44 protein-coding genes and 3 pseudogenes (2 of these 47 running past the window's edge) are annotated in these 57,671 nt (G+C 70.5%); 23 read left to right on the forward strand and 24 right to left on the reverse strand.

Going from position 1 to position 57,671, the window contains the following annotated elements; translation table 11 throughout:
• Nucleotides 1–970, forward strand: partial view of an MFS transporter gene (locus ACN27B_RS28930; RefSeq protein ID WP_099160275.1) — the 3' portion only. Its footprint begins 266 nt before the window's first position; only the last 970 of its 1,236 coding nucleotides appear in the window; the start codon falls outside the window, past its left edge; it ends in the stop codon at nucleotides 968–970.
• 259 nt (nucleotides 971–1,229) lie between these two features.
• Here ACN27B_RS28930 and ACN27B_RS28935 read toward each other — a convergent pair whose 3' ends face one another.
• Nucleotides 1,230–2,450, reverse strand: a complete 1,221-nt coding sequence (locus ACN27B_RS28935; protein WP_157779028.1) for a phthiocerol/phthiodiolone dimycocerosyl transferase family protein — start codon at nucleotides 2,448–2,450, stop codon at nucleotides 1,230–1,232.
• A gap of 411 nt (nucleotides 2,451–2,861) precedes the next feature.
• Between ACN27B_RS28935 and ACN27B_RS28940 the strand changes: the two genes are divergently transcribed.
• Both ACN27B_RS28940 and ACN27B_RS28945 read left to right on the forward strand, forming a co-directional pair.
• On the forward strand, nucleotides 2,862–4,211 hold the full coding sequence (locus tag ACN27B_RS28940) for an alpha/beta hydrolase (RefSeq protein ID WP_422742362.1): 1,350 nt from the start codon (nucleotides 2,862–2,864) through the stop codon (nucleotides 4,209–4,211).
• Nucleotides 4,212–4,525: 314 nt separating this feature from the next.
• A complete protein-coding gene (locus tag ACN27B_RS28945) occupies nucleotides 4,526–5,176 on the forward strand; it encodes a DUF3159 domain-containing protein (RefSeq protein ID WP_099160270.1) in 651 nt (216 codons plus the stop codon).
• A 63-nt stretch (nucleotides 5,177–5,239) separates the two neighbouring features.
• Here the strand turns inward: ACN27B_RS28945 and ACN27B_RS28950 are convergent, their stop codons facing one another.
• Nucleotides 5,240–5,971 (reverse strand): MerR family transcriptional regulator, encoded by a 732-nt coding sequence (locus ACN27B_RS28950; RefSeq protein WP_422742365.1) that lies wholly within the window; start codon nucleotides 5,969–5,971, stop codon nucleotides 5,240–5,242.
• Nucleotides 5,972–6,011: 40 nt separating this feature from the next.
• Complete coding sequence (locus tag ACN27B_RS28955) at nucleotides 6,012–7,280, reverse strand: FAD-binding oxidoreductase (RefSeq protein WP_099160266.1); 1,269 nt, start codon at nucleotides 7,278–7,280, stop codon at nucleotides 6,012–6,014.
• A gap of 70 nt (nucleotides 7,281–7,350) precedes the next feature.
• Between ACN27B_RS28955 and ACN27B_RS28960 the strand changes: the two genes are divergently transcribed.
• Complete coding sequence (locus ACN27B_RS28960; RefSeq protein WP_091573758.1) at nucleotides 7,351–7,956, forward strand: TetR/AcrR family transcriptional regulator; 606 nt, start codon at nucleotides 7,351–7,353, stop codon at nucleotides 7,954–7,956.
• Between the two features lie 97 nt (nucleotides 7,957–8,053).
• A complete protein-coding gene (locus tag ACN27B_RS28965) occupies nucleotides 8,054–8,881 on the forward strand; it encodes a DUF4184 family protein (protein ID WP_157779027.1) in 828 nt (275 codons plus the stop codon).
• Here the strand turns inward: ACN27B_RS28965 and ACN27B_RS28970 are convergent.
• On the reverse strand, nucleotides 8,832–10,169 hold the full coding sequence (locus ACN27B_RS28970; RefSeq protein ID WP_099160263.1) for a tetratricopeptide repeat protein: 1,338 nt from the start codon (nucleotides 10,167–10,169) through the stop codon (nucleotides 8,832–8,834). The two genes, ACN27B_RS28965 and ACN27B_RS28970, sit on opposite strands and share 50 nt — an antisense overlap.
• A complete protein-coding gene (locus ACN27B_RS28975; protein WP_157779026.1) occupies nucleotides 10,166–11,551 on the reverse strand; it encodes an ATP-binding protein in 1,386 nt (461 codons plus the stop codon). Before ACN27B_RS28975 ends, ACN27B_RS28970 begins: the two co-directional genes overlap by 4 nt.
• A 26-nt stretch (nucleotides 11,552–11,577) precedes the next feature.
• Here ACN27B_RS28975 and ACN27B_RS28980 point away from each other — a divergent pair, with 26 nt between their 5' ends.
• Nucleotides 11,578–11,967: an aldo/keto reductase gene (locus tag ACN27B_RS28980; RefSeq protein ID WP_422742369.1), complete on the forward strand. Its 390-nt coding sequence runs from the start codon at nucleotides 11,578–11,580 to the stop codon at nucleotides 11,965–11,967.
• A gap of 218 nt (nucleotides 11,968–12,185) precedes the next feature.
• Here the strand turns inward: ACN27B_RS28980 and ACN27B_RS28985 are convergent, their stop codons facing one another.
• Nucleotides 12,186–13,808, reverse strand: a complete 1,623-nt coding sequence (locus ACN27B_RS28985; RefSeq protein WP_422742371.1) for an alpha/beta fold hydrolase — start codon at nucleotides 13,806–13,808, stop codon at nucleotides 12,186–12,188.
• A gap of 264 nt (nucleotides 13,809–14,072) precedes the next feature.
• Between ACN27B_RS28985 and ACN27B_RS28990 the strand changes: the two genes are divergently transcribed.
• The 4 genes and pseudogenes from ACN27B_RS28990 to ACN27B_RS29005 all read left to right on the forward strand — a co-directional run bounded on the left by ACN27B_RS28990 (nucleotide 14,073) and on the right by ACN27B_RS29005 (nucleotide 17,380).
• Nucleotides 14,073–15,683: a succinic semialdehyde dehydrogenase gene (locus ACN27B_RS28990; protein WP_422742373.1), complete on the forward strand. Its 1,611-nt coding sequence runs from the start codon at nucleotides 14,073–14,075 to the stop codon at nucleotides 15,681–15,683.
• Nucleotides 15,684–15,754: 71 nt separating this feature from the next.
• Entirely contained in the window at nucleotides 15,755–16,318 is a 564-nt protein-coding gene (locus ACN27B_RS28995; protein WP_422742375.1) for a TetR/AcrR family transcriptional regulator C-terminal ligand-binding domain-containing protein, read from the forward strand.
• Nucleotides 16,319–16,460: 142 nt separating this feature from the next.
• Nucleotides 16,461–16,904: pseudogene (locus tag ACN27B_RS29000) on the forward strand (ABC transporter permease); the annotation flags it as partial.
• 11 nt (nucleotides 16,905–16,915) lie between these two features.
• Nucleotides 16,916–17,380 (forward strand): hypothetical protein, encoded by a 465-nt coding sequence (locus tag ACN27B_RS29005; protein WP_281593019.1) that lies wholly within the window; start codon nucleotides 16,916–16,918, stop codon nucleotides 17,378–17,380.
• 233 nt (nucleotides 17,381–17,613) lie between these two features.
• Here ACN27B_RS29005 and ACN27B_RS29010 read toward each other — a convergent pair.
• Nucleotides 17,614–17,760, reverse strand: a pseudogene (locus ACN27B_RS29010) (leucine zipper domain-containing protein); the annotation flags it as partial.
• A gap of 121 nt (nucleotides 17,761–17,881) precedes the next feature.
• On the opposite strand from ACN27B_RS29010, the gene ACN27B_RS29015 reads away from it, so the two are divergent.
• Nucleotides 17,882–18,130, forward strand: a complete 249-nt coding sequence (locus ACN27B_RS29015) for a hypothetical protein (protein WP_422742377.1) — start codon at nucleotides 17,882–17,884, stop codon at nucleotides 18,128–18,130.
• Between the two features lie 239 nt (nucleotides 18,131–18,369).
• Complete coding sequence (locus ACN27B_RS29020) at nucleotides 18,370–18,609, forward strand: flavin reductase (RefSeq protein WP_422742379.1); 240 nt, start codon at nucleotides 18,370–18,372, stop codon at nucleotides 18,607–18,609.
• Between the two features lie 52 nt (nucleotides 18,610–18,661).
• On the opposite strand, the pseudogene ACN27B_RS29025 reads toward ACN27B_RS29020, so the two are convergent.
• The 8 genes and pseudogenes from ACN27B_RS29025 to ACN27B_RS29060 form a co-directional block, all read right to left on the reverse strand.
• Nucleotides 18,662–19,944: pseudogene (locus ACN27B_RS29025) on the reverse strand (tyrosine-type recombinase/integrase).
• Entirely contained in the window at nucleotides 19,934–20,125 is a 192-nt protein-coding gene (locus tag ACN27B_RS29030; RefSeq protein WP_422742381.1) for a helix-turn-helix domain-containing protein, read from the reverse strand. Before ACN27B_RS29030 ends, ACN27B_RS29025 begins: the two are co-directional and overlap by 11 nt.
• Nucleotides 20,122–21,474 carry a replication initiator gene (locus ACN27B_RS29035; RefSeq protein ID WP_422742383.1) on the reverse strand — a complete coding sequence of 451 codons (1,353 nt, stop codon included), beginning with the start codon at nucleotides 21,472–21,474 and terminating at the stop codon, nucleotides 20,122–20,124. The genes ACN27B_RS29030 and ACN27B_RS29035 overlap by 4 nt, the downstream gene beginning before the upstream one ends.
• A gap of 100 nt (nucleotides 21,475–21,574) precedes the next feature.
• Entirely contained in the window at nucleotides 21,575–22,069 is a 495-nt protein-coding gene (locus tag ACN27B_RS29040; protein WP_422742385.1) for a hypothetical protein, read from the reverse strand.
• Nucleotides 22,053–22,217, reverse strand: a complete 165-nt coding sequence (locus ACN27B_RS29045) for a hypothetical protein (RefSeq protein WP_422742387.1) — start codon at nucleotides 22,215–22,217, stop codon at nucleotides 22,053–22,055. The genes ACN27B_RS29040 and ACN27B_RS29045 overlap by 17 nt, the downstream gene beginning before the upstream one ends.
• A 515-nt stretch (nucleotides 22,218–22,732) precedes the next feature.
• Entirely contained in the window at nucleotides 22,733–23,110 is a 378-nt protein-coding gene (locus ACN27B_RS29050) for a hypothetical protein (protein WP_422742389.1), read from the reverse strand.
• Nucleotides 23,107–29,862 carry a polymorphic toxin-type HINT domain-containing protein gene (locus ACN27B_RS29055; protein WP_422742391.1) on the reverse strand — a complete coding sequence of 2,252 codons (6,756 nt, stop codon included), beginning with the start codon at nucleotides 29,860–29,862 and terminating at the stop codon, nucleotides 23,107–23,109. The genes ACN27B_RS29050 and ACN27B_RS29055 overlap by 4 nt, the downstream gene beginning before the upstream one ends.
• Nucleotides 29,863–29,912: 50 nt before the next feature.
• A complete protein-coding gene (locus tag ACN27B_RS29060) occupies nucleotides 29,913–33,137 on the reverse strand; it encodes a DNRLRE domain-containing protein (protein ID WP_422742393.1) in 3,225 nt (1,074 codons plus the stop codon).
• Between the two features lie 651 nt (nucleotides 33,138–33,788).
• Here ACN27B_RS29060 and ACN27B_RS29065 point away from each other — a divergent pair.
• The 3 genes from ACN27B_RS29065 (at nucleotide 33,789) to ACN27B_RS29075 (ending at nucleotide 37,708) form a co-directional block, all read left to right on the forward strand.
• Nucleotides 33,789–34,211: a hypothetical protein gene (locus tag ACN27B_RS29065; RefSeq protein ID WP_422742395.1), complete on the forward strand. Its 423-nt coding sequence runs from the start codon at nucleotides 33,789–33,791 to the stop codon at nucleotides 34,209–34,211.
• A gap of 264 nt (nucleotides 34,212–34,475) precedes the next feature.
• Nucleotides 34,476–34,979: a pentapeptide repeat-containing protein gene (locus ACN27B_RS29070; RefSeq protein WP_422742397.1), complete on the forward strand. Its 504-nt coding sequence runs from the start codon at nucleotides 34,476–34,478 to the stop codon at nucleotides 34,977–34,979.
• A gap of 140 nt (nucleotides 34,980–35,119) precedes the next feature.
• Nucleotides 35,120–37,708, forward strand: coding sequence for an AAA family ATPase (locus ACN27B_RS29075; protein ID WP_422742399.1), 2,589 nt, complete (start codon nucleotides 35,120–35,122; stop codon nucleotides 37,706–37,708).
• On the opposite strand, the gene ACN27B_RS29080 is transcribed toward ACN27B_RS29075, so the two are convergent.
• On the reverse strand, nucleotides 37,691–38,341 hold the full coding sequence (locus tag ACN27B_RS29080) for a DNA-binding response regulator (protein ID WP_422746095.1): 651 nt from the start codon (nucleotides 38,339–38,341) through the stop codon (nucleotides 37,691–37,693). The genes ACN27B_RS29075 and ACN27B_RS29080 overlap by 18 nt on opposite strands.
• A 135-nt stretch (nucleotides 38,342–38,476) precedes the next feature.
• Between ACN27B_RS29080 and ACN27B_RS29085 the strand changes: the two genes are divergently transcribed.
• Nucleotides 38,477–38,797: a hypothetical protein gene (locus ACN27B_RS29085; RefSeq protein ID WP_422742401.1), complete on the forward strand. Its 321-nt coding sequence runs from the start codon at nucleotides 38,477–38,479 to the stop codon at nucleotides 38,795–38,797.
• Nucleotides 38,798–39,028: 231 nt separating this feature from the next.
• Here the strand turns inward: ACN27B_RS29085 and ACN27B_RS29090 are convergent, their stop codons facing one another.
• The 4 genes from ACN27B_RS29090 to ACN27B_RS29105 form a co-directional block, all read right to left on the reverse strand.
• On the reverse strand, nucleotides 39,029–40,048 hold the full coding sequence (locus ACN27B_RS29090; protein WP_422742403.1) for a tyrosine-type recombinase/integrase: 1,020 nt from the start codon (nucleotides 40,046–40,048) through the stop codon (nucleotides 39,029–39,031).
• Entirely contained in the window at nucleotides 40,045–40,449 is a 405-nt protein-coding gene (locus ACN27B_RS29095) for a hypothetical protein (protein WP_422742405.1), read from the reverse strand. Before ACN27B_RS29095 ends, ACN27B_RS29090 begins: the two co-directional genes overlap by 4 nt.
• A 420-nt stretch (nucleotides 40,450–40,869) precedes the next feature.
• A complete protein-coding gene (locus ACN27B_RS29100) occupies nucleotides 40,870–41,856 on the reverse strand; it encodes a LacI family DNA-binding transcriptional regulator (RefSeq protein WP_422742407.1) in 987 nt (328 codons plus the stop codon).
• A gap of 532 nt (nucleotides 41,857–42,388) precedes the next feature.
• Nucleotides 42,389–44,371, reverse strand: coding sequence for a cellulase family glycosylhydrolase (locus ACN27B_RS29105; protein ID WP_422742409.1), 1,983 nt, complete (start codon nucleotides 44,369–44,371; stop codon nucleotides 42,389–42,391).
• 474 nt (nucleotides 44,372–44,845) lie between these two features.
• Between ACN27B_RS29105 and ACN27B_RS29110 the strand changes: the two genes are divergently transcribed.
• The 4 genes from ACN27B_RS29110 (at nucleotide 44,846) to ACN27B_RS29125 (ending at nucleotide 50,136) form a co-directional block, all read left to right on the forward strand.
• Nucleotides 44,846–45,898 carry a lytic polysaccharide monooxygenase gene (locus tag ACN27B_RS29110; protein ID WP_422742411.1) on the forward strand — a complete coding sequence of 351 codons (1,053 nt, stop codon included), beginning with the start codon at nucleotides 44,846–44,848 and terminating at the stop codon, nucleotides 45,896–45,898.
• Between the two features lie 80 nt (nucleotides 45,899–45,978).
• On the forward strand, nucleotides 45,979–47,169 hold the full coding sequence (locus tag ACN27B_RS29115; RefSeq protein ID WP_422742413.1) for a cellulose binding domain-containing protein: 1,191 nt from the start codon (nucleotides 45,979–45,981) through the stop codon (nucleotides 47,167–47,169).
• Between the two features lie 509 nt (nucleotides 47,170–47,678).
• Nucleotides 47,679–48,677, forward strand: a complete 999-nt coding sequence (locus tag ACN27B_RS29120; RefSeq protein ID WP_422742415.1) for a LacI family DNA-binding transcriptional regulator — start codon at nucleotides 47,679–47,681, stop codon at nucleotides 48,675–48,677.
• Between the two features lie 61 nt (nucleotides 48,678–48,738).
• Nucleotides 48,739–50,136, forward strand: coding sequence for a protein kinase domain-containing protein (locus tag ACN27B_RS29125; RefSeq protein WP_422746097.1), 1,398 nt, complete (start codon nucleotides 48,739–48,741; stop codon nucleotides 50,134–50,136).
• Nucleotides 50,137–50,172: 36 nt separating this feature from the next.
• Here ACN27B_RS29125 and ACN27B_RS29130 read toward each other — a convergent pair whose 3' ends face one another.
• Both ACN27B_RS29130 and ACN27B_RS29135 read right to left on the reverse strand, forming a co-directional pair.
• Nucleotides 50,173–51,450, reverse strand: a complete 1,278-nt coding sequence (locus tag ACN27B_RS29130) for a hypothetical protein (RefSeq protein WP_422742417.1) — start codon at nucleotides 51,448–51,450, stop codon at nucleotides 50,173–50,175.
• A 112-nt stretch (nucleotides 51,451–51,562) separates the two neighbouring features.
• Entirely contained in the window at nucleotides 51,563–52,072 is a 510-nt protein-coding gene (locus tag ACN27B_RS29135; RefSeq protein ID WP_422742419.1) for a SigE family RNA polymerase sigma factor, read from the reverse strand.
• Nucleotides 52,073–52,223: 151 nt separating this feature from the next.
• Here ACN27B_RS29135 and ACN27B_RS29140 point away from each other — a divergent pair, with 151 nt between their 5' ends.
• Nucleotides 52,224–52,964, forward strand: coding sequence for a GerMN domain-containing protein (locus ACN27B_RS29140; protein WP_422742421.1), 741 nt, complete (start codon nucleotides 52,224–52,226; stop codon nucleotides 52,962–52,964).
• A gap of 186 nt (nucleotides 52,965–53,150) precedes the next feature.
• On the opposite strand, the gene ACN27B_RS29145 is transcribed toward ACN27B_RS29140, so the two are convergent.
• Together ACN27B_RS29145 and ACN27B_RS29150 are read right to left on the reverse strand one after the other, a co-directional pair.
• Nucleotides 53,151–54,059: an endo alpha-1,4 polygalactosaminidase gene (locus tag ACN27B_RS29145; protein WP_422742423.1), complete on the reverse strand. Its 909-nt coding sequence runs from the start codon at nucleotides 54,057–54,059 to the stop codon at nucleotides 53,151–53,153.
• A 194-nt stretch (nucleotides 54,060–54,253) separates the two neighbouring features.
• Nucleotides 54,254–55,231 (reverse strand): LacI family DNA-binding transcriptional regulator, encoded by a 978-nt coding sequence (locus ACN27B_RS29150; RefSeq protein ID WP_422742425.1) that lies wholly within the window; start codon nucleotides 55,229–55,231, stop codon nucleotides 54,254–54,256.
• A gap of 292 nt (nucleotides 55,232–55,523) precedes the next feature.
• On the opposite strand from ACN27B_RS29150, the gene araB reads away from it, so the two are divergent.
• The gene (araB, locus tag ACN27B_RS29155; protein ID WP_422742427.1) at nucleotides 55,524–57,191 is read left to right on the forward strand and encodes a ribulokinase; all 1,668 of its coding nucleotides are present in this window, start codon (nucleotides 55,524–55,526) and stop codon (nucleotides 57,189–57,191) included.
• Nucleotides 57,188–57,671: the 5' portion of an L-ribulose-5-phosphate 4-epimerase gene (locus tag ACN27B_RS29160; protein ID WP_422742429.1), read on the forward strand. It continues 215 nt past the right edge of the window; 484 of the gene's 699 nt are visible here — the first part of the coding sequence; it begins with the start codon at nucleotides 57,188–57,190; its stop codon lies off the right edge, out of view. The genes araB and ACN27B_RS29160 overlap by 4 nt, the downstream gene beginning before the upstream one ends.

Genomic DNA, 57,671 nt, shown 5'->3' on the forward strand with positions numbered 1-57,671 from the left:
CACGGCGCTGACGAGCACCTTCGCGCTGCTCCTGGTCGCCAGGATGGTCACCGCGACGACCCATGCGCTGTTCTGGGCCGTGGTGGTGCCGGCTGCGGCTGAGCTGTTCCGGCCCGCACTACGCGGGCGGGTCGTCGCGGTCGTGTTCGCCGGCGGCACCGTCGCGTTGGCCCTGGGCGTGCCCGCAGGCACCTGGCTGGGCGACCGCGCCGGGTGGCGCGCATCGTTCCTGGCGGTAGCCGGGCTCGGCGCGGTGGTGTTCGTCGTGGTGGCCGCGCTGCTGCCCTCGACGCGGCCGGAAGACGGACACGCCGCCCGAGGTGCGACGCCCGACGCCCGACGCTTCTGGCTGCTGGTGGCGATGGCCGTCCTGGCGACCGCCGGTGCCATTGCCGCCTACACCTACGTCGCCCTCTTCGTCACCGAGGTCAGCGGATTCTCCGCCGCGTCGGTCGGGGCCGTCCTGTTCGCACGTGGCATCGCCAGCGTGCTCGGCATCCTCGCCATCGGCGCGCTGCTGGACCGCAGCCCGTGGCTCGCTCTCCTCACGACCGTCGCACTGCAATCGTCAGCACTGCTCGGCCTGTACAGGTTCGGCCAACGGCCGTCGGTGTCCGTCGGCCTGATCGCTCTGGCCGGACTGGCATTCGCCGCGTTCACCGCGACGCTCGGCGGCCTCGTTCTCCAGGTGGCCCCCGGGCGCTCCGACCTCGCCGCCGCCACAGTCTCCGCCGCGGTCAACGTCGGCATCACCGCCGGCGCGTTCGTGGGCGGCCTGGCCCTGCCGAGCCACGGTGTGCGCGCTACGGTGCTGATCGGCGCCCTGCTCGGCGTAGCCGCCCTGGTGCTGGCCCTCGGCGAACGACTCATCCGGCCCGCGCGCCACCCCAGCCGCGGTGCGGACTCTCGTCACGCAAGCGCCGGTGGCGGCACATCCAGCTCCCCGGTCACCCTGCGGACCCGCGTCTAGACAGGGCCACCGGCACCGCCGCCGGGCGGGCCAGGGCGGTCCACGCCAGCGCGACCGCGATGCCCCCGGTCGCTCCGACAAACCCTTCCCCGATGGTTCAACCCCTGGGTCAGCAGTTGCTCCCGCAGGCCGGTACCGGAGATCGGACGCGCCGGTACCGGCGTGCGACGCCCGAGACCCACGTCGCCGTCGACCCGGCGGTCGACGAGGTCGCCACCTACCGCTCGGTCCGGCCGCGACCGGGTGCCGGGCGCAGAACCTAGCCTTCGGCTGCGGAACCTCCGAGTCGGGTGAGGCGGCCGGCGACGTCAGCAGGAAGACCCCTGGTGTCGCCGTGTGTCGTCAGTACGAGTCTCAGCGACCCGGCGTGCGTGACGACGCCGAGGATCCGCTCGTCGCGGACCTGCGTCGTCATCGTCGGTCCCCAGATCGCGACGGCGGAGGACGTGTCGGGCTCGGATGTCCCCAGGTTGGTGATCTCCAGGTCGGCAGCCGTGGCGGCGAGCATCGCCGCCTCCGCCTCCGAGGCGTCGGCGGGGTTGAGCGAGCCCAGCATCAGTGCCGCATGCCGGGCACCGTCCCGCGCGACTCGCAGTTGCGCCGTCGCGTCCTTCGCGAGAGACCAGAGCGTGTTCTGCGCAGGTGCGCGCAGCACCACGCTCGTCGCCGTGAAGCGGTTCACCACGTCGTCCTCGAGGCCCAGCGCCGAGCGGAGATCGATGGGAACGTTGACGCGGATGCTCTCGGCCCCGGTGAGCGCGGCCAGCGCCTGCGCGGCGGCGGCACAGATCGCGCCCTGGACGGTCGACCCGTTGGCACGGGCGGTGGAGCGAAGATGTGCGGTCGTCGCGGGGTCGAGTTCGGCGATCTCGATGCTCGGTGCCGTGGCGTCGAACGGACGGATCGTGCCGACAGCCGGCTCCGCCGGAGGGCCCGGGATGTGATCGGTCGGCCGCTCCGTCCGGGGCAGACGTTCGAGCAGGCTCTCCTGGTCCAGGGGCGCCGGCCGAGCCGGGAGCGTCCGCCCGTCGAGGATCACGAGGAGGTCGTGCGCTGCGCGGAGCGCGCCGCGTCCGTCGGTGATCTGGTGGGAGAACGTCAGAACGACGGCGCTCCCCCGGTCGCCGGGTGCGCCGCCCACGAGCGTCGCGCGCGCCAGCGGGCTTCCGTCGGCGTCGACGGGACGGGCCTGCTCCTGCGCCGCCACGTCGCGCCAGCTTCCCCCAACGTGTCGGACCTCGATGGGTTCGGTCGACTTCCGGAAGGTCGGGCGGTCGCCGCTGCGGTCGATGCCGACGGCGAGCAGTGGGTGCGTCCGCTGCAGCTGCGCGAGCGCGCGCTCCAGTTGGTGTGCCGAGACGGGCGAGGCGAGTTCGACGACGAGCGAGAACTGTACGGGGTTGCGACCGATGTAGAGGTCGATGATGTGCTCGAACGCCCCCAGGGGACGCACGATCGGGTGTGCTGGAGAGTGGCGCATGTCTTCCTTCGTGTCGACGTGCCGATCGGTGGGCCGCGTTCGTTGCTCGGACTGCTCGGCCGGTGCCCCCGCCGCCGGCGGGCGACGGCGGCTCCGATGAGACACCCGGCCGTAGCGGCACACTCAACCCCGCCCGGGTGTGATCTGTTCGACGACGTCCGCAGACGCGGACCGACGTCTGCCGTGCCGCATTTGACTGTGCCCCGAGGGCACAGGTTCGCATGGGTGCGAACCCGCTGAACGTGGGTCGGACAGGAGATGCGAATGTCGCGAGGACGTGCAATGGCCCTGGTGGGGACGCTGGGACTGGTTGGGGCCCTGGTCTCGGTGATTCCGGCGACCGCCGACGGGACGCCGGCGGGACCGGCCGCGGCGGGTCCACGCTGGACCGCGTGCCCCACGGACGTGGTGGTGCCCCCGACGGTTCAACTGCCGGTGCAGTGCGCGACGGTGCCGGTTCCGTTGGACTACCAGGACCCGGACGGCACCCAGATCGAGCTGATGGTGTCGCGGATCGCGAGCACGAAACCGGAGAAGCGACGCGGTGTGCTGATGTTCAACCCGGGCGGGCCGGGCGGCACCGGGCTCGACCAGCCGGCCTTCCTGGTCTCGAAAGGGCTGCCGACCGGCGTCACGGACGCCTACGACCTGATCGGCATGGACACCCGGGGCGTCGGGCACTCGTCGCCGGTGAGCTGCGGCTTCACCGCCGATGACGCCTACTGGGCCAACATCCCGCCGTACGCGCCGGACGACGCCGCGGTGGGCCGCCAGGCGGAAATCGCCGAGGACGTCGCCGAACGCTGTGCGGCCAACGACACCGAGGGCCGGCTGCGCCACCTCACGACCGCGAACATGGCCCGCGACCTGGACCGGATCCGCGCCGCGCTCGGCGAGAAGACGGCCAGCTTCTACGGGGCGTCCTACGGCTCGGCGCTCGGTGCCGCGTACACCTCGATGTTCCCGGCCACCACCGACCGGGTGGTGCTGGACAGCATCGTCGGCGACACCCACCTCGACCGGGCCGGACTGCGCCGGTTCGCGCTCGGCATGGAGCAGACGTTCCCCGACTTCGCGGCGTGGGCGGCGAAGCGGCACGAGTCCTACGGCCTCGGCCGCACCCCGCGGCAGGTACGCCGGACCTACCTCACGCTCGCCGAGCGGCTCGACGAGACGCCCGCCGCCGACGGGCTCACCGGTGCCGTCTTCCGGCAGATCACCTTCGGCTCCCTCTACAACCAGATCCAGTACCCGAGCCTCGCGCGGATCTGGCAGACCTACCTGAACCCCGGCGAGGCGCCGCGGGCGAAGGCGGCGACCGCCCCCAACCCGCAGGACAACGCGCTTACCGTGTTCCTCGCCGTCACCTGCAACGACGTCGCGTGGCCCGAGGACGTGGACACCTACCGGCGGGCCGTCGCGCAGGACCGCAAGCGGTTCCCGCTGTTCGGCGCGGCCAGCGCCAACATCACCCCCTGCGCCTTCTGGACGCACGAGCCGGCGCAGCCGCCGGTCGCGGTGGACGACGAGGGGCCACGCAACGTGCTGATCCTGCAGAACCGGCACGACCCGGTCACCCCGCTCGCCGGTGGCAGGCTGCTGCGGGAGAAGTTCGAGAAGCGCTCCCGGCTGGTCACCGTCGACGGGAGCGGGCACGGCGTCTACGTGCTCGGTGGTAACGCCTGCGCGCTGAACCTCGCCACGTCGTACCTGGTGGATGGCACGATGCCGGCCGGCGACCGGACCTGCCGGCGCGGCTGACGTCGGCCGTGCCCCTGGGGCACGGTGTGCGATGGCAAGCAGTACGGGATCCTGCATCTCCTCCGGCTGCTGCGGATCCGTCGCCTGGTGGACCTGGGCGTGTCGCTTGCGACATCGCCGTGGCGCGGGAATCGGTCGAGGGCGCGGAACAGACGTTCCGCGCCCTCGACGTCGAACTCGAGGCCGGCATCGAGCGCCGGCAGCGGTCGCGCCGCCGGTCGTGAGGTCGGACACAGCGTGCCGCGCGTGCTTGAGTGTGCCGCTGCGGCACACCGGCTAATTGTCCAATGCCGAACGAGGTCGACCCAGATGTGATGTCGGAGCGGGACCGTGGGCCCACTCCTCCCGACGGCACCGCCCAGCCCGCCGACACCGTCCTGCGGCAGATGGGCGGCCCGGCCGGGTTCGTCTACTCCACGGTCCCGGTGATCGTGTTCGTCACGGCCGACGCGTTCCTGTCGCTTCCGGTGGCTGTCGGTGTCGCGGTCGCGACCGGGCTGGCGTTGTTCCTCCTTCGGTGGCTGCGCGGCGAGCGTCTCGTCTCGGCGGTGGGCAGCCTGCTCGGTGTGGCGGTGGCCGCCGGGATCGTCGCCTGGACCGGCTCCGCGCGAGACTTCTTCGTGATCGGGATCTGGGCCTCGCTGGCCGGATTCGTCGTCACGTCCGGGTCGGTGCTGGCTCGCCGGCCGCTGACCGGTGTCATCTGGAACGCCCTGCACGGCGGCACGCACGCATGGCGATCCGATCGAGCCGTACGGGTGGCACACGATGTCGCGACCCTCGCCGCGGCGTCGGTGTTCGGGTCCCGGTTCGCGGTCCAGCAGTGGCTCTACCTGGCCGACAGCACCGGTGGGCTGGGCCTTGCCCGAGTCGTCATGGGCACTCCGCTCACCGTACTGGCCGCGCTGGTCGTCGTGTGGAGCTTCCGGCGCAGCACCAGACGTCTCGTCGCGGCCCGCCGCTGACCACGTGCGGTCCACCGGCACCCGTCCCCGGCCCGCTCGCCGCGCGCCGGTCGGTGCCGTCGATCAGTCCCGCGGTTCGGACAGCAGGCGGTGGGTGCGCCGCAGGACGTCCAGCTGCGCCGGATTGTAGAGCTCCGACAGGGCCTTGCCGACGGCTTGTTCGACGTAGCGTGCGCTGTACCGGGTGCCGGCGTTCGTGATCCGCACTCCGGGGTTCTCGGCGAGCAGCGTGCGTACGTAGGGGGCCAGGTCCCGGGCCACGGCCGCGCGGGCCTGCGCGTCGGCGTCCGCGGGAAGCGTGTCGAACCGCTCGGCCACCGGGTCGTTGACGGGCTTGCGCAGCATGTCCCCCCAGGCCCGCATCGTGTCGGCGCCGAGTATCCGGGTCAGCACGACGACGAACGAACGGTCGGCCGGCGGCATCGTCGACACGACATCGGGTGTGACGACACCGGGTGGCAGTTCCGCCGGTGTGGGCTGTCGCAGGATGACGCCGAGTTCGAGGCGGGCCCGCTGGAGCCGTTCGATGGTGGCCGCGAGCTCGGCGTCCAGGGTGCGCAGGGCCTCCACGGGCTGATCGTCGGTGTCCTGCATGGTCGCGATCTGCGACAGCGAGAAACCCAACTCCGTCAGGCGCCTGATGCGCAGGATCCGGACGAGGTGGGCAACCCCGTACTGCTTGTAGCCGTTGGTGCGCCGGGGTGGTTCGGTCAGCAGCCCGATGTCGTGGTAGTGGCGTACCGCTCGCAGCGTGGTGCCGCCGAGTTGGGCGATCTCCCGGGTGCTCCAGCCCACTGCGCACCTCCGTTCGATGGTGGATCCTCGGCGCCGGCCGTCAGAGCCTTCCCGGGGCGTGGAACACCAGTTCGGGGTCGTACCGCTTCTTGGCGGAGAGCAGGCGCTCGGCGTTCGGCCCGAAGGCTGCGGCGGTGCGCTCGGCGTCGCCCGGACCGAGCAGGTTGGGATAGCCGCCCGGAAGCCGGTCGGTCTTGCGGACCCAGGCCCGGTGTCGATCCTCGGCGGGGTCTCCGGGTTCCCACACCGCGATGGTCTCGACCATCAGGTGCGGCGTCCGGTTGCGGAACGCGGTGGCGTCGGCGGGGACGCGAGCGGCCGCGCCGTGGAGGCTGTGCAGCGAGATCGCCGACAGCGGCGAGGTCTTGGCGTCGGCGGCGTCGAGCAGGATCTCCTGGACCGTACGGTCGAGTCCGGTCACCGTGCGCGCCCCGATCTCGACGTGGCGACCCCCCGGGAACATCGCGTCGATCTGTGCGAGCTGGTCGGTCATCGTGGTCGGGCCGAACTGCGCCGTCAGCGGCTCGCCGAGCTCGGTGAGCCGCTGAAGCACCTTGGTCCCGGCCTCGGGCTCGCCGCACCAGGTCGGCGCGACGAACAGCGCCGACCCACCGGTCGGGGCGGTGATGAAGCCGGCCTGCACGGTCAGCTCGTCCGGCCCGCGTAGCAGCGACTCCTCCAGCTCCGGCAGCACGTCGGAGCCGAACATGATCATGCCGGCCAGGATCGTCGGCACCGCGTGCAGCCGGATCCGCATCGAGGTGACGACGCCGAAGTTGCCGCCACCGCCGCGCAGGGCCCAGAGCAACTCGGGGTCGCGCTCCTCGTCCGCGGTGACCGACGTGCCGTCGGCGAGCACCACGTCGGCCGACAGCAGGTTGTCGGCGGCAAGGCCGAACCGGCCGCTCAGTGGACCGTACCCACCGCCGAGCGTCAGGCCCGCCATGCCGACCGAACCGGCCGTCCCGGTGACCGCGACCAGACCGGCCCGCTGCGCGGCCGCGGCCACGTCGGCCGACGTGGCACCGCCGGCCACGGTGGCGACCGCGGTTGCCGGGTCCACGCTCACCCGCCGCATCGGGCTCAGGTCCAGCGTCAGCCCGCCGTCGGTCAGCGCGCGACCGGCCCAGTCGTGCCCGCCGCCGCGCACCGACAGCGGGAGGCCCTTCTCCCGGGCGGTCCGCACCCCGGCCTGGATGTCAGCCGTGGTGGCGCACCGAAGGACGGCGCGCGGACGTCTGGTCACCGCACCGTTCCAGATCGTCCGCGCTGCTTCGTACTCCGTGCCGGACGTCAGCATGTCACCCATTTGATCAGAGTAGCCACTCACTCGTCAGAGACCAACTCTGACAGATGGCGGGGGCTATGCTCACACGACCATGACCGAAGCACCGAGGAGCCGTCGGGCCGAGTACGCCGCGGCCACCCGCGCCGCCATCATCGAGGCGGCGCGCTCACTCTTCGCCCGCAACGGCTACTTCGCCACGAAGATCGAGGACATCGCCGCGGAGGCTCGCGTCGCACCGGCCACGGTGTACGCGGTGACCGGCGGCAAGCAGGGGCTGGTCCGGACGCTCGTCGACCTGTGGAGCCAGGCGCCGATCGTGGCGCAGACCCTCTCCCGGCAGGAGACGCTCACCGACCCGGACGAGATCCTGCGGGACACGGCAGCCACGGTCCGGGCCATGCGCGAGACGTACGGCGACATCATGCGGCTGATGCTGACGACCGCGCCGCACCACGCCGAGGTCGCCGACAGCCTGCGGGTGGCCACCGGACGCTACCGCGACGCCGTCGAAGCCGTCGCCGTGCGACTCCGCGACGTCGGCGGCCTCCGTGCGGGAACGACAGTCGCGGAGGCGACCGACATCCTCTGGTTCTACTTCGGATACTCCGGCTACTTCACCCTGCTCGACGACAACGGCTGGACCTACGAGCAGGCGGAACGCTGGCTGGTCGCCCAGGCCACGGCCGCTCTTCGCTGAGACCGGGAGGTCTCCGACACCGTCGGCCGGTGCCACCGGGGTGCGGCGCGGCGATACGATACGGCCCTGCCGCGACCGAGAGGCGAACCGAGGCGCCGTGCCGTTCACCGCCAGTCATCCCGCTGTGGTCCTGCCCCTGCTGCGACCGCTGGGCCGCCTGGGCGTGCCCCCGTCGGCCCTCGTCGTCGGCAGTCTCGCTCCCGACCTGCCGTTCTACGTGACGGTCACGTCGCTGACCACATGGACCCACTCGCTGGCCGGGGCGGTCTCGCTCGACGTCCTGGTGGGCGCGGTGGCGTTCGTCGGGTGGCGGACGATCGGCCGGCCCGCGGCCGGCGTGCTGCTGCCCGGCCTATTCACCCCGTCCACCGGAACCGTCGGCGGCACCCGGACCGGAAAGGCCCGGCTGAATCCCCTGGCCGTCGTCGCGGGGCTCGCCGTCGGCGCGCTCACGCACGTGGTGTGGGACAGCTTCACCCACTCCGGCACTTGGGGCGTCCGACACCTGCCCTGGTTGGCCGCGGCACACGGGCCGCTTCCCGGCTACGAGTGGGCCCAGTACGCGAGCACCGTCGTCGGACTGGCCGTCCTCGCCGTGTGGTGCGCCAGGCGCGCACGCCCAGGCCCGGCCCTCGGCGGGCCGGAGCCGGCGTCGCGCCGCGCCCGTCGGGCGTGGGCCCTGGTGGGCGGGGCGCTCGTCGTCGGAGCGTCGCTGGGGGTGTGGATCGGGATCGGGAGCGAGGCCGACCCGGTCCGCGGTGCCGTGTTCCTCGCCGCGACGCGAGGCGGGCTCGCGGCACTCCTCGCGGTGGCGGCGATCGGGGTGACGGTCGTCGCCTCCAGCCGTTCGTCTCCGGCCGGCGCCGACGCGCCCCTCACCGAGGACCCGCATGCTGCGGACAGGGGCAGCCGACCGGCTCGCTGACCCCCGGCGGGCTCTCGCCCTGCGACCCTCTCCGCGCCAGCCGCCGGAAGGCCAGCCGGAAGAGCACCGGGATGCCACCACGCAGTTTGAGGATGCTGTTGTGCCTCAGTTCACCGGTCAGCAGCGTTGGCACGATGCGCAGCAGGGTCAGGGCCGACCGGAGGTAGTGGCGGCGTTTGACCTGGATCGTGAACAGGAACCCGAGGCAGAGGAGCTCGCCGCGCCGGAACTTGATCCGCCGGCAGTGCCGCAACGCCTCCCGGCCCCTCCGCTGCGCCTCGGCCAGCCGTCCCTGCTTGGCCGTCAGCACGGCGTAGCCGACCTCGACCTGGACGGCGGCGGAGCTGCGGTTCGCACCCACCTGCGCCAGCCGCTCCGCCTGGCGCAGATGGTCGGACGCCAGCTCGTACAGATGGGCGTTGGCCAGTGGCTCGGAGAGCCGCAGGTGCAGGAACGCGGACGCCTCGATCTCCTCCGGACACAGCTCCTGGTACTTCTGGCCACGGACGTAGTAGCGGAGGCACTCCTCGTCACGGCCCCGCACCTCGGCGATCCGGCCCAGGTAGTGGAAGGCGGTCGCGATCCAGCGCGCGACCCGGACGTCGTCAGTGGCGGCGGGGGCGAACGTCACGGCACGCCGCAACAAGCGTTCGGCCTCCGCCAGGTCCTGAAACGACGTGAACAGCGCGGTCGCCTCATGGGTGAGCGCGCCGCACTCGAAATGGGGATCAAGACCCCGACCCAGCCACGCCCGCAGGTCGTGCGCGGTCCGCACGGCGGTGGTGTACCGGCTGATCGACACCTCGTACTCGCACTTCGCGATCATGGCCCGCCCCCAGTCGTCGGTGCCGGGCTCGGCGCTCGCCACGGCAGCGGCGATGGCCCTGCTGCGCTCCCGCGTCTCGAACGCGCGTGTGCCCAGGTAGGACGCCAACGCGAGGTAGAGGCCCGAGACCGGGCCGCCCACCGCCGACTGGGCCGCGATCGCCTCCCGCAGGGCGGTCTCCACGTCGTCCATCCGGGCCGGCTGCCCGAGGTTGCTGGCGAGGCGCCCCAGCTCCGCGACGAACGCCGACAGCACGTCCGGCGAGACGTTCGTGGGCGACGCCGCCAGCCGCCGCATCCAGTAGACGAACGCGGCGTACTCCTCGCCGAGGTCGGCCATCGGTCGGGTACGGGCCTGCGTGATCCGAAACGTCGTCTGCCTCTCCCAGCCCTCCGGATCGCCGGCCACCGCCCGGACGCCGCACTGCCACTCGTCGAGCTCGGCCCGGGCGTCCGGCGTCATCGGGCGGCCGGAGCAGCCGCGTCGGTGCCGTCGACGTTGCCGCAGAAGTGCTCGCGCAGGAGTGAGTGCACGGTGAATCGCGTGTTGCCCTCGAGGGCACGCACCAGGGTCAGCCGGCAGGCGAGCTCGCGGACGCGCAGGAACTGTTCCCGGTCGGCGATCCGGCTCTGCGCGAAGAACTCCTGGTCGGTCACCGATCGTCCGGCCGGGACGAAGCAGAAGACGCCCATCAGACGTATCGCGTCCTGCGTCGAGCCCACGCCGTCGGCCAGGGCCTGCATCGACTGCGCATAGCAGTACCGCCACACGTTGTTTCCGAGCTGGCCGCCCCGATCGCGCAACCGCCGCACCACCTCAGCGATCGTCAGCGTCTTCTCCGCGGCGTACCGCACGATGATCTGGATCAGCAGCGGTGCGCACTCGGCCGCCTCCACCACGTCGTCGAGATCCGCGTCAGTGGGGTCGAGGGCCGTGTCGTGGCGGGCGAGGTGGTCGGCGTACCGCTTCGCGTCCGCCGCCGACGGGCCGTTCCACCTGCGTTCGGTCACCCACCGACCGCCGATCGCGGCGACCGACTCGCGAGTGGTCAGCAGGAACCGGTGCGGCGACTCGGCGAAGCGCGCGACCAGGTAGTCGACCGCCTGCCGGGCCTCCGGCACGGTCTCCAGGTTGTCGACGACCACCAGGCAGGGGGCGGCGGGGAACAGGCCCGGCAGCGCCTCCTCCACTGTGGTCGCGTCGACGTCCGCCGTCGGGTCGACCTGCTTGGCGAGCTCGACGAGGATGTCCCGCCACTCGCTCGTGATGCGCGCCCGCTGAGGCTTCATCAGGCCGGCCGGACCGATGTGGGTGAACTTGGCCGAGATGCCGAACAGGCGCGCGAAACCGGCTTCCCCCGTATGCCGGCGCGCCGCCTCGTACACCAGGGTGGTCTTGCCGTAACCCGCTCCACCCCAGACGGACAGGATCCGCGGACTCGCCGGGTTCTTCAGGATCTCGCCCACCTGGTCGACCATGTCGTCGACCCCGAACAACTGGTCGTACGCGACCGCCAGCGCCACCCGGAGCCGGTCGATGTCGGCGTCGATCCGGCCGGCGGCCGGCACCGCGGACGCGGACGCGGCATCGGGGAGGGTCTCACCCTCGTCCTGCGTCGACCGCGCCGCCCTGAGCTGCAACCTGCCGAGAACGACCGAGACCACGAGCCCGACGAGCGCGAGCGCGGCGCCGATCACCCCCGTCACGCCGCCGATGACCCCGAACAGTTGGTCAGCCCGCTCGAGATCGCCCCGGGCCTCCCGCGCGGCCACCGCGGTCAGCACCACACAGGCGCCGACCAGGACGCAGCCGGAAGCGGCGGCAATCTTCCCCAGTCGCTGCACGGGCTCATGATGGCAGAGCACGGCAAGTGACAGTTCTCAACGCCGTGGGCCAGCCGATCAGCCCCAGCGACTGGCAGGTCATCGACGCCCTGGAGAGCGTGGCGGCCGACCTGGGCCGCAGCATGGCGCAGGTGGCGATCAACTGGGTGGCCACCCAGCCCGGCGTCGCCTCGATGGTCATCGGGGCGAGCAGCCCCGAACAGCTCGCCAGCAACGTCGGCGCGCTCGACTTCGAGATTCCGGCCGACGCCCGCCGCCGGCTCGACGAGGCCAGCGCCCCGGACCTGGGGATGCCGTACGGCATGTTCACCGCGCAGTACCAGTCCTGGGTGGTGAGCCCCGGCCTCGGTATCGGCGACAAGCCCGCCGGCTACGCCCCGCCGGTGTTCAACGGCGTCACCGAACCCACCACGTGAAGCAATCCGACATGACACCGAACAACGACACCCTCGTACGGCGGAGTCGTCACCGTCCTCCGCCCTGGCGGGACAGCGACGGTCGTCGCGGTGCTGCGACCGAACCGGCGCGACGGCGACGGCCCCCGTACCGTGCATGCGCTCCGGGTGGACGAGGACACCTGGAATGGTCGCCCCGGTGCTGCCGCGTCACGGGCGATCGTGATACCCCTGCCTGGTCAGAGCCGACAGTGTCGGTCTTCCGCGGGGACCGTCAGATCGATGAGGTAGGCGGCGAAGGCGGCGTCGACGCAGGGGCTGACCGCCTCCTGCGCGACGGTGTGCCGGGCGCCCTCGACGGTGAGCACGGTGCCGCCGAGCTCGTCGGCCAGGACCCTGCCGGCGGCATAGGGGGTGGCCGGGTCGCCGGTGACGGAGATGATCAGGCTCTTCGGCAGGCCCTTGACGTCCTGCGCGTAGGGAATGCCGAGGCTGGGCTCGCCCGGCCAGAATTCGCACGCGTCCCGGCTGACCCCGTCGACCTCCGCACCGGTTGCCAGGTACGGGCTGGTCCTGATGATGTCGGCGCGCAGCCGGGCCTCCTCCTCGGGCGTACGGCGCACCTCGTCGTTGCAGTTGACGGCGAGGTTGGCCTCGAGGAAGTTCGTCCAGACGCCGGAGGGGTCCCGGCCGCCGAAGAGATCGCCGACCTTCAGGATCTGCGCTCCGTCGCCCTGCTTGAGCTGGCTGAGGCCCTTGATCAGCGCGGGCCAGGTCTCGGGGTAGTAGAGGCCGGCGGTGACGCCGCCGGTGGCCTGGTTGAAGTTCAGCGTCCGTCCCTTGCCGGCGGGTACGGGTTTGTCGATCAGCGGCTGGACCAGCTGCTGGAAGACCGCCGTGGCCCGGGCCGGATCGGTGCCCAGGGGGCAGTCCTTGCTGGCGGCACAGGCGGCGGCCAGCTTCTCGAAGTTCTGCTGGAAGCCGGCCTGCTGGGTGAGCCGCCGCTGCGGGTTCTCCAGGGTGGGGTCCGTGACACCGTCCAGGACCAGCGCCCGGACGTTTCCGGCGAACATCTCGGCGTAGACCGCGCCGAGTCTGGTGCCGTAGCTCTGCCCGGCGAACGTGAGCTTGTCGTCGCCGAGCGCCGAGCGCAGGACGTCCATGTCGCGGGCGACGTTACGGGTGCCGACCGCGGCCAGCATCTCCGTGCCGCCTGACCCCTTCGCGCACCGCTCCGCCAGGCGCCGGGTGTCGTCCTCGCGCCACTGCCCGGACGACGCCAGCAGGGTGGTCTGGTCCTCGCCGCGGTCGCGCTCGGCGTCGGTGAAACAGCTGATCGCGGGCGTCGAGGATCCGACCCCACGGGGATCGAACCCCACCACGTCGAACCGTTGCAACAGAGGGCTCTTCGCGTGCGCGGCGACGAAGCTCGTCGCCTGGGTCAGGCCGGAACCGCCCGGACCGCCGGGGTTGAGCACCAACGACCCGATGCGCTGCCCCGGGTCCCCCTGGGCGGGCAGTCGGAGCACCGCGACCTGGATCGTCCTGCCCTTCGGGTTCGGGTAGTCCAGCGGCACCTTCAGTCGAGCGCACTGGAAGGGTTCGACGAAGCTCTTCTTCTCCCCCGGTGTGGTGCCGTAGCCCGTACACGAGCCGAACGACAGCTTCTGCCCGTAGAAGGCCTCCAGTCCGGCAGGAGACGGCCGCGGATCAGAACTCGTCGAGGGCGAGGTACTCGTGCAGGCCGCCGCCAACGCCAGCACCGCCGCCGTACCGACGGCGGCGCCGGCGTGAGCGGGGGCGCGCCGAGGAGCGGGTGAGGCGGACCGGTCCACGGGTGGACCGGAGTCGAACAGGGCCATCGGAGCCTCCACGGGCGATGTCGTTCCTGAGGATGTGCGTCGTCGACGAGACACCCGGCCGTAGCGGCACACTCAACCCCGCCCGGGTGTGATCTTGTCGGTGACTCCCCGGGACGACCCGTCACCCCGCACCTGACCTCTGCCGCTCAAGGTGCGGGAACGGACGACGATGCCGAGGCCATCCGCCCGGTCCTCGCCGGCCGGCCAGCGTGAAGCGTCCCACTCTCTTCGCAACGCCACGTTGCGTCGCGTTAGGGTGGCGGCATGACCTCAGTCCTCCCCGGCCGGGCCGGCGCTGCCACCGCGGGAAACCCCGCCGTCGACGGCCACCCGCCGGCCCTGCCGGCCACCGCGGCGGCCATGCTCGACGCGGTACGGGCGACCGGACCCACGTTCACCGCCGTCTCACCCCTGACCGGGGGACCGACCGTCGACGTACCGTCGAGTGGCCCGGCCGACGTGGCGGGCGCGTTCGCCGGCGCGACCGAGGCACAGCGGGCCTGGGCGGCCCGGTCGCCGGCCCACCGGGCCGGCGTGCTGCTCACGCTGCACGACCTGCTGCTGGACCGGCAGGCCGAAGGGCTGGATCTGATTCAGCTGGAGTCGGGCAAGGCCCGCCGGCACGCGGTCGAGGAGGTCCTCGACGTGGCGATCAACGCCCGGCACTACGCGCGCCGCGCGGCGCGGCTGCTGCGCCCACGCCGTCGCGCGGGTGCGCTGCCGGTGCTCACCCGTACCCGCGAGTTGCGGTTCCCGGTGGGTGTGGTCGGCGTCGTCTCGCCGTGGAACTACCCGTTGTCGTTGGCCGCGGCAGAGGTGCTGCCGGCGCTGATGGCCGGCAACGCGGTGGTGCACCGGCCCGACCCGGCCACCATGGTGACCGCCCTGTGGCTGCGGGCGCTGGCCGTCGAGGCCGGACTGCCCCCGGCGCTCTGGCAGGTCGTCGCCGGCGAGGGTGCGGATGTCGGCCCCGAGATCACCGCCCGTGCGGACATGGTCTGTTTCACCGGCTCCACCAGGGTCGGCCGCGAGGTCGCGGCGCAGGCCGCCCACCGGCTGGTGCCCGCCGCGTTGGAACTCGGCGGAAAGAACCCGCTGCTGGTGCTCGACGACGCCGACCTGGACACGGCGGTCGAGGGAGCGATCCGGGGTTGCTTCGCCAGCGCCGGGCAGCTCTGCGTGTCGATCGAGCGGGTGTACGTGGCCGACCGGCTGCACGACGAGTTCCTCCGCCGGTTCGTGGCCCGCACGGCTACCCTGCGGCTCGGCGTCGGCGGCGACTTCGACGCCGACCTCGGCTCCCTCGCCTCAGCCCGCCAGCTCGACACGGTCACCGCCCATGTCGCCGACGCGGTCGCCAAGGGCGCCACCCTGCACACCGGCGGCCGGCCTCGCCCCGACATCGGGCCGTACGTCTTCGAACCCACCGTGCTGACCGGCGTCACCCCCCACATGGCGATGTACGCCGAGGAAACCTTCGGGCCGGTGGTCGCCGTGTACCGCTTCGGCACCGACGACGAGGCCGTCGCCCTGGCCAACGACACCCGGTACGGACTGAACGCCAGCGTGTTCAGCGGCTCCGGCGCACGCGGCGAGGCGGTCGCCGCCCGGATCGAGGCGGGCAGCGTGAACGTCGACGACGGCTACTCCGCGGTCTGGGGCAGCGTCGACGCGCCGATGGGCGGCTGGAAGGACTCCGGACTCGGCGGCCGGCACGGCGACGAGGGCCTGCTCCGCTTCACCCGGGTCAAGACCGTCGCCCGGCAGCGCGGGCTCGGCCTGGCCCCGGCCTACCATCGCCCCGGCGCGGAGACCGCCGCCTGGGCCCGGCGGATGACCACGGCACTGCGCCTGCTGCGCCGGACGGGCCGATGAGCCGCCCGGCCGAGGACGGCGCGACTGCCCGTCCCAACGACCGCGGACGCATCGGGCGGGGCCCACGCGGCGTGAACGCCATCCACGCCGCCGTCCTGGACCTGCTCAGCACCGAGGGGTACGCCGGCCTGACCATCGAGGGGGTGGCCCGACGCTCGGGGATCAACAAGACCACCCTCTACCGGTGGTGGCCGTCGAAGCCGGCACTGGTGGCGGCCACCTTTCGGCACACCATCGCCCGCGACCTCCCGGTGCCGGACACCGGCTCGCTCCGCGGTGACCTGGTCGCCCTGGTCACCGCGAAGGCCGCGTTCCTCGGCGACGGACCCGGCCGGCTCGCCGCCGACGTCCTCGCCCACACCGGCGCCGACCCGGAACTGGCCCGACTCGCCGACGAACTGCTCGGCCAGCACTGCGCGCACGTGACCGAGGTGACCGGCCGGGCCCGGGCCAGAGGTGAGCTGACCGGCCCTGTGGACGACCAACTCCTCGCCGACCTGCTGCTCGGACCGGTGTGGCTGCGCACCGTGGTGACGCGGCGCCCGTTGTCGAACTCCGACACCGACGCGCTGGTCGACACCGTTCTGACCGGCCTGACCCTGACGACCGATCCGGTGGCGCGCACGCGCCGGTAACGGCGTGACATGCGACCAAGGAGCCTGCGCCTCGCCACACGTCGACGCACGTCACACACGTTACCAGCGCCTCAAGCTGCCGGCCGGCACCGCCGCCACCGGCCGCGGAGGTGGTTGCGGTGGTGGTGGTGGTGGTGCGGGTGCCGCGCCGTACCGGATCCAGAACGCCGCCCAACTCCTGGCCACCCGCACCGAGACCGCGCAGACCTTCACCGTCCTGCTGGGTGCGGTCGCCGGCATCAGCCTGCTCGTCGGCGGCATCGGCATCACCAACATCATGCTGGTGACCGTCACCGAGCGAACCCGGGAAATCGGCATCCGCAAGGCCCTCGGCGCACCCCGACGCACCATCCTCACCCAGTTCCTCGCCGAGGCGACAATGCTCAGCGTCCTCGGCGGTGGCCTCGGCGTGGCCGCCGCGCTGATCGGCAGCCGGTTCACCATCGTCGGTGTGCAACCGGTGATCGTGCCCAGCTCCGTCGCGCTGGCCCTGGGCGTCTCAGTCGCGATCGGACTCTTCTTCGGCAGTGTCCCCGCCAGCCGCGCCGCCGGCCTGCGCCCCATCGACGCGCTCCGCTACGAATGACAGGTGAAGACATGACGACCGACCTCGACACCGCACTCGCCGCCGGACCCCGCCCCTGGCGGAACCGGGCCACCCCGTGGCTCGCGGCAGCGCTGCTGCTCGTCGGCGGCTTCGCCGGCGGCGCCCAGGCGCAACAGGCATACGGACCGGATCCCGCCCCCGCACCGGCGGGACGCGGGACAGCGGTCGACGGACCCGCCGGTGGGGCCCGCGGCGGCGGTGCCCGTGGCGGTGGCGCCGCTCCCCCGGCCGCCACCGCCACCCCGGCCACCACCGGCACCGTCACCGACATCGACGGAGACACGATGAAGGTCCGGCGCGAGTCCGGCGAGGTGGTCACCGTGCAGACAGGCGACCGTACGCAGGTCCGGCTCACCGGTGCGCTCAAGGACCTGCGGACCGGCGACACCGTCGTGGTGACCGGGAACATGCTGGGCAGCGACATCACGGCCGCCACGATCACCCGACAGAAGTAGCGGCTCCGCCCAAGCCGACGCCCTGTCGCGTTGCGGAGAGAAGGCAGATCCTGGACGGAGCGGCCCCGACGGTTCGTCCCGTTGATCGAGGGCCTCCGGTTCAGGTTCATGACCGGTGGCCACCATCGACCTCCAGGATCGGGCGTCGTCGTACCGGTGGCGCGCAACTACGCTGATGACCTGACCGCCGGCCATGGTCGGATCGTGGTGGATCTCCTCGACGAGCCTGTCTCCCGCAGGTGCACCACCTCGCGTTCTACTGGCGGGCTGGTCCGGTGCGGGCGGCTGAACCGGTCGGTGATGCCTGCGATTCCTTCGGCTCGGTACCGGTCGGCCCACCGCTTCGCGGTGTTCACGCTGACCTGAAAACTCTTCCAGGCGAACCGAGAGCGCCCAGCGGACTTGGTGCCGCCGCGCGTGCGCAGGCCGGCGATGTCCACGTCGGTCTTCAGTCTGAAGTCGCCGGGCACTCTGTCATGGCCGGCGCCTACGGTGTCGGCCATGACGTGGCACGAAACGCTACCGCCGGACATCCCCGAGGGCCGGTTGATGAAGCCGTACAACGGCACCACGCCGGTGTACTGGCTCTCCTCTCACCCCGCCGCCGCGGGTGAGTGGTCCCGGTGGCGGGCCCGGCATCACCGAACCGGACTGTGGCCGCTGCTCGCGCTGCACGTCGAGGGCGACGACGAACCGTTCGGCATCGGAGCATGGCCGCGCGGAGGCGGTGACTCATACCGACCACGGTAGTGGACATGACGGGACGCGCCAGGGTCGTGGAAGTGTCCGGGCTGGTGTCCGTCGGGACGTTGGGGTGCCCGCGCCTGGTTCGTAGGTTCTGGCGCAGGGCCTTGCCGGTTCGCTTGCGGCAGATTCGCCGGGCTGGTGGGTGCCAGGGGGAAGGGGACTGCCGCCGGCCCTGGGTGTGGTCGAGTCGGGTGTCGGCGGTGAACCCTTCCCCCTTCCAACGATCCGAAGGGTGGTAGGGCGTGTCGGTGCATCAGCCGGTACGGCCGCAGTGGATCTGCGCGGGATGCGGGTCGGCGTGGCCGTGTCGGACCCGTAAGCGGCAGCTTGTGGCGGAGTTCACCGGTGCGCGGATCTCGCTGATGCTGCACCTGTCGGCGTACCTGGTCCAGGCGTGCGAGGACCTGCCGCACACCCCGTCGGGGGTACTGCACTCGCGGTTCCTCGCCTGGCCACGCTCGGCGGCACTGCGCAACGAGTAGCAGCGCCCCGACCAGGGATCGTGGGTCTGGTCGGGGCGCCGCTGGTCGGGTGTCAGTCGTCGGTGGTTGGGGTGTCGTCGTCTGGGTCGGTGTCGTCGGGGTGTAGGGCGTGGTTCATGGCTTCGATGGCGTTGCGGTGCAGGCGGGGTCGGACGTGGGCGTAGATGTCGGCGGTGACGTGCAGCCGGGCGTGGCCGAGGAGTTCCTTGATGGTGACGAGCTCGACGCCCTGTTCCAGCAGCAGCGTGGCGCACGTGCGTCGGAGGTCGTGAAAGCGGATGTAGCGGACCTCGGCGAGGTAGCAGATCGTCTCGTGCTGACGGTGCACGTTGGCGGGGTCGAGCGGTCCGCCCGTGGGTGAGGCGAACACGAGGTCGAGATCTGTCCAGGTGTCGCCGGCTTCCCGCCGGTCGATGTCCTGCCGGCGCCGGTAGCGGGTCAGCGAGGCGATGCAGTCTCGGGGTAGCAGGATCCGCCGTTGTGACGCTTCCGTCTTGGGTGGTTGGAAGGTCATGCCGCCTTTGGTGCGGGCGAGGGTGCGGCGTACGGACAGGTGCCCGGCGTCGAGGTCGATGTCGGACCATTGCAGGCCGAGGAGTTCGCCGCGTCGCATGCCGGTGCGTAGCGCGAGTTCGAACAGCGGGCCGTGGCGGTGGAACGCGGCGGCGTACAGGTACTTGCGGGCCTCGCCGGCGGTGAACGGCTGGTATCGGCTGCGGGCGGGGGTCGGGAGTCGGACCGAGGAGGCGACGTTGCGGTGCAGCAGTTCTTCCCGTACGGCGTGGGCGAGGGCTGCGGACAGGACCGCGCGGATGTAGCGGACGGTCGCCGGCTTCACGTGGCGTTGGCAGCAGGCGCCGATGGCGCAGCAGCGTGGCCGGCGGTCCTTGCGCGGGTGGTGCGGGTCGCGGCGGGTGTCCCAGCCTCGGGCGCAGCACTGGCACACGGTTTGGATGGTGTCGAGGAAGGTGCGGACCTCGGTGACGGTGAGCGCGGCGAGGCGGCGGTGACCGAGTGCGGGGATGAGGAACTGGCGGATGTAGGTGTCGTAGTTGGTGTAGGTGGTGGGTCGAACCTGTGGACCGCGACGGTGGTGAGCCAGCGGGTGAGGTAGTCGGCGACGGTGAGCGTCGGGTCGGCGGTCGCGGGTAGGCCCCGGTGGGAGTCGGCGAGTTTGACGGCCAGTTTGTCGGCGGCTTCCTTGCGGGTGGCGCCGTAGACGCGGACCCGTCGGCTGCTGCCGTCGGCGGCCTGGACGTAGCCGGCTCCTTCCCACCGGTTGTCGGCGCGCTGGTAGACGGTGCCTTCACCGTTGGCGCGTTTCCTACCGGCCATGTCCGGTCACCTCCCCGCTCAGCTCACGCAGGTAGGCGGACAGGGCTGTGGTGGGGATGCGGCGGCATCGGCCGATGCGCACCGACCGGAGTCGTCGGGTGCGGATGAGGTGGTAGACGGTGTGCTTGGACACTTGGAGCCGGTCCATGACCTGGGCGACAGTCAGCAGGTCAGCCGTCACGCCCCACCCCCGGGCCCGGTGTAGCGCCAGTCGCCGACGACGAGGACGCCCGCCGGGTCGACGCCGGCCCGCTCGGCATGCCGGTCGGCCAACCAGTTGCGGCGTTCGGCGCGCAGGGCGGTGAAGGTGGTGGAGTAGGTGCGGGATGTGGTGGCGAAGTGGCCCGGGAAGCCGAGGGTGTGCGCGTACCGGCGCAGCCGCAGCCGACCGAGGCCGGGTTGGGCGCCCAGCCACCAGCAGGTGTCGACCAGCCGACGGGCGTGCCCGCTCAGGTGCCGCAGGCTGACGCCGGGTCGCCGGCCGGTCCCCGCGCACCGGTGACACAGCACCGCCGTCATGGTGCGGTGGGTGCCGAGGCCGTCCCAGGAACGGCAGTAGATCGGGCCGAGGTCGATCCCCGCCGCTTCGGCGGCTTTGGTGGCGTACTTCGCCACGTACCGGGCCACGACCGTCTCCGACAGGCCGTCAGCGCGGGCGATGGGGCGGATGTCAACCTGCCGGCCCCACCTCAACTGTCGGGCTGGCACCCGTCGGCAGGCGGGGGTGGTCACCTCGACTCGCCGGATCGCGGCGTGGATGGCGTGATCGAGCAGGTCGACGCTGGCCCAGCCGGCCGGGGCCGAGGACGGGCCGTCGGCGCCGTCCAGGCGGACGATCGCGTGTAGGTGGACCACGCCCCGGGCCTGGAACTCGGCGACCTTGGCGAACACCACCCGCACCTGCCGGGCCGCCACCGCGCGGGGCAGGCCAGCTGCGGCGGCCAGACCACGACGGGTCTCGGTGGTGAACCGCGCCCACAGCAGTCCGGCGTGCGCGTTGAACAGCACCTGACCGGGGTAGTCGTAGCCGGTCGGGTCCAGGGGCGTGCCGATCGCCGGATCGGCGGCCCGGTGCCATCGGCCGCAGCTACGACGCACGGGCGTACGTCGGGTGCGGAGGTGGCAGGGGCGGGGCTGGCCATGCCGGTCCGGGCCGAGGTGCACCGGCCCGAACGACGGCGCGGTCACAGTGACGAACAGCCGCGGCCGGTCGGCGACCTGCGCCGGGGTGTCCTTCCCGCCGTGCAGGCCGGCGGCGATCAGGTGGTAGGCATCCAGCTTGTACAGCGCCGAGCAGGCCGGACAGACCGACGCGCGGCGGCTGCGGCAGCGCAACCCAACCAGCCGGCCCGGTGAGGTGTCCGCGTCGAGGCGGTCGACGATCATGCCGGTGCCGCGCTCGACGAGCAGGCTCCTACCGGTAACGGCGACCGGATGCCGGCACTCGCCAACCCGGTGGGCGGGGCCGGCGGAGGCCGCCACGCGGAGCAGGCCGCCCAGATCCGTTGGTACAGGGTGGGGTGACATCATCGAGGGTGATTCCTTCTCACTGCTGGGATAGGGGCTGAACCCGGGCAGCGCGGCGGAGTGTTCTTGGCGGAATGTGCCGCCGCTCTGCCCGGGGAACTCGTCATCGGGGTGCGGCATCAGCCACCGCCTCCCCCGTGCTCAACAGGTGCAGCGGATCGCGGACCAGGTGCGCGGTCGCGGTGGCGATCGCATCGGCGGTCGCGCCCGGCACGTACGGCGTGCGGACCAGGGTGAACCCGGGCCGACCCTGCGCAACCATCGAGGCGACGCCGACGTAGGCCGGGTCTTGCAGCCGGCGCGGGTGCTCATCCGGCGCGGCCGTGATGTCGGAGCCGAGCACGGCCGTGGCCGCCTCGTTGGTGCGCTGCGCGAAGCTGATCGCGACCTGGCAGTTGTCGCGGATCTTCGTCGGGATCGCATCACCGGTCGCCTTCTGCGTCGCCAGAACGACCTGGATGCCCACGTTGCGGCCCTTACGAATCAACTCCTCCACCAGCCGGGCAGTCTCCCGGGCCAGGGCGTCGAAGCGCTTGGACTGCGCGTCGGTGCCCTTGGTCTCGTTCAGGAACGTGTGCGCCTCATCGATCACCACCACGACCAGAGGCCCAGGAGGCGAACGGGCCGACGTGCCACACGTTCTTCACCCCGAGCACCGAACGGATCGCGTGCTGACGGGCCACCATCAACTCCCGCACCCGGCCCAGATGATCACGCACCTGCTCCGGGTCGTCCTTCGCCGACAACCTACGAAGCCAACCTCGGACGAGCCGCCGCCAGCGAAGCGCCCGAGCCCGCCGAGCCGCCGACACCGAAGAAGGCACGCCGCAACCCCAAGGCGTAGCCCAGCAGCCCCCACCGACGGAGCGACTGGGCTAAGAATTGCTTCACCTAATCAAGAGCGGCCCGGCTACGCCGGACGCACGCGCTATACCGTTCCGGCCCGCGCGCACGCGCCCACGCAACCTAGGCCCCCGCTCCGCCAGCAAGTCCGGCCAGTCACGCAAGCCGTGACGATCGCCAAAGCAGTCAAGCCACCGCCTGCTCCCGGCGATCGACGCCGCACCGCTCCGCGGCACGCCAACGAACACTCTCCTTCGACCGGAGCGTCGACGATCCACAGTAGACGCTTTGATTGAAGCATTCGCATGTTACGCGACTATCTGACGGCAACGCTGACGGCAACCGCATGGACTCCAGCGCCCTCCGGCGCACACGGCAATCGCGAGAGCACCCACCGTAATCGCCATCGATTGCGTCGTCACGTTGACAATTGCCCCACGGCTCGCACTATCCCACGGGCTAATCCCGCAATGTTTTCGCGGAAGAACCCGATACGAACATAGAAATCTTCTTCACCTGCAAACTGATTGTGGCTCGCCATTAGTGCGGCATGGATAAGATGCACTTCTGTCATCGTTAGGTCAATCTCGGCGTCATCCGCAGACTGCCGCAGACGCGACTCGATCCTCTCAATATCCTCACGAGAGCCCCCTACTTGCGTCTCAAATTCAGCAGCGCCGATTGACAAACTACGCATCAACTCAGCAACCGATAGGATCGCATCACGCTGTGGTGCCGTAAATCTGAGCGCCACACCAGCTTCGGTGCGACTACCAGCTCTCACCTGGGTTCTCATGGTAGGGTATACCGCCCGCTTGTCTCGAAGGCTTCCTGGCTATATTTGTAACCATGGATTCTATATGGCGTCTGAACGAGCAGCACGCCCCTCTGAGAATCATAAGCGACCCGTGCGCCCGTCTTGGTATCAACGTGCGTCATTCCCCTACGCTGCCAGCCTGCAAAGTAATCACCAAGGGCACTCGGGTTGTGACCGATCCCCGGGATCTCATGATCCGCCGCGGTCGGCGAGCCGTCGTGCATTCGCTGAACATTATGGTCAACGCCATCCGCAACACTCGGACCGTGCTGCCCCTCAATTTGGTCATAGACGGAATCTTTGAGGCCGCCCGTAGCCGGATCGCGGCCGCCGCAGTTGTGCACGAGGACGGGGGTTTCGCCGGCGATCACATAGTACGTGTGGATGGAGCCGACCGTGAGATCGTACATCAATGTCGCGCCGGTGTAGGGCTTTACCGACTTGACGCGGATGCTGCTTCCGTCGAGAGCCGACAGGTTCTCGCCCTCGACGAGAGAGCCCGCATCGACCCATTGCTGCCGGGTCTCGCTCCAGAATGGGTGCGTCTGCGTTGTTTCTACTACGGCGTCACGGCCGTTGTCCAACGTCAGGGTAACCAGGTCCTTGTCGCTGTTCAGGTGAGTCGCCGTGACTTCCTGCTCAACGGTTCTATCAGTTTCAGGGTCAGTGGCGAGGACTTGGTCGCCGACCCGCACGTCCTCAATCGATTTGACCCGACCGTCTGCCATTAGAACTGGCGTGTCGGCTTCGAAACTGTGTCTGCAAGCAGTAGCCAAGCGAGTACCGAGCGCTGCTGCTGCACGTTCGCCGAGCGCTGCCTCAACTCCAGCGGTAAGCATTGCGCCCGCAACCTCAGGGTCCATCCAGCCCTGGTAGTAACCTGCGGACGCCATGCAGGACCCAACACCCATATTGAAACCGGGCGTGTAGTAACCGCAATTAACCGATGCCTCTACCTGTTCCGGCGGGAGGTCTTTCAGAGCCGCCCGCGCGGAGCTGCAGGTGAAGGGTGAAGCCTGACACAGAGGATTCTGCGGCCCATAACGAAGCTTCGTGTTTAACTTGCGAGCGTCGTCACGCGGCTTACTACGCCTTTCGCAGGAATTCGCGTTGGTGCAGGGCTTGGACGAATTCTCCTCGGGTTGCTCGAGGACGTAGTCAGGATCGGTCCCGTCATAGTGGCATCCGCCGCCTCCGTGAATACACGGGTCGAGGCCTGACGGATCGGTGAGGGTCGTGGGGTTGTTGTTGCTGTAGGCGTACCCGTTCCACTGTTGCGGATCGGAGGGATCCAGGATCGGGTCAACGCTGATGAAGCGGCCGGTGGTGGGGTCGTATTCGCGGGCGCCGAGGTGGGTGAGGCCGGTGTTTTCTTTGGTGCCGCCGACGAAGCCTTTGTCAATGGCGGTGGGCCAAGTGCCGGTGGTGGTGCCGCGGTCGGCGCCGAAGGGGAGGCTGCGGCGGCGGCTGGCGGTGAGGTCGGTGCTGTTGATGGTGGCTTCGGCGGTGCCGTGGTGGTCGCTGGCGATCCAATGCAGGGTGCCGGCTGAGGTGCGGACGGCGATGGTGCCGCCGGGGCCGGTGTAGTAGCGGGTTGCGGTGGCGGCGCTGGTGGTGGGTTTGCGGACTTCGGTGCCGCCGGTGAGGTAGAGGGTGGCGCCGGTGGAGTCTTTGCGGATGAGGCGGTTGCCGTCGGCGTCGTAGAGGTAGCTGGTGGTACCGGTGGTGTCTTGTGAGGTGGCGAGGTGGCCTTCGGGGTCCCAGGTCAGGGTTTGGGTGCCGGTGGGGCCGGGCCGGGTTTTGGTGTTGCCGGTTTCGTCGTAGGTGTAGCTGGCGGTGGTGGTGTTGGCGCCGCTGTTGGTGATGGTGCTGACGGCGTGGGGGTGGGAGCCCGCCGCGCCGGCTTGGGCGGGGTAGGCGTATGTGCGGGTGAGTGCGGTGGCCGTGTGTTGGATTTCGGTGGCGCGGTTGTCGGTGCCTGGTTGGTAGGTGTAGCTGTGCCAGTAGGGCGCGGGTCCGCCGAGGTTGGTGGTAGTGCGGGAGGCGGAGGAGCAGTCGGCGTTGCCCGGAGTCCACGCTTCGGTGAGGCGGCGCAGGTAGTCGTAGGTGTAGCACTGGGTGTCGGCGCTACCGCCGGCGGGCACATCGTGGATCTTGGTCAGGTTACCGGCGTTGTCCTGGGTGTAGCGGAGGTTGAAGATCTCGGGCTTGAGGGTGGGGATGGCGGAGGTGTTGGTGACGCGGCCGGTGTTCTGGTCGATCGTGTTGGTGATCTGCACCTGCTTGCCGACCTGGCCGAGGGTCTGCTGGGTGAGCTGCCCGAGCTTGTTGTAGGTGATGCCGGTGTAGATCTGCGCTGCGGAGACCAGACCGGTGATCTGGCCGACGCCGTTGAAGGCGTGTATCAGCTTTTCCTTTGCCAGGCCGGCGGCGGCGGGGTGTTCGACGCTGGAGACTTGACCGTTGGGCCGGTACACAGTGGCGTACTGGTAGCTGCACGGGGTGAGGGTGCCGGAGGCGCAGAGGCCGCCTTCGCCTGCGGGGATGGTGACCTGGGCGGTGAGGGGTCGGCCGGCGGCGTCGAGGGTGAGGGTTTCGTTGGTGTAGGCGTTGCTGCTGCCGGCGGGTTCGTAGCGGGTGGAGCTGGTGAGCTTGCCGATGCCGTAGGCCAGGGTGTCGTAGACCCACTTCGCGCGGATCGGTCCGGTGGCGGAGCCGTCGCGCTGGGTGGTTTTGCGGCCGAGGTCGTCGTAGGTGGTGGCGAGGGTCTTCTGGCGGGCGTCGGTGGTGGTGGTGAGCTGGCCGGCGGCGTCGTACGTGGAGGTGGTGGTGCCGCGGTCGGGATCCTCGTCGCGGGTCTTGCGGCCGCGTTGGTCGTAGGTGTATGCCCAGGTGTTGCCGGCCGGGTCGACGAGGGTGGCGAGTTCGTCGCGGTCGGTGTAGGTGTAGCGGGCCTGGTCGAAGGTGGCGGCGGTGTCGCTGCCGACGTCGGCCGGGTTCTTGTACTGGCGCAGCGCGGTGGTGCGGCCGCGGGCGTCGGTGATGGTGGTGGTGGCGACGCCGCCCAGCGGCGGGGTGACGCTGCTCTTCTCGCCCTGGTAGCGGGTGGTGGTGCGCCACTTCTCGTTGGTGGTCTCGTTGACGCCGACCTTGAAGATGGCGTCGGTGAGGCGTCCGGCGCCGTCGTACACGTTCTGGGTCAGGGCGGGCACGGCGGGTGTGCCGGCGCCGCCGTAGACGGTGGTGTTGGGTTCGGTGTTGGTGCTGTCGTAGTAGGGGGCGGTAGACCAGTCCAGCAGGCCGCGGGAGTCGTAGACGGTGTCGGTGAGGGTTCGTCCGCCGCCGGGTGCCTGGTTCTGGACCTGGCGGGTGCGCAGCAGCCCGTCGTAGAGGGTGATTGAGGTGGCGTAGTTGCTGGTGCCGAGCGGGTTGTGGGTTTTGGTGGTGACGGCGGTGGCGGCGGTGTTACGCAGCAGGTAGCTGTATTCGGTGCTGGGCGCGCTCGGGTAGGTGGCCTTGTCGCGTCCGGGTAGCCACACCTTGGTGAGGTGGCCGAGGCCGTCGTAGGCGAGGTCGGTGCGGATGTTGTTCGCGTCGACGACGGCGGTGGGCAGGTTCCACGCCGGGGCGAAGCTGGTGGTGGCGGTCTGGTTCAGCGCATTCGTCACGGCGACGCTGGTCACCGGGCCGGTGGCCGGGGTGTAGGTGGTGTTGGTCTTACGGTCGAGGGCGTCGTAGCTGTCCCTGACCCGGCCGTAGGAGTCGAAGGTTGCGTGGCCGGTGCTGATCCAGGTGGGTGTGGTGCCGCTCCACCGGTCGATGGCCTCGGTCTTGGCGACGTCACCGACGACGGGCAGGTAGGTGTTCCAGTCGTTGGCGGCGTTGTCGTAGGTAAGGCGGGTCGACGACAGCACGTCGCCGGGCATGTTCGGGGTGGCGGCGCAGTCCACGCCGACGGCTTCGGTGCGCTTGGGCAGGCCGAGCATCCAGGTGCTCGGGTTGCGGGCGTACCAGGTGCGGGTGCAACGGTCGTCGGTGGCGGTGGCTTCGTCGCCGAGATCGTCGACCTGGGTCGGCAGGTTGTCGCTGTTGTAGCTGGTGACGGTCTTGCTCCAGCGGGTGGCACCGGTGGACAGCTTGAGCCGGGCGCGGGTGGTGCCGGTGTTGGTCATCCACGCCTTGAGGTTGCCGGAGCTGGCGGTGGGGCCCTGTCTGACCGGGGTGGTGATGCTGCCGGAGATCCAGCTGCCACCCGCGCCGAGCAGGTCGGTTTCCTCGCGGACCATGCCGGCGTAGGCGTCGTGGTCCTCGACCTTGCCGTTCTGCGAGTCGGTGATCCACACGTCGCGGGTGCCGGAGGGCTGCTTGTCGTCGTCCATGCCCCGGAAATAGAGGTACTCGGTGGCGGACTGCACACCGGATTCCAGACCGATGCGCACCCGGATGTTTCCCCAGCCACGGAACTCGCTCCAGGTGCGCTTTTTCTCCTCGGTCAACTCGGAGTTGTCGTAGTGCCAGGCGGGGGCGTCGAGGTAGTCGTAGTTGGTCTGCTCGTGGGTGAAGCCGCCAGTGTTGTCATAGACGTCGATGCGGTCGACGCGGTACTTGTGGAACCAGTCCAGCGTGGGTTCTTCGCCCTTGGGCCCGTACCACTGCGGGAAACAGCGTTTGGTGTTGCTCGCCTCCGCCGGCTTTGTCGAGCGGTTGCACTCCGTCGGCGAGTAGGTGATCCCGAGCTGCGCCCCGGACTCGGTGGTCACCGTGTTGATGCGGTAGCGGAACAGGTTCGAGCGTCCGTCGGCCGGCCCGTCAACGCGGTTGGCGAGTGGGTCGGCGCCGGGGTCGAAGACGATCTCGGGGACGGTGGCTTCGGCGCCGCCGGCGGTGGTGACCTTGCCGGTGCGGGTGATGCCCTTGAGCCACATCGGTGAGGCGCCGAACTCACCGGACTGCAGGTAGGTGTGGCGCAGGGCGATCTCGTCGACGGTGTTGTACGTGGTGCCTGTGCCGGCATACACCTGAGTGGTGATCTTGTTCAGGCGCTGCTGCGTCCAGAACGTCGGGGACAGCTGCTCGGTGCACGGCGCGGCCGTGCAGTACTGGTCCCAGGGGGTGTCCGGCCAGGAGGCCTGGATGGCGGTGCTGCCCGACCAGCAGGAGCTGACGCAGCGGTCCTGATTGTCGAACAGCACCCGCGCGGCGGCGTAGGTGGTGGCGGGCGCGTCGGCGCGGTTGCCGTACTCGATCTTGCTCAGGTAGCCGCCGCGGTCGTAGGTGGTGCGCTTGTCCTTGTCGCCCTCGCGGCCGTAGGCGCCGGACTCCTTGCCGTAGAGGTAGGTGATGGTGTTGCCGTGGGTGTCCACGACGTAGTCGAGGTTCCACCGCCATGCCTCGGTGGCGCGGGAGGAGGCGAACCCGCTGGCGCTGTAACCAGGCTCGTCCGGGTGGTTGCCGTAGACCGGCACCGTCCAGGTGGAGTTCGTGACCGCCGCGCCGGAGCTACCACCACCACCATGGTTACGGCCGAAGAAGTACTGGGTGCCATCAGGCGTGGTCATCTTCCAGTACTCGTTGTTGTTGTCCTCGTTGCTAGTGTCGGTGCGAAGCTCGATCTTCGAGCCGTCGTCGGTCACACCCTTCCAGGTGTTACCGCTGGACTTCACCAACTCGGTGGCCTGGCCGTTGAGCGAGACGGTGGCGTTGCCCTCCGGCTTGTACCAGCACAGGTCACCGCCGGACACGCTGCCGTTGTTGGCGTTCTTCCCGCGGATCGCATCCTTGTCGTCGGCACAGCCCTTGAACTTCCGCTCGATGTAGCCGGGCCACATGCTCCACCCGTCACCGATCCACGAACCCTGCGTGTTCGTGCCACCGGTGAGTCCGTCCATCGCCGCCGACGAGTAGGACATACTCAAACCCGGCGCCAAGCCGCCGGGCACAGGCGGAACACCCACCGGGTACGACCACGAGAACGCCCCGGTCTGCTCGGACACCTGCCACGTACTCGCGGCCGACAAAGACGTCGCCGAGTAGTCACCGCCGTCGCCCGACGGCGCGGCCGCCAACCCCACCCGCACCGACGGCGCCAGCGCGACGGTGGCGCTGACCGTCTTGGCGGTCGCGTCGTTAGTACTCGGCAGCGGCGTCCCGTCCGGCAGCGAAACCAACCGCAGCCGCGACGCCCAGTCACCGCCGCGCTCGGCGGCGACGTCACCGTAGGACACCGTCAGGTCCACCGCCCCGGCATCACGGCGGCCATCGGCGCGCCGCACGTCCAGCACAACCCCGGACACACCGGCGCTCCGCGCGGCGCTCTTGTCCGCCAGGCCCACCGTGACCTGCCCGACCGCCTCCTGGCCGGCGGCGGACGCGCGCGCGCGTCCCGCGTGCGGACTGACCCACACCGGCAGCGCACCCGCGCGATGCCGGCCCCCTCCGGTGAGGTCGACCGTCGCCGCGCCCGCTTGTGGCCAGCGCGCCGTGCCCCCGGGGCGTACTTCACGAGCATCGGCGGTCCAAGAGGGCCGCACCGCGTGCTTGAGGGGCTTGACCGCCACTCCCGTGACGTCCTTCGGCTTTGGCGGCTTCCATCGCGCCGCACCAGCGACGTCAGCCGGCATCTGCGCGCTGGCCACGGCCATCACCACGGCCATCATCGCGGCGAGCGGGGTGCGTGCCTGCGATAGCCGGCGTCGGTAAGCCGCTCGGAAAGCGGATGGGGAGGAGGTCACGGAAGGTCCTTCCTGCGATGACCGGGCAGACGCGGAATACCAGACACGGATCATTGGGCGGCGAACTGCAGGACTTGATCCTCGGGCCACACGTACTGGCTGGCATAGACATGATCGACATCGCCCACCCACCGCTCCGTACCGGGGAAGCCGCCGCCGAGGGTCAGCGGACCGGTCGCCGACCAGCCACCCGAATACGCGGCCGTGACCTTCGTGCCGTTGAAGAAGTCGGGGCCGTTGACGTACAAGGTGATCAATTCATTAGTGCGGTTCACCGATCCCACGAGGCTGACCCAGTCCCCAGGGGCGACGTAGTCGCCGGTGCACGCGGCCGTACGGCCGCTGGTCGCCGCGTCGCTGTTCGCGACCGTGAAGCACCACGCCCGATCAGGTGTGCCGTCACCGGTGACATCGCGGTCGGTGCGATAGCCGAGGGTGAAGATACTGGTCGCCACCCCGTTCTGAGCCACCACAGTGTGTGACGCCGCGAGAGCGGTGTCGTCGGGGATCCTGACCCAGGCGGCAACGGTGAAACCGCTGACCGCGGGAGTGTTAAGTACCGGCGAGGCGGTGCTGAACGCATCGCTGCCGTCGAGGGTTACGGCGCCAGCGCCGACCCTACCCGGGAACGTGTGGCTGTCAGTGCCACCGCTGTAGGTAGCAGGGAAGCCGGCGGGGACCGAAGCGGCGTCCTTGCCTTGGTCGTCGTCGAAAGTCCACGCCCACGAGTTACTGCTCGGGGTAACCAGGAACTCGTAGACGCGGGGGTCGGAGGTGGCGCCGGCGGCGTTGCGGGACTGCACCTGCAGCACGTTGAGCCCGTCGCGCGCCGGGGTGATCGGCTCGACGGTGCTCGTGCCGGTCACCTCCCGCAGCGACAGGTCGTCCCAGAACACGGTCTTGCCGGAGCCGGGGGTCATGCCGTTGTAGAGGCGCACGAACGCCTCCGTCGCGGTGGACGGGACGGTGACCACGATCGACAGTTTCTGCCAGGTGTCGGTCGCGGTCGGGCGGTTCGAGGCGATCGTGGTGTAGCTTCCGGCGTTCATGTAGATCGGCACGATGGCCAACCCCCGCCAGTCGGTGGCGGTCAGGCCCGTGGCCGCCGGCACGTAGATCCACCCGGTGACCAGATACCGTCGGCCGGGTTGCATGCCCAGCCGCAGACCGCCGTTGTCCCCGCCGACGGTGGCGTAGGTGAACGGCGCTCCCGCCGTGCCGCCGGTGCCCGTCGGGGTGATCTGCAGCGAGTCGGAACTGTTGTGCCCGCGCGCGGTGGAACGGGCGATCGTGGCGTAGCCGCCGGCGGTGAAGCCGGTCAGGTTCGACGACACCTGCTGCTGGTTGGCGGTCAGCTTCTCCGCCTGCGGGGCGCCGGCCGCCACGGTCACCGCGTTGCCCTGGTTCAGCGAGTAGATGTACTCGCTGACGTCGCTGGCCGATCCCGGGCCGAAGGTGAACGATCCGACCTGACCGGGGCCGCCGTTCCAGGTGCCGGTGTCCTTCGGTGGATAGGTGGTGGTCGACACCGACGGCAGTGACGGGTCCTGCGTGTTGACCGTGAACTGGAACCAGCCGGTCGTGTCACTGCAGTCGGACGCGTCGCAGGCCCGCACACGCCAGAAGTACACCCCGTCCGGCAGCGTCTTACCTGACAACGGTACGACCTTCCACGGCCTGGCCGTGCCTGACGCTACGCCGGTGACCGCGGTGCCGGACTTCGCCATCAGCGTGCCCTTGGTGCTGTTGAACACCGCGTACTCCGCGCGCAGGGTCCCCCCGTCCGGGTCCGACACCGTGGCCGTGAGCTGCGGCGTCCCCGAACGCACCACCGCCGGCGAACTGCACGCCGAATAACACGAGTCGATCTTCATGCCGGTGGGCAGGTTCGGGGTCCGGTTGTACACCAGGGTCACGTACGGGGTGTGCGCCGATGCCTCGGACGAGTTGAACTTCTTCCACCCGGCACTGCTGGACTCACTCGACGCCCGCAACCCGATCAACGCCCACTGCTGATCGACGGAGTCGAACGCCGACTGGAACGACTTCTTCACCGACACCGACACCCAACCGTCGCCGCAACCGCTGTAGCCCTTCGTCCCCGTCGACGTGCCGTCGCGCTCCAGCCACGACGGCTGATTGCCCCACCGGGCCGACGAGTCGGCCCAACTCACCCGCCACGACTCCCACCCCGCCGCCGTGCACGAGTACGAGTGGTAGTTCCACAGGAACAACTCCGCGGAAATCACCTGCGCGCCGTCGAGCCCACCGAGCCGCTGGAAGTTCATCAACGTCCGCGCCTTGCAACCCGACGGGCAGCCCTCGTTCGCGTCGACGACGTAGCCCAACTTCAGGCTCGTGTCCCCGGACTTGTCGGTGTTCGCGATCGTGTCCTGCACGTACCCGTCGAACGCCGGCCCCAAGTTCACCGACGGGTCGATCGTCACCGGATACGTCACCTTCGGATCCTGGTAGAAGACTGGATCCGGGGTCATCACCAGATCGACGCCACCACCGGTCGCCACCGCCGCGACCTTGACGTCCGCCCGGTGCTGCGGCTCACCAGAGGGCAACGCCCGCGCATCCCACATCTCGCCCTGCGACACCGTCACCGGCGCACCACCGGCAGCCGCGACCGCTGAACGCGCCGCCGCCGCACCAGCACCCACCGACCACGGCAAGCTGATCGAGGAGACAGACGCGGCCGCCGCCGGCGTCTTCACCCGAAACGAATACTCGAAGCCAGACCGGCGTGCCTCGACCAGGAGATCGACGCCCGGCTTGACCTCGGCATACGTGGCCGTCGTCCCGTCAAGGGTGGGCTGCGGCAGCACACCACGCCACCCCAACGCCACCCGGCCGGCGCCACTACCCGCCGCCGCCAGCGCGTCTGAATCCGCGGACCGCGCACCCGACAACCACAACCCTCGCGCGTCCAACCTCGGAGCGACGCTGCCGTCCGAGCGCTTCTGCAACGCCAGGTCGAGATCCGCCCACTGCCCCGCGGCGTTCCTGGCCCTCACCGGGGCCGCAGACAACTCCGCGCGCACGGTTCCGTCCGGCTGCGCCCACGACCGCGACACCTCCGTCGTCGCGTCCGACACCAGCACCGGCTTACGGCTGCGGTACGCCAACCGCATCGCCGACGCCTCATCCGCCGCCTGCAGCACGCCGCTCTGCGCAGAGGCCTCCGCGGCGGAGCCGGCCTCCGCCGTCGCCGCCGACTGGTCGAAGATCACCGGCCCCGCAGATGTCGCCGCCAGAACAGCCGCCATCGCCAGAGACGCACGTCTCCCAGCGAAGACACGCGCACGCGTACTGAACCGCCACCGCAACACATCGCCCCCCGTGATCATGCCGACCGGCGACGCAGACGCTAGAGATCAGCACCAGTCTCTGTAAAGAGCGGTTACAACTTGCCACCACGAAACGCCTATAAATACTCAGAACCACACGCCCTCCGGGGATGTCGTGACGTGACGTAAGGAAGCATGCGCCGACTGAAGCGCGATCGGCTCATCCCTCGACGCCGGCAGGATTCTGACAACCACCGGCATCGCGCCCACTGCCCACGATTGACCGGCAATCGGCGCCCTCCGGCTGCGATAGTCGTTCGGGCCACTGTTCCGCTTATTCACGGCGGCGCAGCCACGGCACGGGCCAGGTCGCGTCGATGCTTGGCCGAACACCAACCGGACGCGGCCTCGCCCGACCACTTCAGCCCGCCGAAGAGGTCACTGGGCAGGAAGCCCTCTGGTCATCGAGAATGGTGGATCCCGTCGGGACGGGTCCACGGCTACCACTTGCGGATGGCGGCGGAAGTTTCAATCAACGGGCGACGGGTCGGTTGCCGTCGTGTTCGCTGACCCTCCGCTGCCCGCACCGCCATCACCCTGCATGTGGCACCAGGTCGCTACGCTCCTCCGGTGATGGATGGCGCGAGTGTCGCACTGGGTATCGAGGCCGCTCGCCGGTTGGCCGAGCTGAACCTGGTGGACATCCAGCCAGGGCTGACCGACGCCGAGTTCGTCACCATTGAGCGACGATTCGGCTTCCAGTTCGCCGACGACCACCGCGCCTTTCTCGCGGCCGGGCTGCCAGTCTCACCTGGCCACGATGAGGCTGGTTGGGGCTGGCCGAACTGGCGCCGGCTGGACTCCCCCACCTTGCAAGAACAGGTCGCCTGGCCACTCGCGACCGCGCTCGACGACATCCAGCACGGCGCATCCCGTGCTGTCCATCCACCGACTCACCGACACCATCGTCTACGGCCACGACCTCGCCCACTACATCGACCAAGAGTTCCGGAACCCAAGGTGACCGTGGCCTTCTGGCGCGACTACGTCTGAGAGGGGCGGCCCGGCTGCTCGCACCCAGGCCGCCAGCGCGGATCGGCCGACCTGCGCTGGAGGTCGTACCCGGGGTAGGCCAGGACCGTCTGAACGGCCTTGCCGAGTTGGTACATCACCGTAACGACTGCCTGAGCATCTCCACCTCGATACGAGCAGGAACCGCCGGCCCAGCATCTTCGGTACGGCAGCTGACCTGAATGCCAGTCGGCTCGTGGGTCAACTCGTCGTTGTGGACCCCTCGAAGACGGAAACCTAAAGCCGGTGGTTCGGCGGCGGCACTCGTTCACGTTGTGTGATTTCCGTGGCGCCAACCTTCGGGCGCGTCCCTTCGCAGAGTCAGCTTTCGCCGGGTGCGACCTGCGCGACGCCGACCTGCGGCACACGGACCTGTCCTACGCCCGGTTCAGCTACGTCATGACGCACGATCCGGAGTACGGACGCACAGACGTCACCGGGCCCGGTGGAAGGGAGCGGACCTCCGAGGCTCACCGCCGAGCGCGTGATTGGGTGGCCGCACAACCTCTCGGAATCCGCGGATACGTCCGGCTGACGTTCGGCCCCCGACCTGGCACCGCGTTCACCCGCCTGACCGCGCTAGCCCAGCAAGTCACCTGCACCCGGCCCAGCCACGACAAGCGCAGCGCTGGAGGACGCCGCTTGCCGCGCCGGCCAATCAGCATGCCCGCACGTACCGGCGGCCCACCGGACAGAGCAGATGCCCTGGACTACCGCCTTGATCAACAATTAGCGGAAGACGACGGTTAACAGCGGCATGAGAGTGCATCGACCGTAAGGCACTACCCTGAGCCGGTCACGCGGCTGGTGGCGTCGGGCCCCTTTCTCGGTACGGCATGTAGCGGCATCATTACGGGATGGCTCGCAGGTCGCGTCGACCGTTGTACGCGGTGTTCACCGTCGCTGCGTTGGCACTGTTCGTCGCCCTCGGGACGCGGTTCGGCTGGTGGCGGGCGTTCGGTGACCCGGAGAAGGGCGCCTGGCCGTGGATCGAGGCTACCGGTTGGGTCGTCGGCGCCGTCTCCGGCACCCTCGGCGCCGTCTTCGGCGGCGCGTCCCTGGTGATCACGCTGCGTTCGATGCGGAAGGAGGTCGGCCAGGCCGCGCCGGCACCTCAACTGCGGCGAGATCCTTCATTGCTGGACCGCGACAGCGAGTACGAGCGCCTACGCGACCGGCTGACCGAAGGCCCGTGGGGCGTCGTTGCCGTCACCGGCCCGCCCGGCATCGGTAAGACCAGACTGGTCGACGCGGTGCTCGACGAGGTGATGGGTGCCGACAAGACCGTTCGGGTGTACAAGCATGAAGCGGTGCCATACGGCCGGCTGGACGTGCGCAACTTGATCGCGGATCTTGAGGGCCGGCACGGCAGGCCCGCGGTGCTCCGGCCGGGGGAATCACTGCTTGGCCGCCTTGAAGCGGCGTTGGAGGGAACGGAGCTGAGGCACATCGTCATCGTCGTCGACTCCGCCCAGCACCTCGTCGGCCCGGGCGATCGCAGGCACGTCGACTTTCAGCTTGACGAGGCGCTGGAAGCGTTCGCCACAGACCATCGGCACCGAGTGGCTGTCGTGTTGCTCAGCCGGGATCCGCTGGAGGCTCGCGCCCGTGGCACGTGGTCCACGGTGGATCCACCGATCGCGCTGGGGCGCCTACCGAAGCCGGACTTCGCGAGCTTCCTGCACGCCCTGAACAAGGGGGGCCGGCTCGGGCTGACGGACCTGCCCCCGGCGGACCTGACGATGCTGTACCGGAAGCTGCACGGCAATCCGCGCTGTGCCCAGCTGATACAGGCGATCGTCACGCATTCCGAGCCCGCCGTTCGGGTAGCTACTGTCCTTGCGAGCGTCGCGCAGATGGAGCCGGCGGACACGCCGCGGCGCCTCGCCGACTTCCTCTGCCAGCACCTGCCCGCGCCCCGCCGCCGCGTCATCGAGGCACTCGCCGCCTTCGCGACACCAATCGATGCCGCCGGGGTGACCGCGGCGCTGGCTGGCAAGGCCACCCGGGATGAGGTCGAGGGCATTCTGGAGGTACTGGCGGAGAGTGAGTTCGTCACCGCGACACAAGTCGGGCTGTACCAACTGGAGGTGACTGACGTCGACTCGTTGCTGCCCAGAGACGTCGGGGAGCGGCGTGTCCTGCTGCGACGCGCGGCAGACGTGCTGGGGCGGCGGCGCGTGGCAGAGCCACGCGACATCGATGATCTACACATCCACTTCGCTCAGATGCGTGTACTGCTCAGGAGTGGGTGGTATCCGGTGGCCTACGACGTAATCGAGCTTACTGCCGACATCCTGAATGAGTGGAACTGCGGCTTCCTGCTGTTCGACCAGCGCGTGGAAGTTTGCGGCAAGCTCGGCGATCCGGCCCTGGAGATGGCCAACGACAACGAGCTGGGCGACCTACACGGACGGCGTGGAGACTTCGACGCGGCCAGCCAAGCGTACGGCCGTGCGCTGGACCGGGCAAACGAGACCGGTACTCCCGAGATTCGTACCAAGATCCGCGCCAACCTTGGTGCGATGTACTGGCAGAACGGCGACGCCGAGTCTGCCTACAACTACTACGAACAGGCGCGGTCGGAAGCGCAGGCACAGGGCGCTTTGGTGGTGCTGATGGGTGCGCTCGAAGGGCTGGCCGACTGTCACCGGCGCTGGGGAGAGTACGACCAAGCCTTGGGCCGCGCGGAGGGGGTTCTCGCTATCGCGGCGCGCCCTGATTTCGCCGACGCTACTGGCGCCGGAGGCGACGGCTACGCGCGGATGGTCCGTATCCTGTTGCGGCTCGCCCGCTGGCATACCGAGATGAAGGACCCCGACCGGGCCGAAAAGTACATCGAGGACGCCGAACAGGCGGCGGCATCTCGTGCGGACGATTGGCGGTTGGTTGCCTGCCGGGATGCTCGCGCCGACCTCCTGCTCGCGCAAGGCAGGCTCGGTAAGGCGATCGAGATGGCGAACGACGCGGTCGAGCAGGCGGTGCGAGTGCACGATCCGGTGACCATCCTGCAGGCCCGCACCACCCTAGCCATAGCGTATCTGACACGGGACGAGGTCGGGACGGCCAGGCAACACATCGAGAAGGCGGATCGGTACCGGCGGGACGGGCAGGCCCTCATCGTGCTCGCGCTGCGGGCGCTCACGACCCAGGAGTCGGATGCTGTCGCCGCCGGGCGTCTCTTCGACGACCTCGCCGGGCAGGCACGCAAGCGGATCGATCGGGACGGGCGCGACTTCGGCGCTCGCCACATGTTGGGGTTCGCCATCTGTGGCCAACGCCTGAGCACGAGCGAGTCACTCCGCCCCGCCCACCACGAGTTCACGGTAGCCAACGATGCGACCAAGGCGGCCGCACCTTACCTCCGCGAACGGATGCAGATGCTGGTGAGCCGGCTCGATGGTTACGCCCAGCGGCCCGGTGGGCTGCGGCCGGTGCTCGACGTGCTGGCCGACACCGGGTCACGGCCGGCGGGATAACCGATTGGCGGCGGGCGGAAGCCATCCGAGCTCCTGTGCCCTCAGGACCGCTTGCATCCTCGTCTGCACGCCCATGTCCCGGTACAGCGACCGCAGCATCCGGAACATCGCACGCTCCGAATAGCCGACGCGACCGGCCAGCTCGGGCACCGTCGTGCCGGCCGCGAGTTGGCGTAACCACGACAGCCGTTCCTCCGCAGGCCGGTGCGGCCAACCGTCGCTCGGCAGACTCGCACTGGCCAGCGCGGCGAGAACCTCGGCAGGCAGCACGGCCAGACCGTCAGCGGTCGCCTCCACGGCCCGCAACACCACCTCCCCCTCGGAGCCTCGGTACAGTACGGACGTGGCGCCGGCCCGCACTGCCCGAACACCAGCCATGCTGGGCGTCTGCTCCGCCAACTGCTCCTCCAGCAGCGCCACGACGTGGGCGGACCCGGCGTCGTGCAGCGCACCGAGCAGATCCCAGCTCTGCTGGGACGACAGCGTGACCAGGACGACCGCAGGCTGGCGGGAACGCGCCCACGCCAGGACGTCCTCCGGCGTCTCGACCCGGTGACCGGCAGGAGACAGCACGGTCGCGACGCCTCGCCGGAACATCGGAAGGGGATCGACGACCGCGACATGGACCACCACCGGCAAGAGCTAAGCATCTACCGCCGAGGAGTAGATGGACCGCCGCGCCCCGGGCAGGATCATGCCGCATTCACGTCACCATCCTGCCGCAGCCTGGCATGGACCGGCATCGGCGCTCGTCTTTAGCGTGGTCACGTGTTGACCCCACCGGAGGTCCGCATGGTCCATGACGACGACACCAGCGAGCCGCTGCACAACGTCATCAGCGACGGCGACTTGGCCCCTGCCGAACGGCCGGCCGACCTGACCGATGCAAGATACAACTACATCAAGAGAATCGCGATCGATGAGCCCAGCTGGGGGCCGCGGCAGATTTACGAGTGGATCCACGAGGATCCGAACCGGCACGATATCACTCGCGCGATGATCTACTACGTCCTGAAGTGGGAACGGCCCGCGAGGCAGCCACGTCTGGCCCGCCCCCCGGTCGCTCGGCGGCCGGGCACCAACATTTGAGACCGATCCCACCGATGAGGCTCGTGGCCGTCCCCGCGACGCAGCAAATCGATCAGGAACCTCCACACGCAGCGCGTCCGGGCAGCTCTTGCATGGGACAACAGACGCACTCTCCTCGGCAGATCCGGATGCCGACGCTACGTGGCCCGCTTTGGCAACGGCCTCGTTGCAATTAGGCCCCGCGAGTGGGCCTGGACGTAACGACCAGGCCCACCCCGCGATAGTTCCAGCTCAGGCGAGAGGATGAGGCTCGTTGGTCAGGGCCGCCAGAGCGGCGGCGACCTCCTGCAGACTCGCTCGGACGTAAGTGCTGGTGGCACCGGCGTCGCTGCCGCTGTCGGTGTGACCGGCGTACGCGCGTGCCACGGCGTAGCCGAAGTTCCGCTCGACCCACGTCAGCGTCGTGTGCCGCAGCCAGTGCGTGCTGATCTGCTGCACGTGCACCCACGGCAGGTGCTCACCGAGGCGCACCCACAGATGGTCGTAGCGCCGATAGGTGATCGGCTGCCCGTTGCGGTAACGCAGCAGCTGCCCCGTTCCCACCGCCTGGCGTTCCTCGGCGTGCTGCTGCAAGTGCCTCATCAACGTCGGTGACACCGGTTGCCACCGCACCGTGTCGCCCTTTTCCCGCAACAGGATGAGGCACTGATCCGGGTCCAGGTCGACCGGCCGCAACGCCAGCGCACCACCCCGGCGGCACGCCGTCTCGGTGTGCAGCCGCAGCAGCAGGCTGTCCAACGCCGGGTCATCGCCCGTGCTGGCAGCGACGGCGTTGATCTCCGCCAGCCTGATGTCGGCCACGGCCCGGCGAGTGCTGGGCAGGCGCCGCGGCTTGGCCACCTTGAGGGCCGGGTTGTCCGCCGCGGCGACGTACCCGTCGGCAACGGCCCGCTTATACAGGCACCGCAGCGAGGCGATCAGATGCTCCGCCGCGCTTCGCCCGCCCCGCGCGTTGCGCCGGGCCACGACGTGCGCCTTGGTGTACTCAGCGAGCTGCTCGATCTCCGACGGAGTCGGCTCGTCAAGCCGCCGCTGCCCCCACTGCTCTAGGACCCGCTTCCAGTATGAGCCGTACGCCCGCCGGGTCCCGTCGCTGACCGCCGCCGCTACCACCGGCACATACTCGGCGAACGTCGGCGCCGGCGGACGGTCCGACGCCGGCTCGACGAGGTCGGCCGGCGAGATCCCCATCCGCGCCAGCAGTAACCGCGCGGCATCCAGCTCCGACCGACCCACGGTGGTGTCGCTCATGCCTGACGACCGCCTAACGCGTCGGCGTGCACCGCGACGACCATCGCGTCCAGTGCGGAGGGAGGGTGCACCACGAGCAGGCCGTCAGCGGGGTTGGCGGCCAGGAACACGCGGTCGCCGGCGGTGAGCCCGCACCAGTGTCGGACGGCCGCCGGCAGATGCAGATGGCCTTGGCCGCTGACGGTGAAGACGCCCTGCCGGTCCAGCCGGACAACGATGACTCCGGCGCCCTCGCGGATGTACAGGCGCGTGCCCGGCATCCAGCCGAGGGCCCGGATGACCGTGCGGTCGGCGATCCGGCCACTGCTGTCGATGGCAGCCAGGCCGTACACCATCGTGCCGGTCGCGCGGCGACGGCAGAACCGGCAGGGGCAACCGCGGACGGCGAGGCGCTCCACCACGGGGGCGACGGGACTCCTGCCCCCGGTCGGCCAGCATCACCGGCGGGATGACGGGAGCCACAGAACGATCAACCACGACAATCGCCCCCGATCGAGACAGGGTCGATCGAGGGAGTCGCTGAGCTGAGAGTTGCGTGGTCAAGTGCGCTTGACCACCAGTACGCGAAACACAGCATGGATGCTGCAATTTGGTGTCCGAGGGGCGACACGGTCCATTCCCCCACCGCCGATGACGCTCGGCGCAACCCTCAGGCTCGAGCGAGCCTAGCTCCGGCGCGGAGTCCGCACCCAGGACCTCGCCATCGAAGCCGGCCGCAGCCACATCGCCAGGAGCTCAGCGGGCCGGCCGCCGCCTGCCTGAACCTCGGTCCTGCACTCCTGGAACAGCCATGCGCCCAGTCGGTGGGGAGCGCCCACCGATCAGCTCGGCGGTGCCGCGACACTGGCCCGGCTGATGAGGGTGGGCACGACGGTGCGCTGCCGGACGCCGCCGTCCCCGGATCCGGGCTGCGCGCCCAAGAGCTCGAAACTGGCTCGCGCGACCGCGTCGAAGTGTGGTCGCACTGTGGTCAGTGGTGGCATGAAGTACGCGGCCTCCGGCACGTCGTCGAAGCCGATGACGCTGACGTCCTCCGGGACTCGCCTGCCGTGTTCCTGAAGCGCGCGTAGTACGCCGAGAGCGACATGATCGTTGGCGGCGAAGATCGCGGTCGCTTCGGGCATCCGGGCCAACAGTTCCGCGCACTCGTATCCGGACGCCGCGGACCAGCCGGCCGGCAGCGGTGGCGGCACATCGGCCCCCGCCGCGACGAGTGCCTCCTGCCATCCTTTCTGACGGGCAGCGCTGCCGAACCGGTCCGGTGGTCCGGCGACGTGCCAGACGGTGCGATGTCCCGCGTCGAGCAGGTGTCGGGTGGCCTCGCGGGCAGCGCTCACCTGGTCGATCGTGACCACGGCCGCCGATCGCTGGATGTCGCCGTCGATGGTGACGAGGGGGACGTCCGTGGGAAGGCGGTACAGGGCCACGTCGGCCACCTCGATCGGGGCGATGACGATGATGCCGGCGACCCGGTGCGCGAGAAGCCGGTCGACCGCTTCGGAGATGGAGTGCTGGTCGGGGCGCGGCACGCAGCTGACGCTGACGGCCAGCCCGTCCTGCGCCGCGATCCGTTCGACCTCGGTGAGCAGGGATGCCGGACCGTAGAGGCTGGTGCTCTGCGCGATCACTCCGATCATCTGCGATCGGCCGGTGACCAGCGCTCGGGCTGCCCGATTGGGTCGGTAGCCGAGTTGCGCGATGGCCGCCTGAACCCGCAGGCGGGTCTGTTCGCGGACGGTGGGGTGCCCGTTGAGGACGCGGGAGACCGTCATGTGGGAGACGCCGGCGAGGCGAGCCACGTCCGTCATCGCTGGACCGCGCACGGCACCCACCTTTCCGCCTGCCCGTGGGTGCCCACCCACGGGCCTTGACCGATCCGAGCGGTCAGCACTGGCGCTCCGGTGGAGGCGTACCGGAGCAGCCTTCGCCGCTGGTCGGGAAGGGTGGAGCAGAGTCTACGCAGCCAGCCCGCGTACCTGAACAGCTGAATGAGATGTGCGGTGAGCATCTTGCGCACGGAGCGGGGAGGGGTGCGGCCCGACGGGGTGGGGTCCCGCCGGGCCGCGTCCTGATCGGGTCGGCACGTCTCTGCCGACCCCGCATCAGAGACAGCTCGCCCTTCGTGAAGGTGAGTGTCCTGATCCGTGGCGATGAGTCACCGGAATCGGTGGACCCGGAGGCCGCGATGGCGTCCGGCCGGCGGGTCCACTCCTGCGCGAGTCGGTCCGACGACGTCCTGGCCGGTGGCCTCCGTGTTCAACCGTGAGCTGTCGACGCCCGCGGCAGGCGCAGGGACGGCCTGCCGCGTACCCGCCGCGTCGTCGCGCCGCAGCGGGCCGCTCATGAGGCGACGCAGCTGAGGTCGGACGGTGCGGACCCGGCGCCGGTGCCCGTGAAGCCGAAGCTGGTGCTGGCCTGCGCGGCCACCTTGCCGTTGTACGGCTCGTTGCTGACCGTGTTCTTGCCACCGGTGGTGCTCAGCCTGCCGTTCCAGACCGAGGAGATGGCGGTGCCCGTCGGGTTGGTCCAGGTCACCGTCCAGCTGTTGATCTGTGCGGTGCCGGTGTTCTTCACCTGGATCTCGCCCTGGAAGCCGCCCTGCCAGGCGTTGGTCACCTGGTATGTCGCGGCACACCCGCCCTCGCCGCTGCCGCCGGCCGGGGTGGTGACGGTCGCGGCCGGCGACAGCGCCGACACGTTGCCGGCGGCGTCGCGGGCCCGCACGGTGAAGGTGTACGTCGTGTCTCCGCTGAGGTTCCCGGCCCGGTAGCTGGTGCCGGAGACGGTGCCGACCACCGTCGCGGGCGCGGTGCCCACGGCGCGCAACACCTCGTACGACGTGACTCCGACGTTGTCGGTGGAGGCGGCCCAGGTGAGGGTGGCGGCGTTGGCGGTGACCGCGCTGGCGGTGGGCCGGCCCGGAGCGGTCGGCGCGACGGTGTCGTCCTCGCTGCCGCCGGCGTAGCGTTCGGTGAGGCTGATGCCGGTGGTGGCGGTGTTGCCGCCCAGGCGGACCTGGTGGTCCAGGCTGACGAACTTGCCGTTGTGCTGCCAGAGCACCGGCTTGAGGATCTGGTTGTACTTCGTCTCGTCCCAGGTCTTCCAGTCGTCGAGCAGGAGCCCGCCGGTGTCGCCCGAGTTGGGGTTCAGGCACCAGAAGGTGTGGTGCAGCTTGTACTCGCCGATCAGGTCGCGCAGCGCCTTGAGCCACTTGTCCTGCCGGGCGTCCTGGCCGAGGCGTCCGCCCCACTCACCGATCAGCAGGGGCGCGGTGTTGCCCTCGTGCAGGTAGAGCCAGTTCGGGCGCCACACGTCGTCGGTCAGGCTGGCCTTGTCGAACGCGCCCTGGAACCAGGGCTGCTCGTAGACCAGCGGTCCGTAGTCGTGCGGGGAGTACACGAGCTGGTCCTGGTTGGCGCCGAGGTCGACCGGGAAGTCCTTCGCGCCGCGCAGGTTGCCGCCCCACCAGTTGTTGTAGTAGTTCGGGCTCAGGTCGGGGTTGGTCTTCGGCGAGTCCCAGTTCTTGCCCGGCCGGGGGTACGCCTCGATCCCCTCGCACATGATCAGGACCTTGGGGTTGATCGCGAGGATCCGTCGGCCGGCCGTCTGGCAGGCGTTCTTCCAGTTGTCGGCGTCCGTGCTGCCGTCCCACTTCGCCCGGGGGGACTCGCCCGGCTGGCCGTGCGGCTCGTTCTTGATGTCCATCGCGACGATGGTGTCGTTGTCCTTGTACCGCGCGGTGACCCACTCCCAGCCCTGGTAGAACTGCTCGGGAGTGACCGTGCCCTTGTACCAGACCGGATAGACGTGGCCGGCGTTGTCGGCCTCGGCGCTGTGCACGTCGAGCACGACCTTGAGGCCGTACTTCTCGCACAGGTCGAGCCAGTGGTCGAAGATCTGCAGGTTGTTCATCCCGGCCAGTTCCGGGTTGGCCGCCAGGTTGACGTTGGGCATGACCGTCTGCCCGGCCTTCCACTCCAACAGCAGCTGGGTGGAGATCGGGACCCGAACGGTGTTGATGCCGCGTTCGGCCATCTGCCGGGTGATGGTCTCGAGGTTGCCGCCCCACAGGCCGTGGAAGACCCGCTCGGTGGCGTTGAAGCCGAACCAGTTGACTCCGGTGAGCCAGACCTGGTTGCCGGCCTCGTCGACGATCTTGTTGCCCTCGGTGTGCAGCCAGTCCGCGGCGGGTGCCGCGCTGTCGGCCGCCGGCGGCAGCGCCGCTCGGGGTGGCGGGGCCGCCGTGGCGGTCGCCGGCGTCGACAGCCCGACGGCCACGCAGGCCGCCAGCGCGACGCCGCGCACGGTTCTCTTCACAGACATGCTCTGTCCTTCGACGGTGGTGGTGTGGTGGCAATGCCAATGGGAGCGCTTCCATCGGCGAGCATAAGCAGCCCGAGAACCACTGCCGTCCAGCCGGATGACGCGACCCCCGCGGCGAACCCCCGCGCCGCATCCGCTTGAAACCCCGGTCACCTGCGACAACGTCTGCCGTATGGCCTCGGACCGGGCCGGTGGTCACCGGCCCGATCGCTGAAACGCGTTTCACGCAAAGCCGCAGGTCGTCGCCGAATAGCTGGCCAAGGGCTGGTACCCGGGACGTACGGGATGTTGGCTTCTGGCACCGAGCGGCGGCTCCGATCGGAGCGGGCCGGGGGCCGGGCACCCCGCCGCTCGCCGGAATGGGCGACCGCGGCCTGGGCCACCGCGCCGCCACCGGACTCACTCGTCTGCGGAAACACCGGCCGGCCTCGGTCGGCGAAGGCGGTCCCGGAAGCGGGGCCGCGAGGAGGAAACATGCAACTGTCGGCAGCACCTACCCGGCGTGTGCTGGCCGTCTTCGGCGTCCTGGCCCTCACGGCCGGCGTCGTGACGGTCCTGAGCGCGCCCCGGCCGGCGCAGGCGCACGGCGCGCTCCAGGCCCCGGCCAGCCGAACGTACGCCTGCTACACCGACGGCATCGTCGGCAGCGGCGAGATCGTGCCCGAGAACCCGGCCTGCCAGGCCGCCGTGGCCGCCGGCGGCACCCAGCCGCTCTACGACTGGTACGGCGTCCTGCGCTCCGACGGCGGCGGTCGCACCCGTGGCTACATTCCGGACGGGCAGCTGTGCAGCGGCGGCAATCCGAAGTACGCCGCGTACGACGCTCCCCGGGCGGACTGGCCGGCCACCCCGGTGCGGGCCGATGGCACGTACGACTTCTCCTACGGCGCCTGGGTGCCGCACCCCGGTGGAATCCGGCTGTACATCACCAAGGACGGCTACGACCCCACCAAGCCGCTCACCTGGGACGATCTGGAGGCGCAGCCGTTCCTGACGGCAGATCCGCAGCCCCCGGTCAGCGACGGCGCCTACCGCTTCAGCGGCCAACTGCCGCACCGCTCCGGCCGACACGTCATCTACTCGGTCTGGTCGCGGACCGACAGCCAGGAGACGTTCTACGGCTGCTCCGACGTCGACTTCAGCGGACCTGGTGGCCCGACCCCGACCCCGACGCCGACGCCGACCGGGCCCACGCCCACGCCCAGCACCTCCCCCACCGCCCCACCGGCCGTGGCCTGCCGGGCGAGCCTGCACACCGACAACAGTTGGAGCGGCGGCTTCCAGGCCACCCTGACCATCACCAACACCGGCACGACGACCATGACCAACTGGTACGCCAGCTGGACGTTCCCGACCGGAGTACGGCTCGACCAGGTCTGGAACGGCACTCCGATGCAGAGCGGCACCACCGCCATGATCCACGCGGCGAGCTGGAACCGGGTCCTGGCACCGGGCGCCTCGACCACCGCCGGACTGCTCGGCAGCGGCACCACCGCTCCCACCTTCAGTGACGTGACCTGCGGCTGAGTCCAGCCGTACCCGCCCCACCACCGGGTGCGGTCCACGTCCCCGACGTGGACCGCACCCCCACCACCGCAGGAGCACCGATGACCCGTCCCCTCCGGCTGCCGACCAGACGGTCGGCACCGACCGCAACCATCGCCGCGGTCCTGGTCACCGCCGCGGCGGTCCCCGTGCTGTTCTCCCCACCGGCCGCCGGCGCGGCGGCCGCCTCGTGTGCCGCGACCTACCGGATCGTCAACCAGTGGTCCGGTGGTTTCCAGGCCGACATCCAGGTGACCAACACCGGCACCGTGCCACTGACCGGCTGGCGGCTTTCGTGGTCCTACCACAACGGTGAGCGGGTCAGCCAGGGGTGGAACGTCACCGTGACCCAGGACGGGTCGACGGTGACCGCCGCCAACGCCACCTTCAACGGCAACGTGACGCCGGCCGGGTCCACGACCATCGGGCTGCTGGGCACCGGTCAGCCGGACAGCCAGGCACCGGCGGTCGCGTGCGCGGACCCCGCTGGCGCGGGCTCTCCCACCCCGTCGGTCCCGCCGGTCAGCCCCACCCCCTCGACCACCCCGAGCGGCCCGCCGGACGCCGCCTGCGGAACCGCGACGTTCTGCGACGGCTTCGAGGCCCAGGGTGGCACCGTGCCCGACGGCGCCTGGACCGTGAGCCGGCCCCACTGCCAGGGATCCGGTACGGCCACCGTCGACACCGCCGTCGCGCACTCCGGCACCCGATCCGTGCGGGTGGACGGCCGCGCCGGCTACTGCAACCACGTCTTCGTCCGACCGGCCGCCGACCTCACGCCGGTGGGCCGGACCTGGCACGTCCGGTTCTACGTCCGCCACAGCACGCCGCTACCCGACGGCCACGTGGCGCTGGCGGCGCTGCGGGACGACGCCGACGGCGGCAAGGACCTGCGCCTCGGCGGACAGAGCGGTGCGCTGCAGTGGAACCGGGAGTCGGACGACGCCACCGTGCCGGTGCAGAGTCCGGCGGGCGTGGCGCAGAGCCGTCCGCTGCCGACCGGCACGTGGAACTGCGTGGCGTTCACCGTGGACGGTGATCGCGGCACGATGTCCACGAGCGTGAACGGGACCCAGGTGCCGGGCCTGCTCGTCGACGCCGTACCCACCGCCGACGTCGACGCGCAATGGATGGGCCGGACCTGGCGTCCGCACCTCAGCGACCTCCGGCTCGGCTGGGAGAGCTACGGCGGTGGCGACGACACCCTCTGGTTCGACGACGTCGCCGTGTCGGCGTACCCGCTCGCCTGCTGACCGGTGGCTGCCGGGGTCGTCTCCCCACGACCGGCCCGCGCCGCCGGCGGGAGACGTCCCCGGGACCGGCGACGCCGGCTGCCTGAAACGCGTTTCACGGCCTCGTCCGGCCCGGCCGGGGTCCGGCTCGTCACCGCCTGTGGCTCGCAAACGGCGGCGACGGTACGTGACGCGCCGACGCCGGTCACCGCCGTCGATGCCCGGACGGCGGTGACCGGCGCGGATGCCGTGGACGGGACGCCACCTCCCGGCAGTGGCCCCGGCCGGAACGGCGGGGCACCGCCGGCCGGGGTGCGGGCCTCCACGGCACGCCGGCCTTGCCAGGCCTTCCCGGCCGTGCCACGCTTCGGTGATTCCGGCGCAGTCGGGCCACGCCCCGCCACTCGGAAGCAGGTCCCCGCGACGAGACCTGCTTCCAGCGACCTCAGCCGGGCTCGTCGCGCCGCGGACGCGCCTGCCTGTCCACAGAACGGCGGCCGGCCGCTCGGTACCCGACCTCGAGCCGGAGCATGATGCGCGCGCAGCCGACCGTCCAACAGATCGCCGCCGCGGCGCAGGTGTCACCGGCCACGGTGTCACGGGTGCTCACCGGCTCCGTCCGCGTGACGACGGGAGTCCGGCAGCGCGTGTACGCGGCGATGGCGCAGCTCGGCTACGTCCGGCGAGACGCCCGGCACCCGGGTCTGCGGAAGCCCCCGGTGGTGGCCCTGGTGATCTGCGAGCCGACCGCACGGGTGTTCGCCGACCCGTTCTTCGCGCGGCTGGCCGCCGGCGCGGAGGCCGAACTGTCGATCCACGGCTCTCCCATGCCGATCCTGACGGCGGCACGGGACAACCTGGCCGGGATCGAACGCTACCTGCTCACCGGCGGCGCCGACGGTGTCCTCCTGGTCAGCGCATACCACCAGCATCCGGTTGCCCGGGCGGTCGCCACGTCCCCGGTGCCGGTACGCGGCGTCGGCCGCCCGGCCGAGCTGGACATTCCGTTCGTCGACGTGGACAACCGCGGGGGCGCCCGCGCGGCGGTGCGGCACCTGCTGCGCAGCGGGCGTCGCCGGGTGGCCATGATCGCCGGGCCGCCGGACCTGCCAGCCGCCGCCGACCGCCTCGCCGGGTACCGCGATGCGATGGCCGAGGCCGGGGCCGAGCCGGCGGCCACGGCCTACGGGGACTTCACCCAGGCGTCCGGAACGCACGCCATGCAGTGGCTGATCAGCCGTGCACCGACGATCGACGGTGTCTTCGTCGCCTCGGACGCGATGGCGGTCGGTGCTCTTCACGCGCTGCGCCGTGCCGGCCGCGCCGTACCCGGCGAGGTGGCCCTGGTCGGGTTCGACGACGCACCTGTGGCCACCATGATCCAGCCGGCCCTGACCACCGTCCGCCAACCGGTCGAACAGTTGGGCAGGATCGCCTGCCGGCTGCTGCTGACCGACATCCTCGAGGACCGACCCACCAGTGACACCGTCGTACTTCCCACTGAACTCGTCCGTCGTGCGTCGGCCTGAGCCGCCGGCACCCGGGCGCTGGCCTACGCCGGGTGTGACGCTCGCCGGCCGTTACCGACTGGTGGAACGCATCGGCGCGGGGGGCATGTCGGTCATCTGGCGGGCCTTGGACGTGGAGCTGGACCGTCTCGTCGCGGTCAAGCTTCCCGGCCCGGACCGCGACGTGCCGGTGGACCGGGACGCCCTGGCACGCACCGAGGCGCGCACCATGGCGGCCGTCTCGCATCCCGACGTGGTGGTCGTGCACGACGTCGGACAGGTCATGGCACCCGACGGCACCACGGTCACCTTCCTGGTCCTGCAGATGCTGGCCGGGGAATCGCTGCTCGACGTCCTGGCCTCCGGGGCGCTCGGGTGGCGCCAGGCCGTCAGGATCGCCGCGCGGCTGGCCGCGGTGCTGGCGGCCGTCCACGCACACGGCGTCGTCCATCGGGACGTCACCCCGGACAACGTGATGGTGGCCGACGGCGAGGTCAAGCTGCTCGACTTCGGAATCGCCGCGAGGATCGGGGACCGCCCGCAGCGGAGCTGGACCTTCGGCACTCCCCCGTACCTCGCGCCGGAGCGGCTCGCCGATGCTCCGGCTGATCCGGCGGCAGACGTGTACTCCCTCGGCGCGTTGCTCGTCGAGATGCTCACCGGCAGACCGCCGGACGATGCCATCCGCATGCCCGCCGCAGTCCCGACCGAGGTGGTGCGACTGTGCGACAGGTGTCTGCGGCGGGAGCCGAGCCGGCGCCCGTCGGCAGCGGAGGTCGCCGCCGAGCTGCACGCGCTCACCGATCCGATGTCCGCCGGACACCAGCCGCCCCGGACGCCTGCACCGGCGGCCGCGCCGGCCGGCCGGGTGGTGACCGCGGTGCTCGAACCGGCGGCAGACCGTCGTGGGCGAGGACCGGTGATCGCCGGGGTGGCCACGGTGGTCGCGGGCGCTCTGGCTGCCGCCGTGACCATCGTCGCGCTCACTCGCTCGCCGACGCCGCCGCCCGAGGCCCAACTGCCCGCGCCTGAGCTCTCCTGGCCGCCCCTGGTCCGGTCGACGCGGCCGGTCACGACGCCCGGACCATCACGGAGCAACAAGCCGACCCGTGTGCCGAGCGCGATCCGCTCATCCACGCCCTCGACCGGCGGGCCTGCTTCCGCCACGACGGGACCGTCCGCCAGTCCGACCGTGTCTCTCGCCGTCGCCGCGGCCGAGCTTCGCGAGTTGCTCCGCCGGGATCTCGCCGAGGGCACCGTGACCTCCGGCGCGGCGCAGAAGATCGACGCTCAGGTGGTGAACGTGGTGAACAACCAGAACGCCCGGGCGGACAACCTGGCCCAGCTGATGTCGGACCTGCGCCGGAGCCTCGCCGACGAGATCCGCGACGGCGGGGTGTCAGCGGCGGCGGCCCCGGCGCTCACCGACGCCGTCGACCGCGTCGGCACGGCCGTGTCCCGTTCCACGCCGGCCGGCTGATCCGGGGCCGCGCCCCGGCCGGTCCCGTCGAACTACTCAGTTCAGATGGGCGCGCAGATGGTCGAAGATGGCCGGCGCCGCCACACAGAGCTGCTGGAAGCCCTTGGTGAAGTTCACGTCGTCGGTCCCGTCGTCGGCGTAGCCCTCCAGGCCGCCGGTCACCAGCAGCAGGAACGTCGCCCCGTCGGACATGTCCGGGGTGCCGGCGTCCTTGGTGACGTTGAGCAGGGCACCCAGCCCGCTGTTCGGGATGCTGGTGTCCGCGGCGCATCGGTCGTCGGCCTCGTCGACGAATCGCTGGCCCGATCCGCCGAGTTCCACCAGGGAGATCCGGTTGGCGGCGCGTCGGGCAGCCTGGTGCAGGTAGTCGCAGGCGGACTGGTCCTTCGCGCAGTTGTACGCCTGTCCGCCGCTCGGGTAGCCGGGGCTGGGGTCCGTCCAGTGGCTGACGATGCGTACCTTGGCCAGGTCGGCCGGGGCGTGGTGCTCCAGCCAGCACACCGCGCCTGCGATCTCCGACATCGGCCCCCAGTTGAGCACCGTGAGCCCGCCGGCCCGGATCGAGGCGACGAGCGCCTCGACGGTCGCCGGTGGCTGCCGCAGCCACGGGTTCGCGGCGGTGCAGGTGGTGAAGCCGTCGCCATCGGCGCAGGTGGAGGCCAAAGTGATGCCTGGCAGGTGCGCACCGAAGGACGTTCTCGCGTAGTCGAGGGCCTTGGCGCAGTTGATGCCGACGGTGGTCGCGCCGACGACGACCCTCTCGACGGCGAACTTGTCGGCGTACGCGCTCAGCGCCGCGAGGGTGACGATGTCGTCGCGGTCGGTGCCGCCACCGGGAACACTCATGTCGCTGAGCACCCACACCGAGGGCCGGCCGGCGGCATCCGTCGGGTCGGGCGTCGGGGCACCGGAGCGGTTGTCGACGGTGAAGATGACGGTCCGTGTCGTGGCGGCCGCACCCCTGGCGGCACGCACCGTCAGGGTGTACCGCCCGTCCGCGATCCGGTTGGTGTCCCAGCCCGTCGCCGCTCCGTTGTGGTCGCCGTGGAAGAAGTACGGTGCGGACCGTTCGGTCCAGACGTCGCTCGACGGGCCGGACAGGGTGAAGGTGACGGCATCGGTTGCTCCCCGGACCTTCGCCTGGACCACCGTGACGCCTCGCACCGTGCCGCCGTCCGTCGCGCCGGTGATGGCGGTGATGGTCGGTGCCGCCGCCGCGGAGGCACTCGGCGCGGTCCCCCACGCCGCCGCGGCGGCGAGCACCAGCACACCGGCGGTACCCAGCAGACCAACTCCTGCACCACGACTGCTCATCCTCGGGCCTCCTCCGTGTCGACCGGCGGCGCTTCGCGAGCGCCGGCGGTGGGATCTGCGCAGGAACACCCCGCGGGGACGGCGCGGGTTTCAGGTCGAACGGCGGTCGGGCTCAGAGATCGAGGCGGGCCAGTGCCGCGACGGTCAGTTCGTCACGCAGCACGTCCTGCAGCTGCTGGCGTCCTCGCCGCAGCCACGTCTTGACGGTGTTCTCCGGTACGCCGAGTTCCTCGGCCACGTCCCGAACGGGGAGATCGACGAGGTAGTGCAGGACCAGTGCCTGCCGGTGGCGTACGGGCACCTTTCGCAGCGCGTCCACGACGGCGGTGTGGTCACCGTCCTCGGGCTGCCCGCGACGACCGGCGCCGAGGCGCAGCATGGCGGCCGTCGCGCGAAGTGCCTGCCGGCGTCGGGAGAACGCGAGGTTGAAGGCCACTCTGCGGACCCACGCCTCGGGCAGGTCGTACTCTCTGATCTTCGCCCATCGGACGAGCGCGCGGGAGAACGCCTCCTGCGCCAGCTCCTCGGCATCGTGGCGGTTCCCGGTCAACGCGTACAGCTGACCGACCAGTCGACGATAGGTGGCGAGGTAGAATTCGGTGAACTCCCGGTCCGTCGACATCGAACCTCTCAGCCAGGGATCGCCCGTGACTGTGGCGGCCGTCCGACAGCAACGAGGCCCACTCACCCGCCATCCGCTACCGCACGCTATGTGACGGCCGGTTCAGCGTCAAACGCTACAGTGGCCTCGACGACGCTTCGAGGAGACAGCGGTGACGGACGGTGGGCGCGACGACAGTGCGACGCGGGACGCCCTGCGCCGCCTGGCCGGCATCGCCGCGGACACCGCCCGGCCACCAGACCTGGCGGATCTGCAGCGCCGGACCCGCCGACGCCGTGCTCGTACCGCCGGTGCCGTCGGAATGGTCACCGCAGCCGTGCTGGCCGTGCCGATCGGGATCGGGGCCCTGAGCCCGGCCGGGCAACGCGGACAGGCGGTCACCGGCCCGGCGGTGGGGCCTACCACCACGACATCTGTCGCGCCGACGGCCCGACCGAGTGACGGTCAGGAGCCGCTGCAGCCGACCGTGGAACCCTCCACCGGCACCCGCAGGGTCAAGCTGTTCCTGCTGCGCGAGCGCGCCGGTCAACCCTGTCCGCAGATCGTGCCGGTGACTCGCGAGTTGCCCACCGAGGGGGTGGCCAAGCGGGCGCTGGCCGCGCTGCTGGACGGGCCGACACCGGCGGAGCAGTCGGCGGGGCTGACAAGCGTCTTCCGCGACGACGCCTACCGGTTCCGGTATCTCAAGCTGGACGGGCCGACGGCCCGCGCCGACTTCACCGACCTGGACGGCGTCCTGGCCCCCGACGACAGGTGCGAGAAGATCAAGCTGCTGGAGCCGATGCGGCGAACCCTGGAGCAGTTCGGCTGGATCCGCGAGGCCCGCTTCTCCATCCGCGGTGACCAGCGGGCCTTCTATGTGGACGTGCTGCACGACCAGGTGCCGAAATGACGGCACGAGCCGGAGCCCGGTTGACGGGGTCCGGCTCGGCCGCGTTCCGTCCAGCGCACTGGATCGGCCCCGTCCAGGACGAAGTCCACCCGGTCCGCGCGGCCGTCCGTTCGGCCTCCTGACAGGTGCCTTCTGTCTGGACCAGAAGGGCGCTCGCGACAGGACGCTCCACAGGCGACGAGGGGTTCAGCACGTGCGGTAGACGTAACCGGGGCTGTTCGGGCGGCTGAGCCACCGGTCACGCTGCACCACCGACAGTCGGGCCCCGACCGTGCGGCACGCCTGCGCGAAGCCGGCGTCGGTGTACTCGATGACCATGACATGGTCGCCGTAGACGGCGGTGTAGTCGTCGCAGTCGGCGTACCGGCCGCACTCCTCGGCGATGGCGAAGTCGAGACCGACGTCGCGTCCGGCCCGGCCGAGGTCGACGGCATTCTTCTGCGCCACGGCCAGGGAGATCCGGTCGGCGCGGGCGGCGAGCATCCCGACGTACTCGATCGCCTGCACTTCGGTGAGTCGGCCCTGGGACCGGTGGTACGAGTCGAGGTTGTCCGGCTCGACGGCCGGGAAACCGTCGGCGGCGCATCGTTCGAGCCAACCGCCGACGATGGCGGCGAGACGGGCCCGCTTGTCCGGCGTGGAGATGTCGAGCAGGATCTCCTGCCGCGGCGCGTCCACCACGTACCGTCCAATGGCGTCGCGCAGCAGCAGGTCGTCGTGGTAGGCCCGCCACCAGTCGATCTCCTGGGGCTGGGCCTGGAAGGCGTTGACGCGGCAGATGGTGTAGGCGCCGAGGGCCGGGCCGTCCGCCCAGTCGCGGCTGACCACCCGCGCCGGCAGCGGCAGCGGGTAGGCGCCGCCGAGCTGGTAGTCGATCGAGACGTTGGTGGGTGGCCGCCGAACGGTGCGCCGCGCGAAGCCGGGGCGCTGGGAGGCTGCGGTGACACCGCCGCTGCTCGACGAGAGGTAGGCGGTGGTTACCGGCGGCGGGACGGCGGTGGGGGCGTCGGACGTGATCCGAAGGGGACCACCGGGCAGCAGGACGAGCAGGACGGCGATGATGCCGCTCGGCCAGGCGCGAGTTGAGGGTTTCATGGCGCTCCTCGGGTCGGTCACCACCGGGACGGCGGCGTCGACCGGGAACACTCCGGCGGCGCAGCCGGAGTTTCAGCGGGAGGTGGGGGCGGCCCCGGGGCCTGCCGGAGAACCGGAGCGACCATGCGTCGGCACGGCGGCGCCGACGGCCCGCGCAGCCGCTCTCGGCCCGACGCTGAGGTACGCCCGCCCGCTCAGCGGGGCGCTGCGGTGCTGGCCCGCACGACCAGCTCGGGCACGATCAGACCGGCCGAGGGCGGGCTCGTGCCGTCGATCCGGGCGACGATCTCGGCGATGCAGCGACGACCGACCGCGGCGAAGTCCTGCCGGACGGTGGTCAACGGCGGGTGGAAGAACTCCGACTCGGGCAGGTCGTCGAAACCCACCACGCTGATGTCGCCTGGTACCGAGCGCCCGGCCTCTTCGAGTGCGCGGAGCAGGCCCAGCGCCATCTGGTCGTTGGCGGCGAAGACGGCGGTGACGTCGGACCGCTCGAGGATGCGCCGGCCCGCCTCGTAGCCGGAGCGGGGGGACCAGTCGCCCACCAGCACTTCGGGCACGGGAGCATGAGCGGCCATCAGCTCGGTCAGCCAGCCGCTGACCCGGGCGTCCGCCTCGAACCAGTTGATCGGGCCCCGGACGTGAGCCACCGTCCGGTGCCCGAGATCGAGCAGGTGACGGGTCGCCGTCCGGGCCCCGCCGACCTGGTCGATGCCGGCGACCGACTGCTCGCCGTCGCGTGCCTCGACCATCACGAGCGGCACCGTGCGCGCGACACCGGCCACCGCCTCGACCACGGAGCCGACCGGCGCGATGACGATCACCCCGTCGACCGCAGCCGCCAGCAGGTGGTCGATCGCGGACCGCATCGACTGCCGGTCGACCGCGTCGAGCACGGTGACGCTCACGAAGTACCCGGCCCGCCGCGCCGCCTCGGAGATGCCGGTCAGCGTGCCCGCCGGACCGTACTGCTGCGTGGACACGCTGACCACACCCAGCGTCATCGTCCGCTTAGTGATCAGGGCCCGGGCGCTGACATTCGGGCGGTATCCGAGCTGGGCGACGGCCCGCTCCACCCGTTCCCGCACGGAGTCGCTGACGTTGGGCAGCCCGTTGAGGACCCGGGAGACGGTCTGGTGCGAGACGCCGGCGAGCCGGGCGACATCGCGCATGACTGGTGTCCGGGCCCTGCCCGCGTCCTCGCCTTGAGCGGGCGCGCGTGAGGTCATGACCCGTACGGTAACAGTCCGCGCCGCCCGGCCGCGACTCTCGAAACCGTTTAGCAGAGCGGTCACATAGCGATCATCAATCAGCTCTCAGGAGAACTCCGGGAGCTGACGTTACTGCCGCTCCCCACCGTGATCGGCCCTTGATCAAGGGTTGACGCCGCTCGTTGTGACCGTTAACAATGGCCGCCAGCAGCGAGGTGCCGCCGGCACCGTCGGGATCACGGGAGTCGGGGACATGAGCACGCAACCAGGACCGCGCTACGTCGTGGGCGTCGACTTCGGCACACTTTCCGGCCGGGCGCTGGTCGTCCGGGTGAGCGACGGCGCGGAACTCGCGTCCGCGGTCTGCGAGTACCCGCACGGCGTCATCGACACCCTGCTGCCCGGCACCGGGCGACGGCTGCCCCGCGACTGGGCCCTGCAGGTGCCCGCCGACTACCTCACGGTGCTGCGCACCGCCGTGCCCCGGGCGGTACGGGCCGCGAAGATCGACCCGGCCGACGTCATCGGCATCGGCACCGACTTCACCGCCTGCACCATGGTGCCCACGCTGGCCGACGGCACGCCGCTCTGCGAACTGCCCCGCTTCGCCCACGAGCCGCACGCCTACGTGAAGCTCTGGAAACACCACGCCGCCCAGCGCCACGCCGACCGGATCAACGCCCTGGCTGCCGAACGGAACGAGCCCTGGCTCGGCCGCTACGGCGGGTTGATCTCCTCGGAATGGGAGTTCGCCAAGGGTCTGCAACTGCTGGAGGAGGCACCCGAGGCGTACGCCGCCATGGACCGGTGGGTGGAGGCGGCGGACTGGATCGTCTGGCAGCTCACCGGCACCTACATCCGCAACGCCTGCACCGCCGGCTACAAGGGCATCCGCCAGGACGGCCGATACCCGGACGAGGAGTTCCTCGCCGCGCTCAACCCCGACTTCCGCGACTTCGTCCGGGACAAGCTCGACCAGCGCATCGGTGAACTGGGCGCCGCCGCCGGCCGGCTCACCGCCCGGGCCGCCCGCTGGACCGGGCTGCCCGAGGCAACGGTGGTGGCCGTCGGCAACGTGGACGCACACGTCACCGCCGCCGCCGCGCAGGCGGTCGAGCCCGGTCAGTTGGTAGCGATCATGGGCACCTCGACCTGCCACGTGATGAGCGGCGACCGGCTCGTGGAGGTGCCGGGGATGTGCGGTGTCGTGGACGGCGGCATCGTCGCCGGGCTTCCCGGCTACGAAGCCGGCCAGTCCGGGGTCGGCGACATGTTCGGCTGGTTCGTCGCGAACCAGGTCCCCCCGGCGTACGTCGCGGACGCCCGCACCCAGGGCGTCTCCGTGCACGAGTACCTGACCAACCTCGCGGCCCGGGACCCCGTGGGCGCGCACGGACTGGTCGCCCTCGACTGGTGGAGCGGCAACCGTTCGGTACTGGTCGACCACGAGCTGTCCGGTCTCCTGATCGGCATGGACCTCACCACCCGGCCCGAGGAGATCTACCGCGCCCTGCTGGAGTCGACCGCCTTCGGCACCCGCGTGATCGTGGAGACCTTCGCCCGCGCCGGGGTGCCGGTGCGGGAGTTCATCGTCGCCGGTGGGCTGCCGAAGAACCGGTTCCTCATGCAGATCTACAGCGACGTGCTGAACCTGCCGCTGTCCACCGTCGCCTCGGAGCAGGGTCCCGCCCTCGGCTCCGCGATCCACGCGGCCGTGGCGGCCGGCGCCTACCCGGACGTGCCCACCGCCGCGGCGGCGATGGGTGGCCGGGTGGTCGAGTCGTACCGGCCGATCGCGGCCAACGTCGTGGCCTACCAGCGGCTGTACGACATCTACCGCGAACTGCACGACCAGTTCGGGCGCGGCGGCACCGACGCCATGCGGCGCCTCAAGGCGATCCGACGGGAGACCACCGCATGACGATCCACACCGCCCCCGCCGTACGGTCCGCCGTGGCGCACCTGCGCGACACGGTCTGCGCGCTGCACGCCGAGCTGACCCGCTACGAACTGGTCGTCTGGACCGCCGGCAACGTGTCGGCCCGGGTGCCCGGCGAGGAGCTGATGGTCATCAAGCCCTCCGGGCTGCCGTACCACGAACTCACCCCCGCGGCCATGGTCGTCACCGACCTGCACGGCCGGCTGGTCGACGGCGACCGCACCCCGTCCTCGGACACCGCGGCGCACGCCTACGTCTACCGGCACCTGCCGGACGTCGGCGGAATCGTGCACTCGCACTCCACCTACGCCACCGCCTGGTCGGCCCGACGGGAGCCGATCCCGTGCGTGCTCACGATGGTCGCCGACGAGTTCGGCGGGGACATCCCGGTCGGCCCGTTCGCGCTGATCGGGGACGACTCCATCGGCCGCGGCATCGTCGAGACGCTGCGTGGGTCGCGCA

The organism is Micromonospora sp. WMMD754, assembly GCF_049315235.1.
GTDB classification, from domain to species: domain Bacteria; phylum Actinomycetota; class Actinomycetes; order Mycobacteriales; family Micromonosporaceae; genus Micromonospora; species Micromonospora sediminicola.

Coding starts and splice junctions, on each gene's coding strand:
- ACN27B_RS29090 (WP_422742403.1), bottom strand. CDS start 40,048: ATGAGCGACACCACCGTGGGTCGGTCGGAGCTGGATGCCGCGCGGTTA.
- ACN27B_RS29100 (WP_422742407.1), bottom strand. CDS start 41,856: ATGACGGACGTGGCTCGCCTCGCCGGCGTCTCCCACATGACGGTCTCC.
- ACN27B_RS29015 (WP_422742377.1), top strand. CDS start 17,882: ATGACGTGGCACGAAACGCTACCGCCGGACATCCCCGAGGGCCGGTTG.
- ACN27B_RS28945 (WP_099160270.1), top strand. CDS start 4,526: ATGTCGGAGCGGGACCGTGGGCCCACTCCTCCCGACGGCACCGCCCAG.
- ACN27B_RS28955 (WP_099160266.1), bottom strand. CDS start 7,280: ATGGGTGACATGCTGACGTCCGGCACGGAGTACGAAGCAGCGCGGACG.
- ACN27B_RS29130 (WP_422742417.1), bottom strand. CDS start 51,450: ATGAGCAGTCGTGGTGCAGGAGTTGGTCTGCTGGGTACCGCCGGTGTG.
- ACN27B_RS29105 (WP_422742409.1), bottom strand. CDS start 44,371: ATGTCTGTGAAGAGAACCGTGCGCGGCGTCGCGCTGGCGGCCTGCGTG.
- ACN27B_RS28970 (WP_099160263.1), bottom strand. CDS start 10,169: ATGACGCCGGACGCCCGGGCCGAGCTCGACGAGTGGCAGTGCGGCGTC.
- ACN27B_RS29120 (WP_422742415.1), top strand. CDS start 47,679: ATGATGCGCGCGCAGCCGACCGTCCAACAGATCGCCGCCGCGGCGCAG.
- araB (WP_422742427.1), top strand. CDS start 55,524: ATGAGCACGCAACCAGGACCGCGCTACGTCGTGGGCGTCGACTTCGGC.
- ACN27B_RS29035 (WP_422742383.1), bottom strand. CDS start 21,474: ATGATGTCACCCCACCCTGTACCAACGGATCTGGGCGGCCTGCTCCGC.
- ACN27B_RS29110 (WP_422742411.1), top strand. CDS start 44,846: ATGCAACTGTCGGCAGCACCTACCCGGCGTGTGCTGGCCGTCTTCGGC.
- ACN27B_RS29050 (WP_422742389.1), bottom strand. CDS start 23,110: ATGAGAACCCAGGTGAGAGCTGGTAGTCGCACCGAAGCTGGTGTGGCG.
- ACN27B_RS29005 (WP_281593019.1), top strand. CDS start 16,916: ATGACGACCGACCTCGACACCGCACTCGCCGCCGGACCCCGCCCCTGG.
- ACN27B_RS29150 (WP_422742425.1), bottom strand. CDS start 55,231: ATGCGCGATGTCGCCCGGCTCGCCGGCGTCTCGCACCAGACCGTCTCC.
- ACN27B_RS28960 (WP_091573758.1), top strand. CDS start 7,351: ATGACCGAAGCACCGAGGAGCCGTCGGGCCGAGTACGCCGCGGCCACC.
- ACN27B_RS28935 (WP_157779028.1), bottom strand. CDS start 2,450: ATGCGCCACTCTCCAGCACACCCGATCGTGCGTCCCCTGGGGGCGTTC.
- ACN27B_RS28990 (WP_422742373.1), top strand. CDS start 14,073: ATGACCTCAGTCCTCCCCGGCCGGGCCGGCGCTGCCACCGCGGGAAAC.
- ACN27B_RS29135 (WP_422742419.1), bottom strand. CDS start 52,072: ATGTCGACGGACCGGGAGTTCACCGAATTCTACCTCGCCACCTATCGT.
- ACN27B_RS29115 (WP_422742413.1), top strand. CDS start 45,979: ATGACCCGTCCCCTCCGGCTGCCGACCAGACGGTCGGCACCGACCGCA.
- ACN27B_RS28985 (WP_422742371.1), bottom strand. CDS start 13,808: ATGGCCCTGTTCGACTCCGGTCCACCCGTGGACCGGTCCGCCTCACCC.
- ACN27B_RS29145 (WP_422742423.1), bottom strand. CDS start 54,059: ATGAAACCCTCAACTCGCGCCTGGCCGAGCGGCATCATCGCCGTCCTG.
- ACN27B_RS29060 (WP_422742393.1), bottom strand. CDS start 33,137: ATGGCGGCTGTTCTGGCGGCGACATCTGCGGGGCCGGTGATCTTCGAC.